Raw genomic sequence first — 57,671 nt, forward strand, 5'->3', positions numbered from 1 at the left:
TTACAGGGGGTGTTTCGGTTTGTGGGGGGGCCCGACAAACCCCGCCCCCCCGGGGCCCCCCCCGGGGGGGGGGCGCCGCCGGGGGGGGGCGGCCCCCGACGGTTTTGTGCACTCCCTGGCAGCCTCACGGGGCGACCGCGGATGACGGCCGCCCCGCGGAGGGTCAGGCGCTCGGGCAGGTGTTGCGGTACTCCTCGATGGCGGAGCCGCTCGGGCCGGGGCAGAGGAACTGCTCGTAGCGGGTGTCGTCGTCGACGAACCGCTTCAACCAGGCCACCGCCTGGCGGGCGGTGGGCGTGTTGACGGTCTGCGGGAAGAAGTGGCTCGCCCCGTTCAGCTCCAGGTACGCCTTCTCCGACGAGGCCGGGATGCTGTTGTAGAACGGCTCCGAGTGCGACGCGACCGGCGCGATGCTGTCGGTCTCCCCGCCGATGATCAGGGTCGGCACCCGGACGTCGGACCAGGACTTGTCCAGGTTCCAGGGCGCCAGTGGCACGGCGGCCTGCAACGACGGCCGGGCGACCGCGGCCTCCAGGCTGCCGCCGCCACCCATCGAGTGGCCGGAGACGGCGAGGCGGCTGGCGTCGATGCGGCTGCGCACCGAGCTGCGCTCGGTCAGGTAGTCGAGCGCGGCGAGCAGTTGCCGGCCACGGCTGTCCGGCTGGTCGAGGCGGGTGTTGGTCTCGATGCCGATGACCACGAACCCGTGCGAGGCGATGCGCGGGCCGAGCCAGTCGATGCTGGACCAGGACGCCGTGTAGCCGGGCGAGATGGCGACGGCGCCGAAGGTGCCCTCGGCGGTGCTGGTCGGGTAGTAGATGACGCCCCCGCCGAAGCCGGTGACACTGAGCGAGGAGACGCTCTGCGACGCGGTGGCGAACGGGCCGCGGCTGGCCTCCAGCAGCGCGACGGTCGGGGCGGGACCGCGCTCGTACGGGTTGTCGGCGGCCTGGGCGGCGGTCGGGGCGGCCAGCGCGCCCGCCGCGGCCAGGACGGCGGCCACGGCCAGTCCGGCGAGGCGGAAGGCGGGACGGGTACGGACGGTGGTGGTTGCTGATGACACGTCGGGCACTCCCTACGGGACGGGGCATATCGACATGCATCAGTCTTCGTCGAGGTCGCCGGACCCGCATCGGCGAAATCACCAGTCCACGGGGGAAAACAGAATCCGACGCGCTGCGCAAGCCGTCGGCCAGCGGCTGAGAGACCCGGACGCCGACGTACCGCGCCCGCCCGACCGGCAGCCGTCGGGCGGGCGCGGCGCGTCCGCCGTCGGTGCGATGGATGCGGTCCACCTCCGGATTGCGATACTGGGTCGCATTTCGATCGGAACACATCCGCACGCCGGGTCCCTGCCCGGGGCGCGGGAGAGGAGACACCATGACCGACACCACCGCGAAGTCCAAGGCCGTCGGCTCCACCGTCCGCCTGCTGTCCGTCCTGGTCATCGTCGCCGGACTGGTCATGCTGATCGGCGGGGCCACCACATGGTTCACCGTGCAGAGTCAGCTCGCCGACGAACGCATCACCGTCTCCGACGACGCGGACTGGTTCGCCGGCGAGAAGATCGACGGCCCGCTGACCGCGTACGCGGAGGCCGAGGTCATCGAGAAGCACTCGCTGGAGGCCAGCGGCGGCAAGACGTACGCCGAACTCGGCCGGGAGGACCCCACCCGGCAGACCGTCATGAACGGCTCGTTCCTGCGCGCCTCCCTGTTCACCTCGGTCGTCTCCTTCGGGGTCGCCGCGCTGGCGATGGGCCTCGGGGTGGTGCTCGTCCTGATCGGGTACAGCCTGCTCACCCTCTCCCGCCGGCTCGACGCCCTGCCCGCCGCGGCATCCACCACCTCCTGATCCGCCCCGCCGGCCCGGTCCCGCCCGCACGGCGTGGCCGGGCCGCCGCGGGCACGGGCCGCGTCGGGGCCTGCGTCGCCGTCGCGTAGGGTCGGCACCGCCCCCTCCGGCCGCGCCGGACGACCCCTGCCCCGCGGAGACGCCCCCATGACCGAGATAGGCGGCGCCACGAGGGTGTACGCCCTGCTCGGCGACCCGATCGCGCAGGTGCGCGCCCCCGGACTGCTCAACCCGGTGCTCGCCCGGCGCGGCACCGACGCGGTGCTCGTCCCGGTCCATGCGGCGCCGGCCGACCTGACGCAGGTGGTGCGCGGGCTGCAACGGGTGGCCAACCTGGACGGGATGCTGGTCACCGTGCCGCACAAGGCCGCCGCGCTCGACCTCGCCGACCGGGCCAGCGACCGCGCCCGGCTGGCCGGCAGCGCCAACGCCCTGCGGCGCGAGCCCGACGGGACGTGGACCGCCGACACCTTCGACGGCGACGGGTTCGTCCGCGGGCTGCTGGCGGCCGGACACCAGCTCCGGGGCCGCCGGGCCTGCGTGGTGGGCGCGGGCGGTGCGGGCAGCGCGATCGCCGTGGCCCTGCTCGACGCCGGCGTGGCGGAACTGCGCCTCAGCGACACCGACCCGGGCCGGCTGGAGACGCTGCGGCGGCGGCTGTCCGCCGCGTACCCGGGAAGGGTCGGCGCGACCGCACGGCCGCGGCTGGCCGACGCCGACCTCGCGGTCAACGCCACGCCCCTGGGGTTGCGCCCCGCCGACCCGCCGCCGTTCGCGGTGGCCGACCTGCCGGCGCACGCCGTGGTCGCCGACATCATCATGACCCCGGCGGAGACGGTCCTGCTGGCCCGGGCGCGGGCGCGGGGCCTGCGGGCGCATCCGGGCGAGCCGATGCTCGCCCACCAGATCGACGCCTACCTCGAGTTCTTCGGACTGTGACGACGGTCCGCGCCGGCAGGCCGGCAGCGCCGCCCTCCGGCACCGACCACGGGTCGCCTCCCCCGCCGACCTGCTCGATGATCGTCCTGTCGGGCGTACCTGTTACCGTCGCGCCGCCGCTGCACCAGTCGGACCGGAGGTAGGCGTGATCAGCTCGCACGTGTCGTCGTTCGTCGGATTACCGGTGGTGCCGTTCACCCCCGGCATGACACTTCCCGACGACCCCTCGGCGGTCGCCTGGCGGCTGGAGGTCGAGGACTTCGACGCGGAGCCCGAGGAGTTCGCCGGTCTCGTACGGGCCCTGCGCGAGCAGGTGCCCGCCGACGCCGTACGCGCCCTGGTGATCGGCGAGTGGGGCGAGGCCTACGAGCGGCCCCTGCCGGTCGAGGCGCTGGTCGAGGCCGCCGGGGAGTGGACCGGGCTGGGGGCGGTCTTCCTCGCCGACCTGACCTGGGAGCAGTGCGAGATCTCCTGGCTCGCGCACGGCGACATCACCGGGCTGCTCGCGGCGTACCCGTCGCTGGAGGTGCTCTGGGTGCGCGGCGCGCAGGGCCTGCGGCTGGAGCCGGTCCGCCACGCCGGGCTGCGGGAACTGCGCTTCGAGTCCGGCGGGCTGCCGGCCGAGGTGGTCCGCGCCGTCGGCGCGTGCGAACTGCCGGCCCTGCACCGGCTGGACCTGTGGCTCGGCCGGCAGGACTACGGCGGCGACGCGAGCGCCGACGACCTGGCCGGGGTGTTCTCCGGCGCCGGCCTGCCGGCCCTGCGCCACCTCGCGGTGTGCAACGCCGAGATCGCCGACGCGGTCGCGGCGGCCGTCGCCACCGCGCCGGTCGTCCCCCGGCTGGAGGTGCTCGACCTGTCGATGGGAACGCTGACCGACGAGGGCGCGAAGGCGCTGCTGGCCGGCCAGCCGCTGACCCACCTGACGCACCTCGACCTGGAGCACCACTACCTCTCCGAGGACATGGCCGCCTCGGTGGTCGCCGCGCTGCCCGGGGTGCGGGTCGAGCTGTCCGACCCGCAGGTCGCCGAGGACTACGACGGCACCATCTACCGCTACACCGCGGTCGGGGAGTGAGCGGCGATGGCCTTCGGTTCCCACGCGCGCCACTTCGCCGGCCGTCCGGTGGTGGACGTCCCCGCCGACGGGCCGCTGCCCACGGTGGACGGCCCGGTCTCGTGGCGGATCGCCCACTGGCACTTCGACGACGAGACCGCCGAGAACGCGCTCTCGGAGGAGTTCCGCGACGCGTTCGACCGGTTCGTCGCGCAGGCCGGGCCGTCCGTGGAGTCCCTGGTCGTCGGCTCCTGGGGCTACGCGGCGTTCCATCCCGCCCCGATCGCGCAACTCTGCGCGGCGGCGCCACGCCTGCCCGCCCTGCGCGCCCTGTTCCTCGGTGACATCACCTCCGAGGAGTGCGAGGTCTCCTGGATGAAGGTGGGCGACGTCAGCGCGCTGCTGACGGCGTACCCGGCGCTGGAGGTGCTGCGGGTACGCGGCGGCGAGGACTTCGACTTCTCCCCCGTACGGCACGCGCGGCTGCGCGAGCTGGCGGCGGAGAGCGGCGGGCTGTCCCGGGAGTTCGTCGGCGCGGTGCTCGACTCCGACCTGCCCGCGCTGACCGACCTGGAGCTGTGGCTCGGCACCTCCGACTACGGCGGCGACGCGCAGGTCAGCGACCTCGCCCCGCTGCTGGCCGGGGACCGGTTCCCGCAGCTGAGCCGGCTCGGCCTGTGCAACTCGGAGATCGCCGACGACCTCGCCCGGGCGCTGGCCTCCGCGCCGGTGGTGCCCCGGCTGCGACGCCTGGACCTGTCGATGGGCACGCTCGGCGACGAGGGCGCGGCGGCTCTCCTGGCCGGGCAGCCGCTGACCCACCTGGCGGAGCTGGACCTGTCCCACCACTACCTGGCGGAGGAGACGGCGGCGTCGGTGGTCGCCGCGCTGCCGGGCGTCCGGGTGGACGTCTCCGACCCGCAGGAACCCGAGGAGTACGACGGCGAGAGCTACCGCTACACGGCGGTGTCGGAGTGACATGCGCCTGACCGTCGTCGGCAACCCCGGCAACCGTCGGGTCGCCCTGTTCACCGGAGCGGTCCTCGGCGCCGGGCTGCCCCGACCGGAGGTGCTGCCCTGGGTCGACGTGCTGACCGGGGCGGCGCCACCGCCGGCGGGCGCGGTGGTGCGGGTCGACTCGCCCGGCGAGGACGCCGACGTGGACCGGCTGCTGCGCCGGGCCGCCGTACCGGCCCGCCACGGCGAGCTGGTCGGTCTGGCCGACACGTACGCCGGGCTGTTGCGGGGCCTGGACCGGGTCGCCGCCGGCGGCGCGGAACTGCTCAACGACCCGGCGGACGTCGCGGTGCTCTGCGACAAGCGGCGCTGCCACGCGCGGCTGTCGGCCGCCGGGGTGCCGGTGCCGGCCGCGCTGCCCCCCGTGCACGGGTGGGAGCAGCTACGGGCGACGATGGCGACGAGCCGCACCAGCCGGGTGTTCGTCAAGCCCGCGCACGGCTCGTCGGCCGCCGGGGTCGTCGCCCTGGCCGTGGCCGGGCGGCGGGTGCGGGCGGTCACCACGATCGAGGTGACCCCGGACGGGCTGTTCAATTCGCTGCGCCCGCGCCACTACACCGACGAGGCCCAGATCGCCGCCATCGTCGACCGGATCGCCGCGGACGGCCTGCACGTGGAGCGCTGGCTGCCCAAGGCGGGGCTCGGCGACCGGGTGGTCGACCTGCGGGTGGTGGCGGTGGCGGGCCGACCCACCCACGCCGTGGTGCGCGCCGCCCGGGGGCCGCTGACCAACCTGCACCTGGGCAACGCGCGCGGGGACCTCGCCGAACTGCGCGCGGCGGCCGGACCGGCGGCGTGGGCGGCGGCGATGGAGACCTGCGAGCGGGTCGCCGGGTGTTTCCCCCGCACCCTCCAGGTCGGCATCGACCTGATGTTCCTGGTCGGTTGGCGGCGCCACGCGGTGGCCGAGGTCAACGCCTTCGGCGACCTGCTGCCGGGGGTCCTCGCCGACGGCCGCGACACGTACGCCGAGCAGGTGCGCGCCCTCACCGACGGCCGGTGGGCGCGCTGGCGGGCGGCGGCCGGCGGGGAGCCGACGCGCCCCGCCACGACCGGTCGGGCGGCGACGGATGTCGGCGTGGCCGGGCGGGAGGTGTTCGCGTGCGCGCGCTGATCGGCAGTCACGACCTGCTCCTGCTCACCCTCGACACGCTGCGGCACGACGTGGCCGCCGACCTGGCCGCGCGCGGGCGCACGCCGCGCCTGGCGCGGGCCCTGCCCGGCGGCCGGTGGGAGCGCCGGCACTCCCCCGCCAGCTTCACCTACGCCGCGCACCACGCGTTCTTCGCCGGCTTCCTGCCCACCCCGACCACCCCGGGCCGGCACGAGCGGCTGTACGCGGCGGCGTTCCCCGGCAGCGAGACCGCCGGCGCCGACACGTGGGTGTTCGACGCCCCGGACCTGCCGACGGCGCTGGCCGACGTCGGCTACCACACGCTCTGCCTGGGCGGGGTCGGCTTCTTCAACCGGCGCAGCCCGCTCGGCGCCGTGCTGCCGGGCCTGTTCGCCGAGGCGCACTGGGAGCCGGAGTTCGGGGTCACCTCCCCCACCTGCCTCGACGCCCAACTCGACCGGCTGGCCGAGGTGCTGCCGCGGGTGCCGGCGGAACAGCCGCTGTTCACGTTCCTCAACGTCGCCGCCCTGCACCAGCCCAACCGGCACCACCTGCCCGGCGCGCGGGTCGACGACCTGGCCAGCCACGCCGCCGCCCTGGAGTACGTCGACGGCCGGATCGACCGGCTCTTCGCCCTGCTCACCGGGCGGGGCCGACCGGTGTTCGCGATCGTCTGCTCCGACCACGGCACCGCCTACGGCGAGGACGGCCACACCGGCCACCGGATCGGCCACGACGTGGTGTGGACCGTCCCGTACGCCCACTTCGTCCTGCGACCGGGGGAATGGTGACCGGCACCGACACGGGCCTCGACGGCTCGCCGTACCAGCAGTACCTGTACGCGTACCCGCACAAGACCTCCTACCGGCCGCTGCGCCCGCGCCCGCAGCTGGCGGACGTGTGGCGGGCCGAGTCGCGCGAGGCGCTCTTCCTCTACGTGCACCTGCCGTTCTGCGAGATGCGCTGCGGCTTCTGCAACCTGTTCACCCGCGCCAACGCGCCGGCCGAGCAGGTGACCGACTACCTGCGGCAGCTACGCCGGCAGGCCGAGCGGGTCGCCGACGCGCTCGGCGACGACGCCGGCCACGCCCGCGCGGCGTTCGGCGGCGGGACCCCCACCTACCTGACCGCCGACGAGCTGACCGAGCTGTTCGACATCGCCACCACCACGATGGGGGCGCGGCTGCCCGGCGTACCGCTGTCGGTGGAGACCTCGCCGGCGACCGCGACGCCGGAGCGGCTCGCGGTGCTCGCCGCACACGGCACCACCCGGGTCAGCATCGGGGTGCAGAGCTTCCTCGACGCCGAGGCCCGCGCCGCCGGCCGGCCGCAGCGGCGCGCGGAGGTGGAGGCGGCCCTGGCCGCGATCCGCGACGCCCGGATCCCCGTGCTCAACATCGACCTGATCTACGGCATCGACGGGCAGAGCGCCGACACCTGGCGGCAGAGCCTGGACGCGGCCCTGGCGTGGCGCCCCGAGGAGCTGTATCTATACCCGCTGTACGTGCGCCCGCTGACCGGGCTCGGGCGGCGGGCGCACGGCCGCGCCGACTGGGACGCCCAGCGGCTCGCCCTCTACCAGCAGGCGGTGGCGACGCTGGGCGCGGCCGGCTACCGGCAGGAGTCGATGCGGCAGTTCCGCCGGGCCGACGCGCCCGTCCCCGACGGGCCCGACTACTGCTGTCAGGACGACGGCATGGTGGGGCTGGGCTGCGGCGCCCGTTCCTACACCACGTCCCTGCACTACTCGTTCGACTACGCGGTCGGGGTGTCGCAGGTGCGGGCGGTGCTCGACGACTACCTGGCCCGCCCGGCCGACGACTTCCGCCACGCCGAGTTCGGGTTCACCCTCGACGGCGCCGAGCAGCGCCGCCGGTGGCTGCTCAAGTCGCTGCTGCGCGCCGAGGGCGTCGACGCCGCGGCCTACCGGGCCCGGTTCGGCGCGCTTCCGGGCGACGACTTCCCCGAGCTGGGCACCCTCGCCGAGCGGGGGTGGGCCGACGACGGCGGGCTGCGGCTCACCCCGGCCGGGCTGGCCCGCTCCGACGCGATCGGCCCGTGGCTGACCTCGGCGCGGGTACGCGACGCGATGACCGGGTACGTGCCGAGGTGAACCTGGCGATCCTCTACCGGGGGCCCCTGGCGAGCTGCAACTACGACTGCCCGTACTGCCCGTTCGCCAAGCGGCACGACCCGCCGGAGCTGCTGCGCGCCGACCGGGCGGCGCTGGAGCGCTTCGCCGGCTGGGTGGCGGCCACCGCCGACGTACGGCTGTCGGTGCTGTTCACCCCGTGGGGCGAGGGGCTGACCCGCAGCTGGTACCGGGACGCGATGGTGTCGCTGTCGCACCTGCCGCACGTCGAGCGGGTCGTCATCCAGACCAACCTGGCCGCCCGGGTGGACTGGCTGGCCGAGGCCGACCCGCGCGCCGCTGCCCTGTGGGCCACGTACCACCCCGGCCAGGTCGAGCGGGACCGCTTCCTGCGCCGCTGCGCCCGGCTGACCGAGCTGGGCATCCGCTACTCCGTCGGGGTGGTGGGCCTGCCGGAGCACCTGGCCGAGGCGCGGGCGCTGCGCGCCGCCCTGCCCACCGGGGTCTACCTGTGGGTCAACGCCGCCGAGGGCCGGCGCTACGACGCGGCCGAGGAGGCGACCTGGACGGAGCTGGATCCGCTGTTCGGCTACAGCGTGCGCCCGCACGTGTCGCTCGACCTCCCGTGCCACGCGGGCGAGACGGCGATCTCGGTACGCGGCGACGGCACCGTACGCCGCTGCCACTTCATCGACGAACCGATCGGCAACCTCTACGACGGGTCGTGGCGTGCGGCCCTGCGTCCGCGCCCGTGCGGCAACGCGGTCTGCGACTGCCACATCGGCTACGTCCATCTCAAGCCGCTCGGCCTACGCGACGTCTTCGCCGGCGGGGTGCTGGAGCGCATCCCGGCCGCCTGGCCGTCGGCGCGCCGGCCGGTGCCGCTCGGCGCGCCGGTGCACGGGACGGTGGCCGTCCCCGCCCCTCCCCCGGTGTAGCGGGCCGGCGAGCCGCCGGACGCGACAGGGGCGGCCCGGCGCAGGCCGGACCGCCCCTGACCGGGTGACTCAGTGCGCGCCGGGTACGACGGCAGCCGCCTCCTCGCGCGCCCGCCGCTCCTCACCGCTGAGGGTGTGCAGCGGCTTCTCGCGGATGAACAGCACCACCAGCAGGGCGAGCACCGCGAACGGGGTGGCCACCAGGAAGAGTTCACCGGTCGCGGTGCCGTACACGTCCTGGATGATCCTCAGCACCGGCTCGGGCAGGGTGGACAGGTCGGGCACCTCGGTGGAGCCGTGGCCGCCCGGGGCGCCGCCGGTCAGCGGACCGAGCTTCTCCGCGCTCAGCGTGGCGACCCGGTTGGCCAGCACCGCGCCGAGCGCGCTGACGCCGATCGTGCCGCCCATGCTGCGGAAGAAGGTCAGCACGGAGGTGGCCGCGCCCAGCTCGTGCGCCGGCACGTCGTTCTGCGCCGCGAGCACGAGGTTCTGCATGAGCATGCCGACGCCGACGCCGAGCACCGCCATGTAGACGCTGAGCAGCAGGATGCTGGTCCCGGCGTCGATGGTGGCCAGCAGCAGCATGCCGGCGACCATCACGGCGGCGCCGGCCACCAGGTAGCGCTTCCAGCGGCCGTACTTGGTGATCAGCTGGCCGGCGACCGTCGACGAGACCAGCAGGCCCAGGATCATCGGCAGGCTCATCAGTCCCGCCACCGTCGGGGACTTGCCCAGCGAGAGCTGGAAGTACTGGGACAGGAACACGGTGCCGCCGAACATCGCCACGCCGACCAGGATGCTGGCGATGGTGGTCAGCGAGACCGTCCGGTTGCGGAAGATGTCCAGCGGCACGATCGGCTCGTCCGCGCGGGACTCCACCCAGACCGCCAGCGCCAGCAGGGCGAGACCGCCGCCGACCATCAGTGCCGTCCAGCCCGAGGCCCAGGCGAACTTGTTGCCGGCCAGCGACGACCAGACCAGCACGGTGGAGACGCCGGAGGTGATGAGCAGCGCGCCGAGCCAGTCGATCTTCACCTTGCGGCGGGTCACCGGCAGGTGCAGGGTGCGCTGGAGCAGGAAGATGGAGAGCAGGGTGAACGGGACGCCGATCAGGAAGCACCAGCGCCAGCCGAGCCAGGAGGTGTCGACCAGCACGCCGCCGATCAGTGGCCCGGCGATGGTGCCGACGCCGAACACGGCGCCGAAGATGCCGGCGTAGCGGCCCAGTTCGCGGGGCGGGATCATGGCCGCCATCACGATGGTGGCCAGTGCCGTCATGCCGCCGGCGCCGATGCCCTGCACGACCCGGCTGACCAGCAGCACCTCGACGTTCGGGGTCAGCCCGGCGATCAGCGAGCCGACCACGAAGAGGCCCAGGGAGAGCTGGATCAGCAGCTTCTTGTTGTAGAGGTCGGCCATCTTGCCCCACAGCGGCACGGTCGCCGTCATGGCCAGCAGCTCGGTGGTGACGATCCAGGTGTAGACGGTCTGGGTGCCGTTCAGGTCGGCGATGATGCGCGGCAGCGCGTTCGCCACGACCGTGGAGGCGAGGATCGACACGAACATGCCGACCATCAGGCCGGAGAGCGCCTGGAGCACCTCGCGGCGGGACATGCGGCCGGCGCCGACCTCGGGGGTCTCGGCGGGCACGGTGGCGGTCATTGACTTCCTTACCGGGTACGGGTTTTCACGGCCTCCCGGGCACCTTCCCGGAAGGAGCTTGCGGGGTCAGGAGCGGCGACCCACCGGCGGGTCCGCCGCGACGACGTCGGGCTGCGGCAGTCCCGCGGCGAGGGCGGCGAACGCCTCGTCGACGAGGTCGGCCAGGTCGGGCCGGGCGGGGTGGGCGGCCCACCGGGTCATCGCGTTGCGCAGCACCGCGCCCGTCACGGCGGTGACCAGCGCCGGGTAGCCGTGGTCGGGATCGACGCCGACCCGTGCCGCGACGACCTCGACGATGGCCCGCTCCGTCTCGGCGTTGCCGGCGACCAGCCTGGGCAGGAGCGTGGGGTTGCGGTTCACGACATCCATCCGCAGGCACCACAGCTCGCGTTCGGCGCGTACCTCGTCGATCACCTCGTCGAGCGCGGTCCGCAACGCGGTCAGCACCGGCACCTCGGGCGGCACGGCGGCCAACCGGGCCACCAGGCGCGCCGCGTCGCCCGCCTGGTCGCCGACGAGGGCGTCGTCCTTGCAGGCGAAGTAGTTGAAGAACGTACGCGGGGAGACGTCCGCCGCCTCGCTGATCTCCTCCACCGTCACCTGGGCCAGGCCGCGTTCGGCGACCAGCCGCAGTGCCGCCTCGGTCAGCGCGGCCCGGGTCCGGCGCTTCTTGCGGTCGCGCCGCCCGGGGGCGGGCTCGGTGCTGGTGGAGGTCACGCGGCGACACTACAAGCGATCTTGCACAGCCTGCAATGTTTTATGAAGTGAAGTGACGCGGGCCATTCGGCCGCCCCGGAGGATGCCGGCGACACCGCCGGCATCCTGCACGCCGCGTGCCGGACGGAGCCCGTACGACAGCCGGGAAACCGACCGCCGCCGGCCGACGCGCGCTACCGCGTCCGCTCCGCCGCGTCGAGGGCCGCCACGAAGTCGGCCACGAGGTCCTCGGTGTCCTCGATGCCGGTGGAGACCCGGACGAGGCCCTCGCCGATGCCCGTGGCGGCCAACTGCTCGGCGTCGACGATCCCGGCCCACATCGAGCGCGGGTGCACCACGAGGGTGCTGACGCTACCCAGGCTGGCCGCCCGCTTGGCCAGCCGGAGGCCCTTCAGCAGCCCGGCCGCCGCCTGCCCGTCGCGCAGCTCGACGCTGAGCACGCCGCCGAAGCCGGTCATCTGCCGGACGGCCAGCTCGTGCTGGGGATGCGTCGGCAGCCCCGGGTAGCGGACCCGCCGCACGGCCGGATGACCCTCGACCGCTTGGGCCAGGGCCAGCGCGTTGGCGTTGTGCCGCTGCACCCGCAGCGACAGGGTCCGGATGCCGCGCAGCAGCAGCCAGGCGTCGATGGGGCCGAGGGTGCTGCCGGTGACGATGGCGGTCTGCCAGACCCGGTCGACCAGGTCGGCGGAACCGACGATCACCCCGGCCGAGACGTCGGAGTGCCCGCCGAGGTACTTCGTCCCGCTGTGCCACACCAGGTCGGCGCCGAAGTCCGCCGGCCGCTGGTTGACCGGGGTGGCGAAGGTGTTGTCGACCGCGACCAGCGCGTCGTTGGCGTGCGCCAGCTCCACGACCGCGGCCAGGTCGGTCAGTTCGAGCAGGGGGTTGCTCGGGGTCTCCACCAGCACCAGCCGGGTCTGCGGGCGCAGTGCCCGGACGAAGGCGTCGGTGTCGGTCTGGTCCACCTGGGTGAAGGCCACGCCGAAACGGGCCAGCAGGCCGGTGACCAGCGACGTCGTGCCGCCGTACGTGCTGCGCTGCACGATGACGTGGTCCCCGGCGGAGAGCAGCGCCAGGGCGATCGTGCTGATCGCGCCCATCCCGGAGGCGGTGACCATGCCCGCCTCGACGCCCTCCAGCTCGGCGACCACGGCGGCGACCTGCGCGTGGTTCGGGTTGCCGTAGCGCGTGTAGAAGGCGTTCCCGCGGGTCTCGGTGGCGACGGCGGTGAACTGCTCGTCGGACTCGGCGCTGAAGGTGGCGCTCTGCACGATCGGCGGCGACACCGCCCCACCCGGGCTCAGCCCGTCGTCGCCGTGGACAGCGATCGTGCCGGTGCCGGTCACAGGTTCTCTCCTCACGTGGTGGGCCGCCCGCCGGGACGGCGGGTCGGAAAAGGTGCGGGCGTCACCCCGGGCGCCCGGATGGTCCCGCCGGGCCGGTGTCACCCGGCTCGCACGGCCCGGCCGGCGGGGCGTCACCCGGCCCGGACGCTCCGGCGGACAGGGTCGCCCGAGCTGAGCGCTCCCGGCGGACGGGGGTCACCCGGCCCGGACGGGCACGGCCGCCGGGGGCGGCGCGGGCGCGGCACGGTCGGCGAGCATCCGCAGCGCGTCGCGGTGCCGGCGCAGGACGGCGTCGTCCAGGTCGGCGACGGCGAGCCCGGGGCCCCTGCCGGCGTCGGCGAGGACCCGTCCGTCGGGAGCGTACACGGCGCTGCGGCCGGCGAACTCCCAGCTGCCGTGTGATCCCGCGAAGTTGGCGAACACCACGTAGCAGGTGTTCTCCAGGGCGCGGGCCGGGAAGTACACGCCACGCCGATGGTCGGAGTCCCCGGTCTGGAACGCGCTCGGGCACAGGTAGGCGTCGGCGCCGGCGAGGGCCAGCGCGCGGGCGTGTTCGGGGAAGCTGGAGTCGTAGCAGATCCCCAGCCCGAGCCGCCAGCCGCGCACCTCGACCAGGGTGTCGGCGTGGCCCGGCACGAAGAACTCCCGCTCGTCACGGTCCAGGTGGCGCTTGTCGTACCCGGCGGCCAGCCCGCCGTCCGCGCCGAGCACCAGGGCACCGATCACCCAGCCGCCGGCCCGGCGCAGGCAGCCACCGACCACCGCCACCACCCGATGGGTGCGGCAGGCCTCGGCGACGACCTCGAGCGGTTCGCCGTCCGGCTCGACGGCGCACCGGGCGATGTCGTCGCGCAACAGGCCGACGTCGTAGCCGCAGAGCGACAGCTCGGGGAAGACGACGAGATGGACGCCGCGCGCCGCCGCCTCGGCGATGCACTCCGCCGCCATCCTCGCGTTGCCGGCGAGGTCACCGGGGACGGCGGTCACCTGGGCGGCCGCGACCCGCAGCGGGGCGCGGTCGACGGGATGCACGGTCGTCACGCGGCCCCCAGCCACCAGCGCAGGCCGAAGAAGACCACGAGCCCCACCGTCCAGACGATCATGAAGCGCTCGACGAAGAGGCCGGTCACCAACGTGACCAGACCGGCCACCAGGTACGGCACGGTGACGACGGTGATCTCGATCCGGTTGTCCACCGGCGCGATCACCGACGGGACGGCGATGGCCGCCAGCAGCGCCGGCGGGAGGTACCCGAGGAAGACCTTGACGTCGTCGGGAAGCACGCGGTCGCGGAAGACCAGCAGCGGCAGGTACCGGGGCGCGAAGGTGGCGAGCCCCATCCCGAGGATGAGCAGCAGCATGGACATTCCCGTCACCTTCCGTCCGTGTCACGGGCCGCCTCGACGGCCCGGCGTTCCCCGGCCGCCACCCGGGCGGCCTCCGGCTCCGGCTCCTCGGGTTCCTCCGCCGGCTCGTCGGTGGGCTTCGGCGGGAACCACCGCCGTTGCACCACCTCACAGGCCATCCCGACGAACGCGCCGCCGAACGCCGCCACGATCAGGCCGAGGTTGTAGGGCAACCCGAGGAAGAGCAGGGCCAGCGCCCCGGCGGAGACGGCCGTCGTCCAGACCTTCCAGCCGACCAGCGCCGAGGCCAGTACGACCAGGAAGACCGCGGTCATCGGGAAGTCCAGCCCCGAGCGCAGCCGCTCCGGCAGCAGGTGCCCGGCGATCATGCCGACCACCGTGGCGACCGCCCAGTTGACGTACATGACGGCGGAGGCGCCGAAGTAGAACATGCTCTTGCGCCGGGCCGGCTCGTCGCCCTTGATCCGGTCGAAGGCCACAAAGAACACCGCGTCGATCAGCCCGAAGCCCAGCAGCAGCCGCCAGCGCTGCGGCAACTCGCGTACGTGCGGCGCGAGCAGCGTCGAGTAGATCAGCATCCGCAGGCTGAGGATCAGCGTGGTCAGGACGATGACCGGCCACGCCGCGCCCTCCGAGATCAGCTTGAAGCCGATGAACTGGGCGGTCCCGGAGTTGACGACCATCGCCAGGCCGAACGTCTCCAGGTAGGACAGCCCGGCGGCCAGGCCGAGGGTGCCGCCGATCACGCCCAGCGGGAAGGCGGAGAGCAGGAACGGCACCATCGAGCGGGCTCCGGCGACGAACTCGCCCCGCACGGTCGGCGTACGGTCAGACATGATCCTCCCCAGGACGGCGGGCGGACGGTACGGCGGCGGCCGCCGGCGGCGTGCCCGTTCCCGTCGCGCCGACGATAGCGGCCACGTCGGCCGCGCGGGTGCGGCAGAAGTAGTGCCCGCCCCCGTCGATCTCCTTCAACTCCACGTCGGCGGCGACACGCCGCCACGCCTCGTGCGCGGCGCCGGGCCCGGCCGTCAACGGGTCGTCGGCGGCCACGACCACGGTGACCGGCACCGGCAGCGGCTCCCCCAGCCGGTCCCGCAGGTAACGGTGCGAGCCGACGGCGTCGTGGCGGAAGGCGGCGACCAGGGCCTCGACGTGCCCGGCGTCCAGGCCGTCGAGTTCGGTGAATCCGGTCTGCTCCACCAGCCAGCCCACCACGTCCGCCGGCGCCATCCCGGTGACCTCCGCGATGCTGGCGTCGATCTCCTCCGCCGCGCGCAGCAGCTTGCCGCCGAGGAACAGCCGCTCCGGTGCCCGGCCGGCGGCGGCGAGCAGCCGGGTGACCTCGATGGCCGCCGCCGCGCCGACGCAGTGGCCCCACACCAGCACCGGCCCGCCGCCCAGTTCCCCGATCTCGGCGACCACCCGGCGGGTCAGCTCCGCCAGCTCCAGCAGCGGCTCGGGGCGGCTGACGTCGTGCCCGGGCAGCGCCACGGCGTGCACCGCGATCCGGTGCGGGGCCAGCGCCTCGGCCAGCGGCCGGAAGGCGAGCGGGCTGCCCGCCGCGTACGGGAAGCAGACCAGGACCCGGTCGTACGCGCCGTCCGGCGGGGACAGCGGTTGCAGCAGCCGGTCGGGCGGCGCGGCGTCCGCCTCGACGACCCGGGCCAGCGGGCCCAGCGTGGAGGTCGTCATCAGCTGCCGCAGCGTGACCAGGGGCCGCAGCGCGGCGATCACCCGCATCGCGGCGAGCGAGGTGCCGCCCAGGTCGAAGAAGTTGTCCTCCTCGGCGATCCCGGCCACCGGCACGTCGAGCGCCGCCGCCCACGCCTCGGCGATCCGCCGGGCGACGGGCGTGCCCGGCGCGGTCCGCCCGGCCGGCTGCTCCGGCCGGCGCGTCGCCGGGGCGGCCCGGTCGAAGCGGCGCCGGGCCGGCGTGACCCGGGGCTCGGGCAGGCCGGGCCGCAGCCCGGCGTGGGCGCTCTCCGGGTCGGCCGCCAGTTCCGCCAGCACCCGCCGGTACACCTGGCCGATCCCCGCCGCCTGCTCGGGCGTGAAGGCCGCCGAGTGGTAGTGCAGGCTCAGCCGGACCCGGTCGGTGAAGAAGTCCCGCATGAACTCGGCGCGCAGCGCGAACTCCGTCTCCGTGCTCACCCGCACGTCGAGCAGGTCGAAGCCGGGCAGCTCGCGCAGCTGCTTGAGCAGGTAGAAGTGGGTGTAGTTGAAGACCGTCTCGAAGAGCAGGTCGGTGGTGGCGGCGTCCGCCTTCATCTGCGCCATCGGGTAGCGCCGGTGGGGCAGCAGGTCCGCCTCCGCGCGGTACACCGCCCGGACCAGGTCGGCCCAGGAGCCGTCGCCGAGGTCCACCCGCATCGGTACGGTGTTGAGGAAGAGTCCCAGCGCCCCGGTGGCGCCCTCGGCCTCGGGCCGTCCGCTCTGCTCGTACCCGGTGAGCACCTCGGTGTCCCCGGCGAGCGCGCCGACCACCTTGACGTGCGCGGCCAGCAGCACGGTCTTCAGCGGCACCGCCAACCGGTCGGCCACGCGCAGCAGCCGCTCGGAGAGCGCGTCGTCGATCTCCACCTCGTGGAACACCACCGGCCGCTCGGCCGGGACCTCCGGCGGCTGCCACCGGGGCAGCTCGGTCACCCCGCCGGCGGCGAGGACGCCGCGCCAGAAGTCGCGGTCCGCCGCCGACTCCAACGCCCGGCGTTCCAGGCCGATGTAGTCGCGGAAGTGGTTCTCGGCCGGCTCCTCGTCCGGCCGGTCCCCGGCCAGCAGCCGGTAGTAGGTGTCGAAGAGCTGGGTGTGCAGCAGCGTGATGCTCCAGCCGTCCAGCGCCGAGTTGTGCTGGCTGACGCTGTAGCGGTACAGCTCGTCGCCGAGGACGTGCACGTGGATGCGGACCAGGCCAGGCTCCTGCCAGCGGAACCGGTACGACTGCTCGCGGGCGTGCCAGTCGGCGTACCAGCGTTCCTGCCCGGCCGGGTCGCGGTCGCGCAGGTCCACCACCCACAGCGGGCTCGGCGCGTCGGCGTGCACGAGTTGCAGGTACTCACCGAAGCCGGTCAGGTGGTAGCTGGTCCGGAAGATCGGATGGCGCGCGACGAGGATCCGCACCGCCTCGGCGAAGGTCGCCTCGTCGAACGGCGCGTTGATCAGGAAGCTGATGATGTCGTGGTACTGGGCGGCGCCCCGGGACAGCTCGTTCTCGTAGATCAGCCCCGCCTGGAGCTGCCCGAGCGGGTACGCGTCGACCACCCCGGCGGGCAGCCGGGCCCGGTCCGCCGCGTCGAGCAGGGCGAACGGCGGGTGCGCCACCGCCCGTTGCGCGTCCGGCGGACCGGCCGCGAGCAGCGCGGCGATCGTCGGGTGGCGGAACATCTGCTGGAAGGTGAGCTCCACCCCGGCGGCGTGCGCGCGGGCCAGCACGGTGACGAAGTGGATCGAGTTGCCGCCGATGGCGAAGAAGTTGTCCTCCACGCCGACCCGGTCGACGCCCAGCACGTCGGCCCAGATGTCGGCGAGGATCCGCTCGGGCCCGGTGCGCGGCGCCACGTACGGCCGCTCGGGCGCGGCCGGCTCGGGCAGCGCCCGCCGGTCCAGCTTGCCGCTGCCGGACAGCGGGAACTCCGCCAGCTCGACCACCCGGGCGGGGACGAGGTAGCTCGGCAGCAGGGTGCCCAGGTGGGCGGTGAGCGTCGCCTCGCCCACCGGCTCGTCGGCGACCACGTAGCCGATCAGGTTGCCGTCGCGGGCCACCACCACGGCGTCCTTCACGCCCGGGTGCCCGCGCAGGGCCTCCTCCACCTCGCCCAGCTCGACGCGGTAGCCGCGTACCTTCACCTGGTGGTCGAGGCGGCCGAGGTAGTCGAGTGTGCCGTCGGGGAGCAGCCGGGCCAGGTCACCGGTGCGGTACACCCGCTCCTCGTCGACCTCCGGCGCGGCGACGAAGCGGTCCCGGGTCAGCTCCGGCCGGTTCAGGTAGCCGCGGGCGAGCTGCACCCCGGCGATGCACAGCTCCCCCGGCACCCCCAGCGGCTGGGGGCGCAGCCGCTCGTCGAGCACGTACAGGCGGGTGTTGTCCACGGGCCGGCCGATCGGCACCCGCTCCCGGCCCGGCTCGCAGCGGTGGTGGGAGACGTCGACGGTGGCCTCGGTGGGCCCGTACAGGTTGACCAGCGTCGCGCCGGGCAGCAGCTCCGCGAGGCGGTCCACCTGCCGGGGGCTCAGCGCCTCGCCGCTGGCGAAGACCTGCCGCAGGCTCGCCAGCCGGCCCGTGTCGACGGTGCCGAGGTAGTCGAGGAAGGCGCCCAGCATCGACGGTACGAAGTGCACGGTGGTGACGCCGTGCGCCTCGACCGCCCCGATGATGGCCTCCGGGTCGCGCTCCGCGCCGGGCGGCAGCAGGCAGACGGAGGCGCCCTCGCGGGCCCACCAGAACAGCTCCCACACCGACACGTCGAAGGTGGTGGGGGTCTTGTGCAGGATCACGTCGGCGAAGCCGATCGGGTACCGCCGCTGCATCCAGGCCAGCCGGTTGGCCAGCGAACGGCGCTCGATCATCGCGCCCTTCGGGGCGCCGGTCGAGCCGGAGGTGTAGATGACGTACGCGAGGTCCCGCCCGTCGCGCGTCACCTCGGGTCCGGGCGATGCGGCGGCGGGTGACGCGGCGGCGGGGACCGGGCCGGTGCTCGGCAGCGGGAGCGCCGGCACACCGTCCGGGACCCGCGCCGGGTCGGCGGCGAGCACCAGGGCCGCGCCGCTGTCCTCCAGCAGGTAGGCGACGCGCGCCGCCGGATAGCCGGGGTCGACCGGCAGGTATGCCCCGCCGGCCCGCAGGGTCGCCAGGATCGCCACCAGCTGTTCGCGGGAGCGGTCGGCGAGCACACCGACGATCGACTCCGCGCCCACCCCGGCGTCGCGCAGCCGCTCGGCGTACGCGGCCACCCACGCCTCCAGTTCGGCGTACGTCCAACTGCCCGCGCCGGTGCGGACGGCGACGGCGTCCGGCCGGGCGGCGGCCCACCGGGCGACCCACTCGTCCGGCCGGCCGGCCGGGTCCGCCTCGACGCCGGTGTCGTTGACCTCCCGGAGCACCGCCCGGTCGCCGTCGGTCAGCAGGCTCAGCTCCGCCACCGGCGCGTCCGGCTCCGCCAGCGCCCGGCCCAGCAGCAGCGCCAGGTGGGCGCCGAGGCGCTCGACCGTGGCGCGGTCGTAGCGGCGGGCGTCGTGGTGGACCGTCACTTCGGCGGCGCCGAGGGCGAAGAACACCCCGGCCCCTGCCCCGTCGGGCGCACCGCCGCCCACCGCCACGTCGACGAGCGGATGCGGGCCCGCACCACCGTCCGCCGCCAGTTCCTCGGCCAGCAACTCGACCGGGTAGTCGGCGTGGCGGGCCGCTTCGGTCACCGCCGTGCGCAACTGCCCGACCAGGTCGCGGTAGCTGGTCTCCGCCGCGCAGCGCACCCGCAACGGCAGCGTCCCGGCCAGCTGCCCCGGCTCGCCCGGGCGGCCGATGAGCATGTCGTCGGCGCCGGTGTAGCGGCGCAGCAGGGCGGCGACCGCGGCCGTCACCAGAACCTGGCGGGCGTCCTCGCCGCCCCGGCCGGCCCGGGCGAGCCGGTCCACCACCGCCTCGTCGAGCGGCACGGTGACAGCGGCCGGCTCGGGCGGGGCGCCGGGCGCCGGGGTGCGGTCGGCGGGGAACCCGACCGGGTCGGCGCCGGAGCCGAGCACGGCACGCCAGTGGCGGGCGTGCTCCGGGCGGCGCGCCGCGGCGATCTTGAGCTGGCCCCGCGTCATCAGCGACTGCATGATCTCTCCGGCTCACAACTCGATGTCGATGGTGGCGGGCGCGGCGGCGGCCACCGGGCGGGCCCCGGTCAGCTCGCCGACCGGCACCCCGGGATCGGCCAGGACGGCGTCGGCGATCTCCAGCCAGAGGTCGGCGAAGGCCCGCACCGTCGCGGGCAGGAACAGCCCGGCGTCGTACGCCCAATGCACGCTCAGCGAGTCGGCGCGCTCGTAGACCTGCATGTCCAGGTCGAACATGGCCTGGCCGGTGGGCGCGACGGCCAACTCGACCCGCCGCCCCAGGAAGTCGGCCGCCGCCACCTCGGCGTGCTGCATCGCGAACAGCGTGTCGAAGAGCGGATGCCGGTCCTCGTCGCGCACGGGCAGCACCTCGGCGACGAGCGTGTCGAACGGGTAGTCCTGGTGCGCGAAGGCGTCGACCACGTCGTGCGCCACCTCGGTGAGCAACTCCCGGAAGGTGGCCTCCGGTCGGACCCGGTGCCGCAGGCAGACGGTGTTGACGAGCATCCCCATGGTCGCGTCCAGGCCCGGGGCGCCGCGCCCCGCGACCGGGGTGCCCACCGTGACGTCGGTGCCGCCGGTCGCCGAGGCGAGGAAGGTCGCGTAGACGGCGAGCAGGACCTGGAACAGGGTGACCCCCTCGCGCCGCGCCAGGGCCCGCAGCGCGGCGGTCCGCTGCGCCCCCACGTCGAACTCGACGGTGCCGGCCCGGGCCGTCGCCGGCCGGCCGGCCAGCCGCGCCGCGTCGGTGGGCAGCCGCAGGGGCGCCGGTGGGTCGGCGAAACGCCGCCGCCAGTAGTCGCCCCCGGGCGGCTGGCCGGTCGTGGCCCACACGGCGAAGTCGGCGTACTGGGCGGGGACCGGCGGGGGTTCGCCGCCGGCGTAGACGGTGTCGACCTCGCGCAGCAGCAACGCCAGGGAGAGGCCGTCGGTGACGATGTGGTGCAGGTCCAGCGCCAGCACCGGGCCGTCGCCGGTACGCCGCAGGCCGGCCCGCAGCAGCGGCGGGGCGGCCAGGTCGAACGGCTCGACCGGGAGCGTCCCGGTGCCCTCGACCTCCGGCAGGTCGAACGGGACGGCCGGCAGCACCCGCTGCACCGGTCGACCCGCCTCGGTGCCGAAGGCGGTGCGGAGGATGTCGTGCCGGGCGATGACGGCGCGGAACGCGTCCGCCAGCCGGGCGCGGTCGACGTCCGCCGGCAGCGGCACCAGCAGCGGCAGGTTGTACGCCACCGAGGCGGGGTCGCGGGACTGGGCGAGGAAGACGCGGCGCTGCTGCGGGGAGAGCGGGTAGGCGTCCGCCGCCTCCGCGCGGGGCAGCGGCACGGCCGCCCGGGCCCGGCCGATCTCCTCGGCGAGGCCGGCCAGCGTCGGGTTGCGCAGCACCGCGACGAGGGAGACGCCCACCCCGAGGGCCCGCTGCGCCTCGACGGCCAGCCCGGTCGCGGCGAGCGAGTCGCCGCCGACGGCGTAGAAGTCGTCGAGCACGCCCAGCTTCGGCACGCCGAGCAGGCGTTCCGCGATCCGTACCAGGACACGCTCGGTCTCGTCGCGCGGCGGCAGGTACGCCCCGAACCGGTCGTCCGGCTCGACGAGGTCGGCGGGGTCGAGGGAGTCGACCTGCACGATGTGCCGGGGCAGGTCGGCGTCGGGCAGTTCCCGGGCGAGCAGGCCGCGCAGGTGCAGCGGATCGAGATAGTCGTCGGCCACCACGTACGCGCAGCCGCCCTTGACGGCCACCTCGCGTACCTGGGGCCAGAGGCGGGTCAGCGTGTCGACGTCTGTCATCGCCGCTCCGTCGCGCCGGCGCCGACCAGGGCGCGCACCGTGGGGTGCACGTACAGGTGGCGGGGGGTGAACTCGCCGAGGCCCTGCGCGCGCAGTTCACGCAGCAGCCGCAACGCGAGCAGGGAGTTGCCGCCGAGGTCGAAGAAGTTGTCCTCCGGCCCCACCTCGGCGCCGAGCACCCGCTCCCAGATCTCCCGCATCCGCTCGGCGCGGCTGTCTCCCGCCACCGTGTCGGCGGGCTCCCGCGCCGCGGGCAGGGGCCGGGCGGCCGGCGTGGGCAGGCGGGCGGCGTCGAGCTTGCCGTTGGCGGTGAGCGGCAGCGCCGGCAGCGGCGTCACCGTGGCCGGCACCATGTGCTCGGGCAGGATCCTCGCCGCGCGGCGGCGCAGGTCGGCAGCCGGGCCGGCCCCGTCGGCGAGCACCACGTACGCGTGCAGCCGGGCGTCGGCGGCCTCCGCGCCCGTGTCCACGGTGACCGCCACGGCGAGCACGTCCGGGTCGTCGAGCAGCACCTGGCGGATCTCGTCCAGCTCGATCCGGTAGCCACGGATCTTGACCTGGTCGTCGAGCCGGCCCAGGTGCTCCAGCCGCCCGTCCGGGAGCAGCCGGCCCCGGTCCCCGCTGCGGTACATCCGCCCGCCCCGCCAGGGGTCGGGCAGGAAACGCTCGGCGGTCAGCTCCTCGCGGTGCAGGTAGCCGTCGGCCACCCCGGCACCGCCGACGTGGATCTCCCCGGCGGCGCCGGGCGGCAGCAGCCGCCCCGCCGGGTCGAGCACGTGGACGTACCAGCCGGGCAGCGGGGGCCCCACGGAGCGGGTGCCGGCCAGGGCCAGACCCCGGTCGATGGTCTGCGCGGTGACGTGCACGGTGGTCTCGGTGATGCCGAACATGTTGACCGTCCGGCACTCGTGCTCCGGGTACCGGTCGAACCAGCCGGTCAACATGCCGGCGTCCAGCGGCTCGCCGCCGAACACCACCAGGCGCAACCCCAGCCGGTCGGCGGCCCGCCGGTCGGCGTCGACGAGCTGCGCGAACGCCGACGGGGTCTGGTTGAGCACGGTCACCCGCTCCGCGCGCAGCAGCGCGTGGAACTCGGCCGGGTCGCGGGCCACTAGGTGCGGGACGACGACCAGGTGCCCGCCGGTGAGCAGGCACCCCCAGATCTCCCAGACCGAGAAGTCGAACGCGCTGGAGTGGAACATCGTCCAGGTGTCCGCCGGACCGAGCCCGAGGTCGTCCCGGGTCGCCGCGAGCAGGGCCAGCACGTTGCGGTGCGGGACCTGGACCCCCTTCGGCCGGCCGGTGGAGCCGGACGTGTAGATGACGTACGCGGGGTCGTCCGGGCCGACCGTCACGGCCGGGGCACCGGTCACGTCGCCGGTGTCGTCGGCGAGCAGTTCGTCGACCTCCACGCCGTCGGCGCCGACGAGCAGGCTCACCCGGGAGTCCTCGACCGTGTACCGGATGCGCTCGGCCGGGTAGGTGGGGTCGATCGGGACGTAGGCGGCGCCGCACCTGAGCACCCCGAGCAGCGCCGCCACCAGGTCCACCGAGCGTTCCAGGCAGACGCCGACCCGCGTGCCCGGGCCGCAGCCCCGCGCCCGCAGGGCGGCCGCGATCCGCCCGGCACGGGCGTCGAGCTGGGCGTACGTGAGCCGGTCGTCGCCGTAGGACACCGCCGGGGCGTCCGGGGTGTCCCGCGCCCAGCCGGCCACCCGGTCGTGGATGCCGCCGCTCGGCTCCGGCAGCTCGACGGCCGCCCCGCCGAGCGCCGCGATCCGGTCCCGTTCGGCGTCGTCGAACAGGTCGCAGTCGGCCAGCGCGCGCTCGCCGTCGGCGAGGAGCTGGTCGAGGACGCGGGTGACGTACCGGGCCACCGTGGCGACCACCTCGGCGGACCACACGCCGGTGCGGAAGTCGCAGGTGACGGTGGTGCCGCGCAGCGTCAGGGTGAGCGGCCACGGCGGCGTCAGGCTGGGCAGGTAGGTGTCGGCGGGGCTGTCGGCGGCCAGCACGCCGACCACGACCTCCGGCGGCCCGGGGGCGGGCAGCGGCGCCGGGTCGGCGGGCCGGGCCGCGAGGTCGCGCAGGCTGCCCTCCACCGCCACGGGCACGACCGCCGGCTCCTCGTCGCGCAGTGTGCCCACCCGCACCCGGCGTACGCCGCCGAAGCGGGCCAGCACCGCGCCGACCGCGCCGGTCAGCGCCAGCCGGTCGGTCCCGGCGGGCACGGCGAAGGCGTACGACGCGCTGCGGTCGGCGCGGGGCTTCCCGCCCCGCCAGGCGGTGTCCTCCTCGGGCCCCGGATCTTCCCCGGCGACGGTCCCGGCGGACTCCCCGACCAGGGTCCCGGCGACGGTCCCGGTCCCGTCCCCGGCGGCGCCGGCTGTCGGCTCCGGTCGGCCGACCAGCTCCAGGACGGCGGGGCGGTCCCCGCACCCTGCCTCGACGGGCGGCGCGGCCCCGGCCGCCTCGACGGCCAGCTCGCCCAGCGCGCGGCCGGTGAGCGGGCCGCGCCGGGCGACGAGCACCAGGTCGGCGCCGTCGTCGTGGCGGAGCAGGACCGCCCGCACCGGCGGGCCGTCGGCGGGCAGCGGTCGCGCCAGTTCGGCGGCCCGGCGCGCGGCGGCCACCGGAGCGGGCACCCGGTCCACCCAGAGCCGGGCGGCGGCGAGGCCCCGGCGCGACAGCGCGGCGGCGAACCGGTCGGCGACCTCGCCGGGGTCGCCGACGACGGCCACCGCCGCCGCGTGGCAGGAGCGACCCGGGTCGGGCTGCTGTCTGGTGGGCTGTGGACGGCTGCTCATCGGGTGGTGAATCCTCCGTCGACGGTGATGACCGAGCCGGTGACCTGCGACGACTCGTCGGAGGCCAGCCACAGGGCGGCCTGGGCGACCGAGTCGGGCTCGATCAGCGCGTTCATCGGCTGGGCCTGCACGAACGTCTCCTCGTGCTCGGCGACCGGCACCTCCAGCGACCGGGCGATCTCGGCCAGCATCCGGCCCTCGACGTACGGGTCGTCGCGCACCGAGCCCGGGCACAGGGCGTTGACCCGTACCTTCAGCGGCGCGTAGTCCAACGCCGCGGCCCGGGTCAGGCCGACCAGGCCGTGCTTGGCGGCGACGTACCCGGCGAAGTGCCGGTAGCCGACCAGGCCGGCGGTCGACGCCACGTTGACGATGCTGCCGGCGCGCTGCCGGCACATCACCGCGCCGACCGCGCTGAGCATCCGCCACGGGCCGGAGAGGTCCACGTCGAGCATGAGCTGCCACTCCGGCTCGCTGATCTCGTGCACCGGCTTGCCGCTCGGCGCCGCGATCCCGGCGTTGTTGACCAGGACGTCGATCCGGCCGAACCGGTCCAGGCAGAGCGCGACGGCGGACCGGACGGCGTCGAGGTCCCGCACGTCGGCCTCGACGGGGTACGCGGCCACCCCCAGCTCCGCGCAGAGCTTGGCGGTGTGCGCGAGCTGGCTGGCCGAGCCGAGCGGGTACGGCACGTCGGGCAGGTCGTGGGCCACGTCCACCAGGAGCAGGTCGGCGCCCTGCGCCGCGAACGCGGTCGCGCAGGCCCTGCCCAGCCCCCGGGCGGCACCCGTGATGATCGCGGTCCGGCCGGCCAGCCGGCCCGGCGTCGGCTCAGGCACCGGCCAGCCTCCGTCGTACCAGCGCCAGCAGCTCGGCCGGGTCGTCGGCGAGGTACATGTGTCCACCGGCGACGGTCAGGGAGGCGAACCCGGCGGAGGTGACCCGGTCCCAGCCGGCCACCTCGGAGTCGGCCACCAGGGTGTCGTCGGCGCCGCGCAGCGCGGTCACCGGCACGTCGAGCCGCTTGTCGCCGCCCGGCCGGTAGCCCTCGTGCAGCGCCACGTCGGCGCGCAGGGTCGGCAGCAGCAGCTCCCGCATGTCGGGGTCGGCCAGCGCCGGGTGCGTGTAACCGGCGAACTCCTCGACCCGCGCGACGAACTCGTCGTCGGGCAGGTCGGCGGCGGTGCGGTCGCGGCCGGACCACGGGTCGGGCGAGCCGCTGACGAACAGGTGCGCCAGCCGCACCCCGTCCGCCTGGGCCAGCCGGCCCGCCATCTCGTACGCGAGCACCGCGCCCATGCTGTGGCCGAACAGCGCCACCCGGTCGCGGCCGGCGACCAGTTCGAGCACCTCGTCGAGGAGCCCCTCGACGGCCTGGTCCATCCGGCGGTACGGCTCCTCGACGAAGCGCTTCTCCCGGCCCGGCAACTGCACCGGCAGGATCTCCAGGTCGGGCGGCGCGACCCGCTGCCACGGTTGGTACACCGAGGCGCCCGCGCCGGCGTACGGGAAGCAGAGCAGTGACGTGACGGTCAAGACGGCTCCTTGCCGAGGAGGGCGGACCGGACGGCACCGAGCAGTCCGGGATCGGCACGGGCGAGCAGGTCGTGCCCGCCCGGGACGGTGGCGGTGGTGCAGCCGGCGGTGGTGAGGTCGGCCCACGCCGCCGCGCCGACGTCGTCGACGTGCGGGTCGGCGTCGCCGCGGATCGCGGTGACCGGCACGCCGATCGGGCCGGCGTCGCGGTAGCGGTAGCTGCGGCCGAGCTCGAAGTCGGCGCGGGCGGCCGGCAGCGCGGCGGCGGCCAGCTCCGGGTGCGCGGCGACGGCCGCCGGCATCGTGCCCAGCGCGACCAGCTCGGCGAGGAACGTGGCGTCGTCCGCCCCGGAGTGGTCCGGTTCGACTTCGGCGCGGTGCGGGGCGACGGCCGAGGAGACCACCAGCGCGTCGGCCGGCCGGTGCCCGCGCCGCTCCAGCCGGCGGACCAGCTCGAACGCGACGTACGCGCCGAGGCAGTCGCCGTAGACCGCGTAGGGCCGGTCCAGGTGCGGCGCCAGGGCCACCTCGAGGGCCTGCACCAGCGGCGTCATCCGCCGGGGCGCGGGATCGGCGGCCCGCTCGCGGCGGCCCGGGTACTGCACCGCGTTGACCTCGACGGCGCGCGGCAGCCCCGCCCGCCAGGTCTCGAACGCCCCGGCGTTGCCGCCCGCGTAGGGCAGACAGAACAGGCGCAGGGCGGGCCGGGCGACGGGCGCCCGGACCACCAGCCACGGGTTCTCAGCCATCGCGGGCCACCCGCCGCACCAGGTCGCCGTAACTGCCCAACGCGACGAACTCCGGCAGGGTGATGGTGCTGCCGTGACGCTGCCGCAGCGCCGTGACCAGGCGCAGGGCGCGCAACGAGTCGCCGCCCGCGGCGAGGAACTCCGCCCCCTCGCCGCGCGGCGCCACCCCGACGACCTCCTGCCAGAGCGACGCCACGCGCCCCGCCCAGCGCTCCCGGGCGTCGCCGTCGCGCGGGGCGGGGACGACGGGATCCGGCCGCCCGACGGCGGGCAGCGGCGCGGTCGGGTCGGTCGCCAGCAGCCGGCGGTACGCCTCGGCCAGCCGGTCGGCCCGCGCCTCGTCGACGTGCCGGGCGTCGTACTGCAGGGTCAGGGCGAGCTGGCCGGTCGCCGGGTCCACCTCGACGTCGACGGCGAGGCTGAACGCCACGTCCACGGTGATGCCGCGGCTGTCGACGATGCGGCTGCCGCCGCCCCCGCCGTCGTCGCCGCCGTGGAAGTGGGTCCAGTTGAAGAAGTGGTCGAACCGGGGCCCGGCCCCGCCCGCCCGGACGATCTCGGCGAGCGGGAACCGGTGGTGGCCCATCAGCGACCGCTCCGCCTGCCAGGCGTCGACGGCCAGCTCGGTCAGCGACCGGGTGCCCAGCGCGGCGCTCACCGGCAGGGTGTTGAGGAACAGCCCGAGGGTGGCGTCGCTCCCCTCGGCCTCGGGCCGGGCGCCGACGACCAGCCCGGTGACCACCTCGTCGCGGCCGGCGGCCTCCCCGATCACCCGCAGGTGGACCGCCAGCAGCCAGGACTTGGCCGGTACGCCGCCGGCGCGGGCGGCCTCGGTGACAGCGGCGGTGGTGGACGCCTCCAGCGGCACCCGCCGGGTGGTGGTGATGCGTGGCTCGGCCCCGCCGAGCAGCAGCGGCGGCACCGCCCCGGCGCCCTGGAGCCAGAACCGGCGCGACTGCGCGTCCGCCACCGCCTCGCGCTCCGCCGCCACGTACGCGCGGAAGGGCAGCGTCGGCCGGTGCGGCACCGACAGCCCGGCGCGACGCCGGTCGTACGCGGCCAGCAGCTCGCCGAGGAAGAGGTGCAGGCTCCAGCCGTCGAGGATGGCGTGGCACTCCGCCACGATCAGGGTGAAGGTGTCGGCGTCGTCGCGGACGGCGTGCAGCCGCACCAGCGGTGGCCGGTCCCAGTCGAAGGGGCGTACCCGTTCGGCCGCCACCAGCTCGTCGACGCGGGCCCGGCGGGTGGCCTCGTCGGCGTCCGCCAGCTCCGTCATTGGCACCTCGACCGGCACCTCGGCGTGCACCAGTTGCAGCGGCTCGCTGAGGGCGCCGAGGGAGAAGCCGGTACGCAGCACCGGATGCCGCGCGACCAGGTCGGCCAGCGCGGCGTGCAGCGCCTCCGCGTCCAGCGGCGCGTCGACGCGGTGCGCGGTGACGTTGTGGTACATCGCCGGGTCGCCGGTCAGCTCGCAGTGGTAGACCATGCCCTGTTGCAGCGCGGTCATCGGGTACGCGTCCACCAGCCCGGCGGGCAGGCGGTCCCGGTCGACGGCGGCGACCAGGGCGAACGGCTCCGCCAGCCCGTCCGTGCCGGCCTCCGCCGGGGTGCCGGCTTCGGGCCCGGTGAGGGTGATCTCGCCGTGCGCGACGAGTTCCCGGATCGACTGGTGCACGAAGATGTCGCCGAGCCGGAACGACAGGCCGCGCCGGTTCGCGGCGACCTGCATCTGGATGCTGCGGATCGAGTCGCCGCCGAGGGCGAAGAAGCTGTCGGTCACCCCGACCGACGGCGTGCCCAGGACCTCCCGCCACGCCTCGACGAGGATCTCCTCGGCCCGGTTGGCCGGCGCCACGGCCGGCTCCCGCCGGGCACGGTCGACGTGCGGCGCGGGCAGCGCGGCCCGGTCGAGCTTGCCGTTGCGGGTCAGCGGCAGGTCGTCGAGGAGCACCACGGCGGCGGGGACCAGGTGGGCGGGCAGCCGCTGGGCGAGCCACTCGGTCAACCGGGCCTCCAGCGGCCCGGCGGCCGGCGGGTCCGGGACCACCACCGCGGGCCGCGGGTCGGCGGCGTACTCGGGGCGCACGGCGTGCAGGGTGTGCCGGTCGGTGCCGGTGAGCAGGTCGTCCTGGCGGGTGACCACGTCGAACCCGCGGTCCTCGAAGAGGGCGATCAGCTCGTCCAGGCGCCCCTCGGTGTCGGTGCCGACGGCGTCGTGCACCTCCATGGCGACCTGCGCGATGAGCGGCCAGTGCCGCTCCTCGATGCCGGCGAGCACGTCGGCCTCGGCCCGCTGCACGTCGATCTTCAGCAGGTCGATGCGCTCCGGCGCGACCTCGTCGATGACCTCCGACAGCGGGCGCACGTCGACGGTCACCTCGGCGCCGTCGAAGCGTTCGGTCAGCAGCTCGTCGACCCGCTCCAGCAGGGTGTCCCGGTCGGCCCCGCCCTGGTCGCGCTCGTTGGCGAGGAACCGCTTGATCACGGCGACCTCGGCCGCCGGGTCGGCGTACGCGGCCTGGCCGGACATCATCGAGTAGCCCGGGTAGTAGGTGAAGGAGACCTGCCCCGTGGCGGTGGACAGGCCCACCGGGTGCACGGTGGCCGGCACGCCGAACTCCTCGACGTTGCGCCGCAGGGCCGTCACCACCGACGGCACGGGCTCGAACGCGTGGATCGTCGCGTCCGGGCAGACCGCGTGGACGAACAGCGAGAACATGCCGATGTTGGCGCCGACGTCGAAGACCGTCGCGCCCCGGCGCAGCACGATGCCGTCGCGCAGGTAGACCCGCTGCACGAAGATCTCGTCGTGCAGGTAGCGGGTCTCGTGCGGGTTGATCCCGGCGACCCGGTCCAGGTCGACGTCTACGGCCGTCGCGGTCGGACGGACGTAGCCGACGAGGCGGTCGCCGTGCCCGTCGTCGTCGCGGGCCACGACCGCCGCGTCGGCGACCTCCGGGTGCGCGCGCAGCGTCGCGGCCACCTCGCCCGGCTCCACCCGGAACCCGTGGATCTTCACCTGGTCGTCCAGGCGGCCCAGGTAGTGCAGGCGCCCCTCGGCGTCGAAGCGCACCCGGTCGCCGGTGCGGTAGATCCGCTCCGTGCGGCCCGACGGCAGGGCGGCCCGGACGAACCGGCGGCCCGTCGTCTCCGGGTCGCCGAGGTAGCCGTCGGCCAGCTGCGGCCCGCTGACGCAGAGCTCGCCGGCCACGCCGGGCGGCACCGGACGCAGCCGCTCGTCGAGGACCCACACGCCGACGCCCGGCAGCGGACGGCCGATGGTCGGCGCCGTGGCGGGCCGGATCTCGGCGGCGGTGGTGTCCACGGTGCACTCGGTCGGGCCGTACAGGTTGACCGCCCGGACGCCGGGCAGTGCGCCGAGGGTGTCCCAGAGGTCCGGCGGGATCGCCTCGCCGCCGACCAGCAGCAGCTCCGGCAGCCGGGTGTCGCCGGCCCCGGCGAGCAGGATGCGCAGCTGGGAGGGCGTCAGGTCGAGCACGTCGACCTGGTTGTCGGCGAGGGCGGCGGCCAGTTCGGCGCCGTCGCGCCGGACGTCCTCCGGCACCAGGTACAGGCTGCGGCCGTGGGCGAGCTGCACGAGCTGCTTGACCGAGGCGTCGAAGGTGAGCGGGGCGTTCACCGCCACCCGCAGCCCGGCCCGGCTGCCCGCGTACACGGTCTCCTCCAACGCGTACGCCAGGTGGGCGGCGGCGCCGTGCGGGACCTGGACCGGTCGCGGCGTGCCCGCCGAGCCGGAGGTGAAGATGACGTAGGCGGGATCGGCCGGTCCGGCCGGGGGCACGGCCGCCGTCGCGGCGCCGGCGGCCAGCTCGGCGACGGTGGCGCCGGCGATCCCCGCCGGGCCGCCCGTGCCGACGACGAGCCCGGCGTCGACCGCGCGGACCTGCGCGGCGAGCCGCTGCGCCGGCGCCGCCGGATCCAGCGGTACGTACACCGCGCCGGCGCGCAGCACGCCGAGGAACGCGGCGACGGTGTCCCGGGACCGGGTGGCGAGCACGCCCACCCGCGCGCGGTGCAGCCCCCGCGCGACGAGGCCGGCGGCGACCCGGGCCGCGACGTCGCGCAGCTCGCCGACGGTGTACGTGCCGTCGGCGGCGAGGACCGCCGGGGCGTCCTGGTCGGCGCGGGCGAGCCCGTCGTCGAGCAGCTCGACGATGGTGCGTACGACGGCGCGGGACGGCTCGCCGGCCGCGTCGGTCAGCCAGCGGGCCTCCCCGTCGCCGGTCAGCACCAGGGGCGTGCCGTCGGTCAGCGCCCCGGGCAGCGTCCCGAGGATCGCCAGCAGGCCCTCCAGCAGCCACCGGCCCCCGCCGACCCGCAGGGTCACCTCGTCGTCGCCGATGACGGCGGTCAGCTGCGGCCCGGCCGTGGCGGGCGGCGCGGAGACCTCCACGGCGGTGGCGCCCAGACCGGCCAGGGCCGCCGGGTCCCCGGCCGGTACGACGGCGAAGCCGGCGACCGCGTCGGAATGCTCGCCGACCGGGTCGAGCAGGTGGAACGTCTCCTCGGCGGTGGACTCGGCGGCGCGTACCTCGTCGAGCAGCGCCTTGGGCGCGGCCGGCAGCGGCAGGCCCAGCCGGACCGGCGCGTGGCCGCCCAGCGGGCCGACGACGCCGGCCGTCCCGGTGGCCTGCCGCCCGTCGCTCCACCGGGCCAGCACCAGGTCCGCGTCGTCGACCCCGGCGGGCGGTTCGGCCCGGCGGGACAGCGCGAGCGCCCAGGCGGCGAAGAGCAGGTTCGCGACGCCGACGCCGGCCTCGCGTGCGGCGGCGGTCAGCGCCGCGGCGGGCACGCGCGCGCTGCCGACCTCGGCCGGGTCGTCGCCGTGCGGGGTGACCAGCCGCGCGGCCGGCGCGGGCGGTGCCTCGGAGCGGTCGGCCTCCTGCCGCTGCGACAGCTGCCACTCGGTGACGTCGAGGAACTGCAGGGCGTCGGGGTCGTCGGCCAGCCGGCCGTCGGCGTACGCGCGGGCCAGGTCGGCGAGGACGAGCCGCAGGCTCGCCGGGTCGGCGATCAACGGCGTGGCGGCCAACTCCAGGGCGTCGTCGGTGACGGTCACCGACAGCTCGCCCTGGGCGCCGACGACGACGCCGCGCTCGTCGTCGACGTCCTGCAACGGCACCCGCAGCCCGGGGTGGTGCACCAGGGTCAGGCGCAGCGCCTCGTGCCGGGCGACCACCGCGTCCAGGGCGGTCTGCAACCGGGCCCGGTCCAGCGGGCGGTCGAGCAGCACCCGGGCGCGGACCAGGTCCTGCGCCCCGGACCAGGCCAGCCGCTGGATCGGGGACAGACGGTAGCCGTTCACACCACGCTCCGGTTGAGGTAGAGGTCGGACATGGCGACCAGGATCTGCCGGTCGCCGCTGAAGGGTTCGCGACCGTGGGTCGCGAGGAAGTTGTCCACCACCAGCACGTCGCCGCGCTGCCAGGGAACCGACACCGCGTGTTCCCGATACAGGTCCCGGATGCCGGCCACCACCTCGTCGGGGATCGGCTCGCCGTCGCCGTAGTAGGCGTTGCGGGGCAGCCCCTCCGGCCCGTACTCGCGCAGCAGGGCGGCCGACACCTCGGCGGGCATGTTGGAGACGTGGAACAGGTGCGCGTGGTTGAACCAGACCGTCTCGCCGGTGCGCGGGTGGGTCGCCACCGCCTGCCGGCGGGCGCGGGTCCGCAGCCCGTCGCCGTCGAGCCAGGTGTACTCGGTGGCCGAGTCGGCGCAGTACTTCTCGACCTCGGCGCGGTCGGTCGTCTGGAACGCCTCCTGCCAGGGCAGGTCCAGGTGCGGGCCGTAGTTGCGCACGTAGCTGACCCCGTGCCGCAGGAACCGCTGGCGCACCTCGGCGGGAATGCGCGGGCTCACCACCCGCTCGCTGGCCAGCGGGGTCGCGCCGCCGCTGCCGGTGGCCGGCTGGGCGCACCAGAAGTAGAGGTGGGTGGGCCAGTTGTGCGAGTACGACATCTCGTGGTGCAGCGGGATCCACTGCTCGGCGTTGAACTCGGTGGAGGTGAAGACCTTCTCGGCGACCTCGTGGCGGGGTGCGGCGCGTTCCAGGTAGCCGAGCAGGTCGGGGCTGACCGCGCGGGCGGCGCGGCTGAAGTCGTCGGCCGTGGCCACCTCGAAGCCCCGGAAGAAGACCGCCCCGTGGGCGTCGAGGTCGCGCAGCAGCTCGTCGCGGCGCCCCGCGAGCCAGCCGGCCAGGTCGAGGTCCGGCACGGCGGCCTCCACCATCAGCACGAACGTGCCGTCGACCAGCACCCGGCGGGACACCGGCGAGGTGACCGCGCCGCTGCCCCGTCGGCGCGGCGCCGGCCCGGTCACGACCGCACCCCCGTGGAGGTCACGGTGGCGGCGGTCAGCTCGGGCGCGGCGACCGGGTCGGACATCGCGGTCAGGATGCGCCGGGGCGGGGTGAACGGCTCCCGGGCGTGCGCGGCCAGCATGTTCTCCACCAGCAGCACGTCGCCGCGCCGCCACGCGAAGGAGCGGGTCTCGGCCGCGTACGCGGCGCGCAGCTCGGCCAGCACGTCGTCGCCGATGGGCGTGCCGTCGCCGTACGCGGTCTGGTAGGGCAGGTCCTCCTCGGCCAGGGACGCGCGCAGCCCGGCGCTGACCTCCTCGGGCAGCGAGGTGACGTGGAAGAACAGGGCGTGGTTGAACCAGGTCCGCTCCCCCGTCACCGGGTGCTCCCGGACGGCGGGGCGGACCTGCCGGGTACGCAGCTGCTGCGCGCCGACCCACTCGACGTCGATCAGCGCGCGGGCGCAGTACGCCTCTACCTCGGCCCGGTCGTCGGTCTGGAACGCCGTCTGCCACGGCAGGCTGATCCCCGGCAGGTAGTTGCGCCGGTAGAGCACGCCCCGGCGCTCGAACCCGGCGACGGTCTCCGGGCGCAGCCGGGCGAGCACCCGGCGGCTGTCGGCCAGCGGGGTGCGCCCACCGGCGGCGGGCTCGACCTCACAGTGGAAGACGATCCGCAGCGGCCAGTTCACCGTGTACGACTGCTCGTTGTGCAGCACGATCGGCTGGTCGGCCGGGTGTTCGGTGGAGGTGTACACCCCCTCGGTCACCTCGCTGCGCGGCGAGGAACGCTCGCCGTAGCTGAGCACGTCGTCGGAGAGGGCGGCCATCACGGTGCGGAAGTCGGCCGCGCCGTCCACCGCGAAGCCCCGCAGCAGCACGGCGCCGGCGCGGCGTGCCAACTCGTCCACCGTCGAGCGGTTGGCGGTCAGCCAGGCGGCCAGGTCCACGTCGGGCACGTTGGCCTGGACGAGGGCGGGCAGGGGCCCGCCGGGCCAGTCGGGGCGTACGTCGACCAGGGACCGTTCGCGACCGCGGCGCGGGATCACCGGCGCGACCGGAGTCTGCTCACTCATCTCTCGTTCCCCCAAGGGTGTGGGCACATCGGGCGAGGCTGCGCCGGGGATCGGCGGCCGCGCCGCGCAGGAATGCGGTGAAGCGGCGGTGCCACGTGGCGACCAGGTCCGCGTCGAAGCGGTCGGTGCGGTAGGTCCAGAGCGCCTCCAGCCCGGCGCGGCGCTCGTCGAGCCAGAGGGTCAGGTCGAGCCGGGCGGTGTCGGGGGTCAGTTCCACCCCGACGAACTCGCCACCGGAGGCGTCGACGTGCCGGGCCGCCGGGGCGTTCTGCACGCCGAACGCGACCTGGACCAGCGGGTTGCGGTCCGGCTGCCGGGCCGGGCGGAGCCGTTCGACGACGACGTCGAACGGCACGTCCTGGTGGGCGGCGGCGAAGAGGGTCGCCTGGCGGGCCTCGTCCAGCAGGTCGGCGAAGGACCGGTCGGGGCTGGGCCGCAGGCGCAGGGGCATGGTGTTGACGAAGCAGCCGACGCTCCGCTCGGCGGCCACGCTCGTGCGGCCGGCGAAGGCGACACCGATCAGCAGGTCGGCGCGCCCGCTCTCCGCGGCGACCAGCGCGGCGAAGGCGGCCAGTCCGACCATGTGCAGGCTGGCCCGGCTGGCGCGGGCGAGGTCCCGGATCACGGCGGCGGTGTCGTCGTCGATCCGGGTCCGCAGGGCGGCTCCGGCCGGGGGCCGGTCCGCGCGGGGCGGCGTGGCGGTGGGCGCCGGTGCGGCGGACGGCAGGTCGAGGACCGTCGGCGCGCCGCGCAGCGCGGCGACCACGGCGGCCGCGGCCTGCCGGCCGGCGGGGCCGGCCAGCCAGTCCCGCTGGGCCACGGCGAGTTCCGCCGGGCCGGTCGCCGGACCTTCGGGCCACGGCGGGCCCGCGTCGCCCGCCTCGGCCGCGTAGGCGCGGCCCAGGTCCCGCACGAGGACGCTGAACGACCAGTCGTCGCAGACGATGTGGTGGGCGACCAGGAGCAGCGCCGCCCGCCCGTCGTCGGCGGCGACCAGCCGGGCGCGCAGCAGCGGGCCGGCGGCGAGGTCCATCGGGGTACGCGCCTCGGCGGCGGCGAGCCGGTCGAGCTGCTCGTCCAGCGGCACCCCGGGGCGGGGCGGGGCGACGACCAGCTCGACGCCGAGGTCGTCCCGGACCCGCTGCACCGGGCCGTCCGGGGTGGACGGGAACACGGTGCGCAGTGCCGGATGCCGGGCCACGACGCGGCGCAGCGCCCGGTCGAGCGCGTCCGGTGCGGTCCCGGCCGGCAGCCGGACCGCGAACGACACCAGGTAGGAGGTGTCGTCCGGGTTCAGCTGGTGCAGGAACCACAGCCGCGTCTGCGCGGCCGAGAGCGGGGCCGTGTCCACGGGCGCGGCGGGTGGCGTACCGCCCGCGTGCGGGTGCCCCGGTCCACCGCCGGGCGCGGTCGTGGTGGTCGGGCCAGCGGCCCGGCGCAGGTCGTCGAGGTGTCCGGCGAGCGCCCGCACCGTGGCGTGCGTGAACAGCGCCGCCGGGCCCACCGGCAGGCCCGTGGCGGCGGCGAGCCGGGTGGCGCAGCGTACGGCCAGGAGGGAGTCGCCGCCGAGGGCGAGGAAGTCGGCGTCCGGCCGGTCCACCGGCAGGCCGAGCACGTCCCGCCAGACGGCGGCGACCGTGGCGGCGGAGCCCGCGAGCGGGTCGGCGTCGCCGTCGATCGTGGCGACGGCGAGCTCCGGCGCGGGTAGCGCCCCCCGGTCGACCTTGCCGTTGGGGGTGGTCGGCAGGCGGTCCAGCCAGACGACGGCGGACGGCACGAGCGGGGCGGGAACCGTCTCGCGCAGCAGTTCCCGCACGTCGTCGCGGCGCTCGCCGACGAGGTAGCCGACGAGCAGCGGGTCGCCGCTGGGCCCGGTCCGCACCGCGGCGCTCGCCTCGCGGACGCCGGGCAGGGCGGCCAGCCGGGCGGCCACCTCGCCCAGTTCGATGCGGTACCCGCGCAGCTTCACCTGGTCGTCCGTGCGGCCCAGGAAGTGCAGCTGCCCGTCCGGGCGCAGCCGGACCCGGTCGCCGGTGCGGTACATCCGCTCCCCCGGGCGGAACGGGTCGGGCAGGAAGCGCGCCCGGGTCTCCTCCGGCCGGTTGAGGTATCCCCGGGCCAGCCCCGCGCCGGCGAGGTACAGCTCCCCCGGCTCTCCGGGCGGCACCGGCCGGCCGTCGGCGTCGAGCAGGTAGACGCGGGTCTGCGGCAACGGACGACCGATCGGCGGGTCTCCCCCGTCGGCCGGCACCTCCGCCCACGTCGAGTAGGTGGTGTCCTCGGACGGCCCGTAGAGGTTGCAGAGCCGGCGTACGTGCGGCCGGGCGAGCACCCGGGCGGCGAGCGCCGCGGTCAACGGCTCGCCGGCGAGGCAGACGGTCCGGACGCTTTCCGGCAGCGCGCCGGCCGCGAGCAGCTCGCTCATCGCCGACGGCACGGTGTTGACCAGGACGACGGGGAGCCGGTCGGCGTCCGGCGCGGCCAGCGACAGCGCGTCGCGCACGAGCACCACCCGCCCGCCCGCGCAGAGCGGACCGAAGATCTCGAAGACGGACAGGTCGAAGCAGACGGACGTGGCGGCCAGTACGCCGCCCAGCTCGACGTCCGTGAAGGTCTCGCGGGTCCAGTGCATGAGCACCGAGGCCGAGCGATGCTCGATGGCCACACCCTTGGGCCGGCCGGTGGAGCCGGAGGTGTAGATGACGTACGCCAGGTCGGACGGGTCGCCGGGAAGTTGGGGCCGGGCCGCCGGCCGGGTGTCGAGGTCGGGGTCGGGGTCGTCGAGACGCAGCGCGGTGTCGCCGAACCGGTCGGCCAGCTCGGACACGGTCAGCACCAGTCGGGCCCCGGAGTCCCCGGTCATGAAGGCGGTCCGGGCGGCAGGGTAGGCCGGGTCCAGCGGCACGTAGCAGGCACCGGCCTTGAGTACGCCCAACAGCGCGACCACGAGCCGGGATTCGCGGGGCAGGCAGACGCCGACGCGGTCCCCCCGGCGCACCCCCCGGTCGGCGAGGAGCGCGGCCAACCGGTTGGCCGCCTCGTCCAGCTCGCGGTAGCTGAGCACCTGCCCGTCGCACCACACCGCGTCGGCGTCCGGAGTCCGGTCGACCTGGGCCTCGACCATCCGGTGCAGCGTGTCGACGGCGGCCGCCCGGGCGTGGCGGCGGGACGGGGTGGAACGACGGACCGGCCCGGCGGAGCGCGCGGGTGCGCTCACCGTGAACCGCGATTTGGCATGGCGTGTCCCACCGAGCACTCCCCCCACCACGAACAGTGACCGACCGTACGCCCCGTGCCAGGTCGACGACCGGGAGCATGACGCATTGTGACGATGAGCCACCAAGCCATCGCTCTCCGCAGAGAGAGTCCACGAGCGCCGATCACACTGCCAAGACGTCTCTCAGATTCCGGGACGCGGGTGGCGCCTTCGTGGAATCCCAGATCCGGCCGTTCCCGGGCATGATCGGACCGCCATCGGGGGCGCCACCACGGCAGACTGTCCGGCGCGCGGCCGACCGCGTCGATCCGGCCGCCCGGCCACTGTCAGGTATCGGCCACCTTCGGGCAGGTCGGGGACGGCCGACGCGGCCCCGGTCCGCCGCCCGCGCCGGCCGCGCGCCGCCCGCTGTCGGAGGTGCCGGTCGGCTTCAACGCGCCAACCGCCCGCCCCACCGCCCCAGAAGGCACACCCCGCGCACAGCCATTCCACGCATGGGACGACCACCGTCCGATTTTTACGCCAGCGGTGAATCGGTTCCGGTGCCGCCGGGATCGGCATTCCAGGCACGCACGGCCCGACTCGTCGCCGCCCTCAGAACAGGGTCCGGCAGGCATGGCGGAACCGGCCACGACCGGTGCGGCCGACGGAACGACGAATTCCGCGCACCGCCGCCCAGCAGCGGTGCGGCGCGTGCGACACCGACCTGACCGGCGAGGGGAATGGCGGGGACGGCGTCGCGGGGCGCGTCACCCCGAAACCGTCGTACATTGACGCCCGCCGTTACCTTATTTCCGGGCGGCCGGCGCGCCGGTCCATTCCCGGCACACACGCCGACCGCCGTCCCACTGACGCCGGAACCGGTGCGCCACGGCGACCGGGCCCGGCAGCCACGCCAGCGGGCCGGGTTGATCAGCCGCCCCGGCTGATCCGCAGGGTCAACACGTCCGTACGTACCGTGATGTGGCCGTGGAAGAGCGCCACGTCCCGGGCGCTGTAACCGATCTGGGTGGCGCTGATCAGCGGATGCCCGGCCGACACCCCGAGCCGGGCCGTCGCCACCTCGTCGGCGAGCACGGCGGCGAACTCGATCTCGGCCCGGCGCACCGGCATGCCGGTCGCGCTGGCCAGGAACTCGAACATGTCCAGGTCGATACTGACCAGGCCGGACGGGTCCAGGTCGTGCCCGGCGACGTGCAGCGGCAGGTGGTCGCAGATCCACACCGCCGGGACCTCGTCGACGGCGAAGAGCCGGTCGACCCTCCACACCGGATCGCCCGGGGCCAGGCCGAGCACCTCGGCGCAGTCGGCCGGGCAGGTGGCCCGGCTGACCTTGGCGTCGGTGAGGGCGGGACGGTGACCGGAGGCGGTGATCCGGTCCCGCAGGGCGGTGACGTCGCCGAGCGACACCGGCACCCGGCCGGCCGACTCGTGCACGAACGTGCCGATGCCCCAGGTGCGCTTCACCACGCCCTCGGCGGCGAGTTGGCCGAGGACCTCGCGGACGGTGGCCCGGCTGACCTCCAGCAGATCGGCCAGCTCACGCTCGTTGGGCAGCTTGTCCCCGGGCCGGAACTCGCTGCCGATCAGCTCCATCAGCCGACTCTGTGCGGTCTGGAGCGCGGTCTCACGCCGAGCCATCCACCTTCACCTCTTCGCTCCGCGCCGCGCCGCTGCGGCGGTACGGAGTGTAGTAGTAGTCGTCGCGCGGGCCAGGGCGAGAGGGGCGGTGCACTCCCCTCCGCGCCGCCGGCCCGGCGGCCCGGGAGCCACGGCCCCGCCCAGGTCACCAGACCTGTTCGAGCACCCGGATGGTGTTGCCCCCGATGACCTTGGCGATCTCGTCGTCGGAGTAGTCGTGCTTGACCAGCCAGCCGACGATGTTGCCGAAGGCCTCGCCCGGGTTCTCCACGCCCGCCACGTACTCCACCCGGGGGTGCTCCGGCCGGTTTCCGGCGTCGTGCGCGTAGTTGCCGGCGTACGTGTTGTGCACCCCGACGTGGTCGCCGAACATGGTGTCCGGGCCGAACGTGACGTGGTCGATCCCGACCAGGTCGACGCAGTACCGGAAGTGGTCCATGACCGACTCGATCGAGTGGTGCTTGTGCGCCTCGGAGAGGGTGGTGTGCGGCGCGGCCTCGATGCCGATCACCCCGCCCCGCTCGGCGCAGGCCCGGATCACCTCGTCCGGCTTCATCCGGGAGGTGTCCCAGACCGCGCGGGCACCGGCGTGGGTGATGAGGACCGGCACCCGGCTGGCCTCGATCACGTCGAGGCAGGTCTGGTCGCCGGAGTGCGAGATGTCGATGGCGATGCCGAGCTTGTTCATCCGGTCCACCGCGCGCCGACCGAAGTGGGTCAGCCCGCCGTCGTGCCTCTCGGAGAGGCCGCCGCCGAGCATGTTCGCCTGGCTGTACGCGATGCCGAGCTGCCGGACGCCGAAGCCGTACAGGATGTCGATCCGGTCCAGCTCGTTCTCGATCGGGCTGCTGCACTCCAGCCCGGCGACCAGGGCCAGTCGGCCGTCCCGCTTGGCCGCGTGGATGTCGGCCAGCGAGGTCGCCAGGAACACGTGGTCCTGCTTGTAGAGGTCACTCAGCCGCATGCCGAGGGCGTAGACCAGGTCGTTCCACTTCCAGCCGTTCTCGCTGGTGACGCAGGACGCCCCGGCCATGAAGTTGTCGAACACGGCGGTCAGCCCGGACCGGGCCAGCCCTTCGTAACCCGTACGCTGGCGGGCGGTGCGGTTGTAGGCGCGCAGCTCACGGACGTCCTCGGGAAGGACGACCGGGTGCTCGTGCAGCGAGACGGCGATCTGCTCGGTCAGCAGCCGGGTGACCCGCTGCCGCTGCGCGTCGGTCAGGCCGAGGTCGTGCTCCGGCACCCGGCCGATCTCCTCGGCCAGGGCGAACACCCGGTAGTCCGAGTGCGGCTCCAGGTACGAGTACGACCGGTGTCCCTGGTACCGCGGTGCGGGGTTCTGCAGCAAGGCTCACTCACTCCTCAGTGGAACGGCGTCGGGCGCGTCACGCGGCCAACGGGTAGTGACAGGCGACCGGGTGTTCCGCGCCCGCCAGCGGTGGTTCGGTGGTGGCGCAGGCGTCCGTGGCCTGCCAGCAGCGGGTGCGGAACCGGCAGCCGGACGGCGGGTCGACCGGGCTCGGCGGGTCGCCGGCGAGCAGGATCCGCTTCCGCTCGACCCGCCGGGCCGGCTCCGGCACCGGGACCGCCGACAGCAGCGCCTTCGTGTACGGGTGGCGGGGCTGGTCGTACAGCGGCGCGCCGGGGCCGGTCTCGACCAGCTTGCCGAGGTACATGACCGCGACCCGGTCGGAGATGTGCCGCACCACCGACAGGTCGTGGGCGATGAAGACGTACGCCACGCCCAACTCCTCCTGGAGCCGCTCCAGCAGGTTGACCACCTGGGCCTGGACGGAGACGTCGAGCGCGGAGACCGGTTCGTCGCAGACGATCACGTCGGGTTGCAGGGCGAGCGCCCGGGCGATGCCGATCCGCTGGCGCTGACCGCCGGAGAACTGGTGCGGGTAGCGGTCCAGGTGCAGGCTGGCGTCCAGGCCGACCAGGTCGAGCAGCTCCCGGATCCGGTCCAACCGGCGGGCCTTGGGCAGCACGTCGGGGTGGATCTCGTACGGCTGGAGCAGGATCTCCCGGACGGTGCGGCGCGGGTTGAGCGACGTGTACGGGTCCTGGAGCACGATCTGGATCCGGCGGCGCAGCGCGCGCAGCTCCCGGCCCCGGGCCTGGTGCACCACCGCGTCGCCGAAGCGCACCTCGCCGGCGGTGGGCCGCTCCAGCCCGACCAGCATCCGGGCCAGCGTGCTCTTGCCGCAGCCGGACTCGCCGACCACACCGAGGGTCTCCCCCCGGCGCAGGTCGAAGGAGACCCCGTCGACGGCCTTGACCACGCCGCCGCTGCGCAGCGGCACCCGGCCCTTGACCGGGAAGTGCTTGACCAGGTTGTCGACCCGGAGCACGACGTCATCGCTGGGTGGCATGCAGCACCTCCGCGTGGTGGTGGCAGGCGCTGGCGCGGCCGGCGGACAGCGGTTCCAGCGCGGGCCGCGCCGTCCGGCACTCGTCGGTGACCCGGTGGCAGCGCAGGTGGAAGGGGCAGCCGGCGGGCAGCCGGGCGGGGTTGGGCGGGGCGCCCGGGATGGCGTAGAGCTGCTCGTCGCGGCGGTCCACCCGGGGCATCGAGGCGAGCAGGCCCTCGGTGTACGGGTGGGCCGGGCCGTCGAAGATCTGCTCGACGGTGCCCCGCTCGACGATCCGCCCCGCGTACATCACGGCCACGTCGTCGGCCACCTCGGCCACCACACCCAGGTCGTGGGTGATCAGCAGCAGGCCCATCCCGCTGTCCCGCTGGATCTCCGCGATCAGCTCCATGACCTGTGCCTGGACGGTCACGTCCAGGGCGGTGGTGGGCTCGTCGGCGATCAGCAGGTCCGGTTCCAGCGAGATGGCCAACGCGATCATGATGCGCTGGCGCATACCGCCGGAGAACTGGTGCGGGTAGTCGCGGATCCGGTCCTTGGCGGCCGGGATGCGGACCCGGTCGACCAGTTCGATGGCCCGGCGACGGGCGTCGGCCCTGGACATGCCCCGGCGGACCCGGAGCACCTCCTCGATCTGGTGTCCGACGGTGAAGACCGGGTTGAGCGCCGCCATCGCGTCCTGGAAGACCATGCCGATCTCTTCGCCGCTGATCCGTTCACGCTGCCTGCGGGGCAGGGTGAGCAGCTCCCGGCCGCGCAGCTGGACCGAGCCAGTGATCTTGGCTGGCGGCGTCTCGAGGATGCCCATCACCGCCTGCGCGGTGACGCTCTTGCCGGAGCCGGACTCGCCGAGGATGGCCAGCGTCTGTCCGGAGTCGACCTGGAGCGACACCCCGTTGACCGCGTTGACCGGCCCGCTCGGGCCGGGGAACGCGACCCGCAGGTCGGCGATCTCCAACAGGGTCATCGCAACACTCCGGCTCTGCCGAGGAAGTCCCGGACCACCCGCTGGAACTTCTCCGGCTCCTCCAACTGCGGCGAGTGGCCGGACTCCTCGAAGACGACCAGCTCGCTGTTCGGGATCAGGTCCGCGATGACCTGCGACGCCTGCACCGGGGTACGCCAGTCGTGCCGGCCCACGGTGATCAGGGTCGGACAGGTGATCGAGGGCAGCTTCGGCTTGAGGTCGTACGTGGGCATGTTCTGCCCGAAGGCCGCGTTGTGGGTCCGGTAGTGGAACCGGGTGGCGGCCAGCTTCGCCTCGTCCTTGGCCGGGTCGTGCTGGTGGTCGTAGAGCGGCAGGATCGCCCGCCAGTACTCGCGCAGCTGCTCGTTGCTCTCGAACCGGCCGGTGCCGATCCGGTCGATGACCCACTCCGGAATCACCGAGCGGTCGGTGTTGCGGGCCCGCTCGACCGCCAGGTAGTCGTACGCGGTGTCCGCCGCGGTGTCCCGCAGCACCAGCGCGGAGACCCGGTCCGGGTGGGCGACGGCGTATTCCAGGGAGATGAACCCGCCGTACGAGCCGCCGGCCATCACGATCTTCTCGTAGCCGAAGTGCTCCCGGATCGCGTCCACGTCGGCCACCCACTGCTCGTGGGTGAACGGCTCGTCGTCGCTGGACTCGCCGGAGCCCCGGGCGTCGAAGACGATGACCCGCATCCGGTCGGAGAACGGACCGAACGAGCGCTTCGGCTCGTTGCGCGAGCCCAGGCCGGGCGCGCCGTGATGCACGATCATCGCCGGCGCGTCGGTCGGGCCGAACGCCTCGACGACCAGTTCCGCTCCGTTGATTCTCATCGGACCCCCTCGATCACGTTGGATGCCAGGTCGCGCGGGTAGCTGGTGAGCCGGCGCGGGCCGGCCTCCTGCACCAGGACCGTGTCGGAAATGCGGTAGCCGGCGTGGCCGGGCACGTAGACGCCGGGCTCGCTGGAGAGCAGCATCCCGGGGGCGAGCACGGTGTCGTCGCCGTCCTCGACCCAGGGCGCCTCGTGGTTCTGCAAGCCGATGCCGTGCCCCTGCCGGTGCCGGATGTGGTCGCCCAGCCCGTGCTCACGCAGCACGTCCAGGCAGATCTTGTTGACCTCGGCGCAGGTCCGCCCGGCGACCATCGCCTGGGTGCCCACCTCCTGCGCCTCCCGGTCGGCCTCGTAGTAGCGCACCTGCTCGGCGGTGGGCTCACCGATGATGAAGGTGCGTTCGCTCTCCACGAACCGGCTGGCCACCGCCGCGCCGAGGGAGAGGATCAGCGTGTCGCCCGGCTGGATCCGCCGGCGGGTCGGCAGGCCGTGCGGCAGGGCCGAGTTCGGGCCGGCGTAGACCAAGCCGCCGGCCAGCTTCGTGGTGTAGACGACCAGGTCGTACTCGGCGTACATCCGGTCGGTGCCGTACCCGATCACGTGCCGGGCGATCTCGTCCTCGCGCGGCAGCGGTCCCCCGCTGACCAGCGCCTCCTCGATCAGCGCCCGGCCGGCGCCGAGCATCTCGTCGCAGATCCGCGCGGCGGCCTCGTGGAACGGAATCTCCTCGGGGAACTTGCGCAGCCGCAGCTTCGCCACCGCGTCGGTGGTCTCCAGGGTCGCCCCGGCGATGGCCCGGGACAGCGCCCGGAACGCGCCGACCGACACCCCGGCGCCCACCCCGATCCGGCGGACCGCGCCGCCGGGGCGGGACAGTGCCGAGGCGAGCGTCTGCTCGGCGGTGACCACGCCCGGGAACTCGAAGTAGCTGACAAGCGGGATGGTCACGCCCTGCTGGGCGGCGTACTCCTCGTCGAGACGCGGGATGACCAGCAGCGGTTCTCCCTTGCGCGGCATCCAGAGGTACACCGGACGCTCGGTGGCGATGTAGAAGAAGCCGCTCAGGAAGGCGACGTCCGCCGGGGACGTGGCCAGGAAGCCGTCCAGGCCACGCTCGTCGAGCGTCTCGTTGAGCCGGCTCCGGACGCTGGTGTAGAAGCTTTCGGGCAGTCGCATGGTCAGCCTCCGTTGCGGCGGGGGTCACGGGTGTCGTTGAACCGCGTTCCGGCGAGGGTCGCCGCGAGCACCAGCAGCAGGATCGCCAGCGACGGGAAGAGGGTCTGCCACCAGGCGATCGCGATCGTGCCGCTGCGCTGGGCGTTGAGCAGGATGCGGCCCCAGGACCAGGCGTCCGGGTCGCCGAGGCCGAGGAAGCTGAGGCCGGCTTCGGAGATCACCGCGCGGGAGGCGGTGAGCAGCACGCTGACGATCATCAGCGAGACGACCGCGGGCAGGATCTCCCGGGTGACGATCCGCCAGCCGGTGGCACCGAGCACCCGGGCCCCGTCGATGTAGGGCATCGCGCTGATCACCAGGCCCTGGGACCGGATCAACCGGGCCACCTCGGGCCAGGCGAAGAAGCCGATGATCAGCGTCAGGGTCCCGACGCTGGGGTTGACCACCGCGGCCAACATGATCATCAGCGGCAGGGTGGGCAGCGCCAGCATCACGTCGGTGATCACCGTGGCGACCGCGTCGATCGGCCGGAAGTAGGCCGCGGCCAGGCCGATCGCGGTACCCAGCACAATCGCGATCAACGACGCCGCCAGGCCGATCACCAAACTGGTCCGGGTGCCCCAGACCACCTGGGCGAAGATGTCCTGCCCGAGGTCGTCGGTGCCGAACCAGTGCGCGCCGGACGGGGACTGCAACACGTCCGGGCCGGCGCCGCTGGGCTCGTCGGCGATCAGCGGCGCGAACAGCGCCATCAACACCATCACGACCAGCACCAGCACCGACAGCGCCGCGGTGGGCTGCCGCAGGTAGGCGTACCAGGAGGACCGCGTGGTCGCGGCCGGGGCGACCGGCGGAATCGCCTGCTCGGTCAGCACGGGGGCGCTCACGGCACCCTCCCTTCAGTGGTGGCGGTGAACGGGTCCGGGCGGCGCGCCCCGGCCGGGGCGCTCGCGGTGTCTGCCGTGTTCGCGACTGCGGGGCTCCGCTCCGCCGCGCTCCTCGCGCTCACGGTGATGTCTGTGTTCGCGACTGCGGGGCTCCGCTCCGCTGCGCTCCTCGCGCTCACGGGCGTCACAGCCGGATCCGGGGGTTGAGGACCGCGTAGAGCATGTCGGTCAGCGCGTTGGCGAAGACCACGGTGACGGCGAGCATGATGAACGCGCCCTGGATCACCGGGTAGTCCTGCTGGCCGACCGCCTCGTAGATCAGTCGCCCGACGCCGGGGTAGGCGAAGACGGTCTCGGTGAGCACCGCGCCGCCGACCAGGGTGCCCAACTGCAGACCCATCAGGGTCAGCGCGGGCAGGATCGCGTTACGCAGACCGTGCTTCCAGACCCGGCGCCGCGCCGACAGGCCACGGGCCTGGGCGGCCCGGATGTAGTCCTCACCGAGGACCTCGATCATGTTGGTCCGCAGGGTCAACGCGTACGGGCCGAGCTGCACCAGAACCAGTGACAGCACCGGCAGCACCAGGTGGTGGGCCAGGCTCAGGTAGGCCGCCGCGCCCTGGGTGTCCGGGTCGATCGCCCCACCGATCGGGAACCAGCCGAGGTTGGCCCCGAAGAAGACCAGCAGCAGGATGGCGACACTCGGCACGAAGAGCGCATTCGCGCTGATGCCGAAACCCTGGAGCATGCGGTCCATCAGCTTGCCGCGGTGCACCGCGGCGGTCACACCGACCGGGATACCGACGGCGATGGTCAGCACGAACGCCGCGCCGGCGAGCAGCAGCGTCCAGGGCAGCCGGTCGACGATGATGTCGGTTACCGGCTGGATCTGCCGGAAGGAGATGCCCAGGTTGCCCTGGAGCAACTCCCGCAGGTACGACACGTACTGCTCCCACAACGGCCGGTCCAGGCCGTACGTCTTGAGCAGTGCCGCCTGCATCTCCGGCGTCATGTCCCCTTCGACCATGAGGGTCGTGGGGTCCCCCGGCAGAAGCCGGAGCAGGAAGAAGGTCGAAGTGATCGCGATCCACACGGTCAGGACGGCCTTCAGTGCTCGGCTGAGCATGAAACGCAACACGGGGGACCCCTCCTTTCCCTCAGGTTCGGGTTACTTGACCGGAGTGACCTGGGCCAGCGAGTACGCGGTGACCATGCCGAGCAGGTCCGACGGCGACGGAACGAAGCCGGTGAACTTGCTGGCGTTGTAGGCGAACTGGAAGTTCTCCACGTACAGCGGGGTCAGGTACGCCTGCTCGTGCACGACCTTGTCAAGGTTCTTGATCTTGGTCTTGAACGCCTCCGGGTCGGTGGTGCCGGCCGCGTCGTTGATCAGCGCGTCGATCTCGTCCGACTCGAGCAGGTTGTAGTTGATGCCACCCGGGTTGCTGGACAGGTAGGTGCTGCGCAGCTGGTCCATCGGGTTGTCGAAGACACCCCACTGCGAGGCGTCGATGTCGTACTCGCCGTTCTTGGTGCGGGTGAGGAAGGTGTTCCGCTCCACGCACTCGTTCTCCAGCTTGATGCCGGCCTGGGCCGCGCTCTCGCGGAAGAGCTGCACCACGCGGGTGATGTTCGCGTTGGACTGGTCGCACGCCACGCCGAGGTTCAGGTTGTCGAAGAAGCCGTCGTTGTTGGCGTCCTTGTAGCCGGCCGCGCTCAGCTTGGCCTTCGCGCCCGCCGGGTCGAACGGGTACGGCTGGATCTCGGTGTTGTCGTACTCGGAGAAGATCGGCGAGATCGGACCGGCCATCTGCTGGCCGTCACCCTGGAGCACGGCCGAGATGATCGACTTGGTGTCGATCGACATCGACAGCGCCTGCCGGACCTCCTGCTTGGCCAGGTCCTTGTTCTTCATGTTGTAGGTCAGGTGCGCGAAGCCCAGCGCGCCGACCTTCTCCAGCTTGATCTTCTCGTCGTTCTCGAAGGTCTTCGCCGCCGAGACCGGCACCGGGGTGCCCATCATGTCGATGTCGCCGTTGCGCAGCGCCAGCATCATGGTGTTCACGTCCGGGTAGACGCGGTACTCGACCTGGCTGACCGCCGCCTTGCCCCCGGGCGCGAGCGGGTAGTTCTCGTTGCGCTTCATGACGTAGCGCTGGCCCTTGGTGATGCTCTCGAGCACGAACGGGCCGGCCCCGACCCAGTTCGAGTCGTTGGCGAACTTCGACAGGTCGCCGGCCGGCTCGAAGATGTGCTTGGGCACGATCGACATCCAGAAGCCGACGCCCTCGGCGAACGGCGCGTACGGCTGGGACAGCTTGAACTTCACCGTGGTCGCGTCCGGCGCCTCGATCGACTCGACCCAGGTCAGCTTGGCCGCGACGTTGCCCAGCTTGTACTTCATGATCATTTCGGCGCTGAACTTGACGTCCTCGGCGACCACCGGCTTGCCGTCGGTCCACTTGAAGTCGTCCCGCAGCGTGAACACGGCGGTCTTTCCGCCGTCCTCGTACTCGTACTTCTCGGCCAGCTCCGGCGCCTTCTTGGCGTTCTCGTCGATCCGCAGCAGGTGCGGGTACATCGCGTTGAGGATCCAGGAGTCGGTCTTGCTGAGCGACTGGAGCGGGTTGAAGTTGGAGACGTCGGTGGTGGTGCCGATGCGCAGCACCGAGGTGTCACCGGACGTGTTGCCGGAGGACGAGTTGCCCTCGTTGAGGCCGCAGCCGGCCAGGCTGATCGCAGCCACCGCGCCGATCGCGGCGGCGATCCGCCAGCGGCCGGGGCGGCGGGTGTTGTACGTGCTCACCAAACCTCCTGAAGAACCCGAATGATGTTGCCGCCGATGACCTTGGCGATCTCGTCGTCGGAGTAGTCGTGCTTGACCAGCCAGCCGACGATGTTGCTGAAGCACTCCGCTGGGTTCTCCATGCCGGAGACGTAAGGCACGCGGGGGTGGTCCACCACGCCGTGCGCCTGTCCGATCGCCAGGTGCTGGGTGAAACTGTCGTGCAGCCCGACGTGGTCACCGAAGTTGGTGTCGGGACCGAAAGCGACGTGGTCGATGCCGACCAGGTCGACGCAGTAGGTGAAGTGGTCCATCACCGACTCGATCGAGTGGTGCGGATGGTCGGCCGACAGGGTGGTGTGCGGGGCGGCCTCGATGCCGATCACGCCGCCGCGCTCGGCGCAGGCGCGGATCACCTCGTCCGACTTCATCCGCGGCGTGTTCCACACCGCCCGCGCCCCCGCGTGGGTGATGAAGACCGGCACCCGGCTCGCCTCGACGACCTCCAGCGACGTCCGGTCACCGGAGTGCGACACGTCGATGGCGATGCCCAGCTTGTTCATCCGGTCCACCGCCCGCCGGCCGAAGTGGGTCAGCCCACCGTCGGCCCGCTCGGACAGGCCGCTGCCGAGCATGTTCGCCTGGCTGTAGGCGATGCCCATCTGCCGGACGCCGAAGCCGTACAGGATGTCGATCCGGTCCAGCTCGTTCTCGATCATCGTGGCGGCTTCCAGGCCGGCGACCAGCGCGAGCCGCCCCTCCCGCTTGGCCGCGAAGATCTGCTCCAGGGTGGTCGCCACCACCACGTAGTCCTGCTTCGCGACGTCGGCGAAGCGCAGGCCGATGTCGTAGATGACGTCGTCCCACTTCCAGGCGTGCTCGCTCGTGACGCAGCCCGTGCCGTTCATGAAGTTGTCGAACACGGCGGTCATCCCGGAGCGGGCGAGCCCTTCGAAGCCGAAGGAGTTGCGGCCGGTCCGGTTGTAGTCGCGCAGCTGCGAGACGTCCGCCGGGAGGATCTTCGGGTGTTCGTGCAGCGAGATGGCCACGTGTTCGCGCAGCAGCCGGGAGACCCGGCCGCGCTGCTCGTCGGTCAGGCCGAGGTCGTGCTCGGGTACCCGGCCGAGCTGCGGTGCCAGCTCGAAGACCTTGTAGTCGACCCGGGGCTCCAGGTAGTCGAACGAGCGGTATCCGTCGTAGCGGGGAGAAAGTTCCTGCACGTGCCAGCTCACCTCGCAGCTCAGAGGTATGAGGATGGAGGTCTGACCTCCTGCCTCGCACAGTAGGGCGAGGTGAACCTCCGTGGGAATCCCCCGTGACCCGACCGTTACCCGCACTCCCCCGTTCGGCCGACGCCGACAGGCGACGGCCGGGTGGCCAGACCGGCACTCACCAGCCAGGACACGCCACACGCACTCCGCACGCGCAGGCCAGCCACCGGCGATCAGGACGCGAGTCAAGATCTTCCTCAGTCCTGAAGGAAAGCGCTTACCATGACCTATGGAATAGATGCGGATGGATCAGCAGGGCACGCCGAGACAGCCCGACCACGCCATCCGCCCACCGGACAGCTCTCCGAAGGAGCCCGATGACACCCACCACCACCAGACCCCTCCACCGCCGGCGGCTCCCGCTGGTGGCCACGGCCGTCCTGGCGCTCGTCGGCGCCGCCGTGGCCGTCGCCCCCCGGCCCGCCGCGGCGGCCACGGTCGACCCCGGCGCCAGCTACGTCCTCGTCAACCGGCACAGCGGCAAGGCCATGGACCTGTGGGGCTGGTCCACCGCCGACGGCGCGCCCGTCAACCAGTACGCCCGCAACGACCTGGCCGTGCAGCAGTGGCGCTTCGTCGACGTGGGCGGCGGCTACCACCAGATCCGCTCGATGCACAGCGGCAAGGTCCTGGAGCTACCCAACGCCGAGGACGGGGTCCAACTCGTCCAGAACACCGCCGCCAGCGGCAACACCCGTCAGCACTTCCGGCTCGCCGACTCCGCCGGCGGGTACGTCCGCCTCGTGAACCGGCACTCGAACAAGGCCCTCGACGTGTGGCAGTGGTCCACCGCGGACGGCGCGATGATCTCGCAGTATCAGGATCTCGACGGCGCCAACCAGCAGTGGCAGCTGATCACCGTCGGCTCCGGGGGCACCGGCTGCGGCAGCGGCGCGTTCCAGGCCGAGGCGGTGCTCAGCGGCGGCACGTGGACCGCCCGCAACGGCGGCACCACGGTGTACACCGGCAGCGACATGCGCGCCGCCGTCCAGGCCGCCGTAAACAGCCTCAGCGCCGGGCGCACCAGCAAGCAACGGGTCGTCGTACGGGGCTCCGGCTCGATGAGCGCCGGGTCGCGGATCAGCCTGCCGAGCTACACCGCGATCGACGTGTGCGGCACCATCAACGTCACCGGCTCGGGCAGCGGCGACCAGGCGCCGATCTACTCCCGCGGCACCAGCCACGTCGAGGTCGGGCACCTCACCGTCACCGGGACGCCGCTCTACGGGATCTTCCTGCGCAACGTCACGGACGTCGTCCTCGGCCGGATCGACATGCGGCTCGGCGGCGGGCTCGGGATCCGGATCGACAACCGCGGGGACACCAGCCAGTGGACCCGCAACGTCCGGATCGACACCGCGTACGTCTCCGGCGCCAGCTCCCACGCGGTCGAGACGTACGGCGTGGACGGGCTGACCATCGGCACCGTGACGGCGCGCAACGTGGGCGAGTCGGGCCTGCTGCTCAACCAGACCGTCAACGCCACGGTCACCACCGTCGACGCCGAGAACGCCGGCGCCGGCACCGGGTACGCGGCCTTCCGGATGGCCAACCGCAACGGGCGCATCGGCTCCGGCTACCCGACCAACGTCCGGGTGGGCACCGTCCGGGCGCGCGGCGGCGGCCGGGGGATCTTCTGCGTCTCCGAGTCCGGCGGCGCCGCCATCGACCGGGTGGACATCGCCGACACCGGCAACAACGCGATCCTGATCGAGAACTGCCAGAACGTGGACATCGCGGCCGGCGGGGGCACGGTCAGCGGCGGCGGTGAGGTGCGACTGGCCGAGCGCAGCGAGTTCCCCGGCAACCGGGACATCTCCCTGCGCAACTTCACGCTGGTGGACAGCCGGATCGTGGAGAACCCCTGCGCGGACAACCTGACCATCAGCAACGTGCGCCTGAGCAACTCGACGATCACCCGCTGCTGACCGGCCGGCCCCGGCACGGCCCCGCAGGGGCCCGGCAGTCCGTACGGTGTCACCCCGGCGCGCTGGAACCCGGCGCCGGATGGTCGAACGGGGCGCGGCCGCCGCGAGGGCGGGCGCGCCCCGTTCTACCGTCCGGACGGGTCCGACCCCGAGGGGGGCGGGGCCGCCTCCGCCCGGACGGAGATCAGGTTCGGTCAGCCCGCGACGGAGCGGAAGACCGGGTAGTAGCCGCCGGACTGGCCGGCCGCGGTCGGGTGGTACGAGATGCCGAGGCTGGCGAAGTTGAGGGCGTGCAGCCACTTCGTGCCGGAGCTGCACAGCTGGTGCCCGACGAACTGCGAGCGCACGTCGGCGAACTTGAAGCCGGCGGCCACGGCGGCGGTGCGGGTGAGGTCGTCGACCAGGTTGATGCCCTCGTTGATCTTCGCCCGGGAGGTGGCGCTCAGCCCGATGCAGGTGGTGCCGAGCTGGTAGAAGACCGGGTACCCGACGACGACCACGCGGGCGTTCGGGGCCCGGGTCTTGATTCCGTTGTAGACGTTGCGCAGCAGGCCGGGCAGCTGCGCGCGGGCCTTGTCCTCGGCGGCCTGGACGGCCGCGACGCACTGGGTCGTGCCCTGGAGCACGCAGGTGGACATGATGCTGGCGAACCCGACGTCGTTGCCGCCGACGGTGACGCTGACCAGGGTGGTGGTCGAGCTGAGCGCCGACAGCTGCGTGTTGATCACGCTGGTGGTGGTGGCGCCGGAGCAGGCGACCGACACGTACGACGCCGGCTTGATGTTGGCGGCGTAGAGGGCCGGGTAGGCGTTGGTGCTGCGCTGGCAGGAGCCGCTCTCGCTGGTGTAGCTGCCGGCGCCCACACCGGAGGCGTACGAGTCGCCGAGAGCCACGTAGCGGTCGGCGGCGGCGGCCTGGGCGGGGGCTGCCATGGTGAGGCTGACGCCGAGAGCCGTGGCCAGGCTCAGGGCGAGGGAAACGAGACGGGTTCTCCGCACGTCGCACTCCGGGGGTTGAGGGAACGAGTGCGAGATTGATATCACCGAATATTTAGGAATGAAAGATCTCGCCGGGAAATTTAGGGGTGCCGGTAAAGACCTACCGGTTCCGCGTGCCGGGACCTACGGCCGGCAGGGGTCGCGCAGCACCCTACCGGGGTCCCGGCCGCACGGATGCCGCGCGGCGCGCGGTCCGCCGGACGCGACCCCGGTCGGGGCGTACGCGGACGGGGCGCGACGTCAGCGCGACGCCCCGCAGGCCCCCGTGGCCGTCGCCACGAACACCGTCTGCACCTGCTCGTCGGCGGCGAGGCCGGGCACCGCGTGCGCCCGTACGTCGACGAAGCCCGCCCGGCCAAACGCGGCCCGCCACCCGGCCACGTCGAGCAACGGGGACGCCGGCACCCGCGGCTCGTCGTCCTCGTGCCGCCACCACCCCTCGGCCAGGCCGAAGGTCAGCGTGTTGTAGTCGAGGCGGCTGGTCATCTCGTTGACCACCAGGACGCCGCCCGGCTTGAGCAACGCGTGGCAGTGCCGCAGCGCGGCGGAGATCCGCAGCGTGGCGTGCAGGACGTTGCTGGCCAGGACCACCTGCATGGAGCCGGGTTCGAAGCCCTGGTCCTCGGGCGCACCCTCCACGTTGTACCGGGCGAAGTCCACGTACGGTCGGTCGGCGCCGAAGCGCCGCCGCCCCAGCCGCAGGAACGCGGGCCCCACGTCGGTGTAGAAGTACCGCAGCCGCTCCGCCCGTTCCGCGAGGGCGTCCAGCACCGGCCCGGTGGTGCCGCCGGTCCCCGCGCCCACCTCCAGGACCTGCGCGAAGGAGCGGGGATAGCGCCGGAGGAACTGCCGGACCTGCTGCTGCACGAGCGCGGCGCAGAGCCGGTTGTAGAAGTCGAGCTGGACGTTGTCCCGGTAGATCCCGGAGACCAGCTCGTCCGAGCCGCCCGGGAAGAGCACCTCGTTCGCCGGCCGGTCGCCCCGCACCACCCCTACCAGCCCCGTCTGGCAGGCGACCAGCAGGGGCACGTACCCGGCGATGTCCGGGTGCTCCCGGCTCAACGCCGTCGCCGCCGCGTCGGTCACGTCGTCCTCGGCGAGCCCGGCCGCCTCGACGACACGGTGCGTCACGGCGAGCCGGTCGCCCTGCCGGCGCAGCAGGTCGGCGCGTTCCAGCAGGTCCAGCAGGGCGTCACCGAGCGGCTCGTAGCCGGCGGCCACCGCCAACCGGGCCAGGATCTCGTCCCGACCGGCGGCGGCGCCGGGGGCGGGGAGCACGCCCGCGGCGGCCAGCCGGGCCGCCAGCAACCGCCGCCCGAAGTCCGTCACCGCCTCGAAGGAGATGCGGAACCGCGCGTAGCGTTCCTGGTCCACGTCCACGTCCACGAGCGGCTGCGGCGCCGCCTCGACGTCCGGTGCGGTCACGATGTGCCCTCCATGGTGCTGGTCCGGCGGTGCCGGTCAGGTCGGGTGCGCGGCCAGGGACGCCACGGCACGGGTTGTGGTCGGCCGGTCGACGAGCTGCGCGGCGAGGTCCGCGAGCAGCTCCGCCCGCCCCGGCACGAGATAGAAGTGGTCGCCGGGGAACGCCCGCAGCCGGAAGCCGCCGGTGGTCAGCTCCGCCCAGGCGGAGACCGACTCCCGGTCGCAGGCCGGGTCCCCGGTGCCGAGGTACGCGGTGATCGGTGCGGACACCGTCCGCGCGGCGCGCGGCAGGTGGTCGTGGATCAGCCGCAGGTCCGCCCGGAGCGCCGGCACGACCAGCCCCCGCAGCTTCGGCGAGCGGAAGACCAGCGCATCCACCTCGCCCAGCGCGGCGATACGGGCGAGGAACTCCTCGTCGTCGAAGTCGTCGGGGTGCTGGTCGAGGCGGGTGACGTGCGGGGCGCCGTGCCCGGAGACGAACAGGATCCTCGGCACGACGCCGAGCCGGTCCTCCAGCCGGGCGGCCACCTCGTAGGCGACCGACGCGCCCATGCTGTGGCCGAACAGGGCCAGGGGGCGGTCCAGGTACGGAGTGAGTGATTCGGTGACCCGGTCGGCGAGCACGTCCATCCGGTCGACGCACGGCTCACCGAGCCGGTCCTGCCGGCCCGGGTAGCGGACGGCGAGCAGGTCGACGGAGTCCGGCAGCCCGGCCGCCCAGGGCTGGAAGAAGCCGGCCGAACCGCCGGCGTGCGGCAGGCACACCAGCCGCAGCCCCGCGTGCGCGCCGCCCCGGAACACCCGCAGCCACGGATCGCCGCCGGAGGGGTGGCGCAGGGACATCTGGGGATCTTCCTCGGTCGCGGCGGTCAGTCCGACATCGCCACCAGGACCCGGCGGTCACCCGTGTACGGGCGCCGGCCGTGCGCGGTGAGCACGTTGTCGATCAGCAGCAGGTCGCCGACCCGCCAGTCGACGTCGATCGCGGCCGCCAGGCCCCGGTCGCGGATCTGGGTGATGTACTCGTCGGGGATCGGCGAGCCGTCGGCGAAGGTCACCGACTGGGGCAGTTCGTCCGGCCCCATCACCTGGGTCATCACCTTGGCGATGTCGTCGTCGAGGCCGGCCGGGTGCCACTGGTCCGCCTGGTTGAACCACACCTCGGCCCCGGTGACCGGGTGCCGTAGCGTGGCCGGCCGGAGCTGGATCACCCGCAGCCCGTCGGCGGTCCACTCCCATGTCGCGCCGGCGCCGGCGAGGAACTCCTCGACCTCGTCGCGGCTGTCGGTCTCGAACGTCTCCCGCCAGCTCTTGCCCAGCCCCATCCCGTCGTGCAGGTTCTGCTGGTAGCGCAGCCCGCCGGCGAAGTCGGCGCGCAGCTGCGGGTCCAGCGAGTCGAGCCACAGCTCGGCGTCGACGACCGGGGTGGCGCCGCCGGTCTCGGCGGCGATCTGGCAGAAGAAGAGCAGCCGGGCCGGCCACTGGGCCGCGTACGACAGCTCGTTGTGCATCGAGATGGTGTACCGGGCCGGGTACTCGGTGGACGTGTAGACGTTGCGACCCACCTTGGTGCGCGGCGAGTTGCCGTGCACGTACGCCAGTCGCCTCGGCAGCAGCAGGTCCATCACCGGGTCCAGGGTCTCCGGCCGCACCCCGAAGCCACGGAAGACGAGCGCCTTCTCGGCCGTGAGCACCTGCGCCAGGTCCAGCTCGCGCAGGTGGCCGACCAGGCCCTCGGCGGTCGGCGCGCAGCCGGCGCTCTCCGGGGTGATCTCCAACGGCTTCCAGCTCGCGTGCTCGGTCATTCCAGGGACTCCTCACCGTCTGAGGCTCTGCGATCCGCTCCAGGCTCCGCAGCGCCGCTATATTTCGGCCATATCGCCGGCTAACCGGCCAGTCCGGCTCATCCGGACCGCGCCGCGCCCGCCGCCGGCTCGGCCTCGACCCGCTTCACCTCGCCGCGTTCGGCGTCGGCCTCCTCGGCCTCGACCCGTGCAGCCTCGCCCCGCTCAGCGTCGGCGCGTTCGGCTGCCGCACGCTCGGCGTCGGCCCGCTCCTCCTCGGCGCGGGCGCGACCGCCGAAGGCGAGCACCGCGAGGACCGCGATCACCCCCATCGACCCGCCGACGATCAGAATGGCCGTCGTGATGCTCGTCGAGTCGAGCAGGAAGCCCGCGAACAGCGCCCCCAGCGAGTTGGCTCCCGAGGTGAGCAGCATGACGATCGAACCGGCCCGGCCGCGCAGGTGGTCGGGTGCGCTCTGGAGCACATACAGCATCCCGGCCACGTTGCCGATGCCGGCGGCATAGTGGATCAGTGCGAAGATCGCGCCGAGGACGACCAGCCCCGGAGCCACCGCGATCAGCGGCATCAGCACCGCCCAGGCGATGTTGACCCCCATGATGATCCGGCGGATCCCCCACCGGCTCAGGAAGAAGTTGCTGGTCATCGCGCCGGCCATGCCGAGGACGCTGTTCACCACCAGCAGCATCCCGACCGTGGGCGGCGACCCGCCCTGATCCTTCACGATCACCACGAGGCCCAGGCCCAGCACCTGGAACAGGATGTTGCTCGCCGCGTAGAGGCCGAGGGCGCGGCGCAGGTAGAGCTGGCCCCAGACGAAGGTGAACCCCTCCCTCATCCGGGCCAGCAGGCCACCCGGCTCGTCCGCGCGGGCCTTCGGCGCCTGGAGGTCCCGCCGGATGAACAGCAGGGTGACCAGCGAGATCAGGTGCACCAGCACGGCGAAGCCGAACGGGGCCCAGCGGGTCACCGTGTAGAGCAGGGTGCCGGCCGGCTGGCCGAGGATGCTGGCCGCGTTGGCCCGCGACTCGTTGGCCGCCGTCGCGGCGCCGTAGCGGTCGGCCGGCACGACGTTGAACACCGCGGCGCGTTCGGCCAGGGCGTAGCAGATGCCCAGGCTGGCCTCCACGAACGCGACCACCATCAGGTGCGGCAACCAGACCGCGTCCCGGGCGACGGCGACCGCGACGCTGCCGATCGCGACGATCCGCCCCACGTTGCAGAGCACCATGGTCCGGCGGCGGTCCCAGCGGTCCACCAGCGCGCCGGCCGGCAACTGGGTGACCAGGTTGGGCAGCAGCGCGGCGAAGGTCACCAGGCTGGCCGCGGTGGCCGATCCGGTGGACCAGAAGACCAGCAGGGTGTAGCTGATGGAGGTGGCCCGGGAGCCCAGCGCGGAGACCCCGGAGCCGATCCAGAGCAGCAGGAAGTCGCGGTTGCCGGTCAGGCGGCCCGGCTGCCGGGACGTGGCCGCCGGACGCCCGACCGCGCTCACGACGGCTGCCCGACGGGGGTCGCCCGGCACCAGTCGAGCACGGCCATCGCGCTGTAGAGCTTGTTCTCCGCCTGCTGGAAGGCGATGCTGGCCGGCCCGTCGAGGACCTCGGCGGTCACCTCCTCCCCCCGGTGCGCCGGGAGGTCGTGCATGAAGACCGCGTGCGGGCTGCGCCGCCACAGTTCCCGGTCCACCTGGAACGGGGCGAAGTGCGTACGCCAGTCGGGGTCGGGCTTGCTGGTGCCGGTGGTCTGCCAGCGGGTGGTGTAGATGACGTCCAGGTCGCCCGGCAGGTCGTCCATGTGGTGCCGTTCGACGAGGTGGGCGCCGCACCGCTGCGCCTGCTCCCGCGCGAGGGCCGCGATCCCGGCCGGCAGGCCGTACCCCGCCGGGGTGCGAAGTTCCAGCTCGACGCCGGGGAAGCGGGTCAGCGCCAGGGCCAGGGCCGTCGCGGTGTTGTTCGCCTCGCCCAGGTAGAGCAGCCGCAGGTGCTCGATGCGGCCGAAGCGCCGCAGCAGGGTGGTCAGGTCGGCCAGCGCCTGCGTGGGGTGCTCCTCGGCGCTCATCGCGTTGACCACCGCCATCCGGTGCTGCCGCGACCAGTCGCGCATCTCCTGCGGGTCGGCGGCGGTCCGCGCCACCAGCACGTCGAGCATGCCCGACAGCACCCG

42 protein-coding genes (1 of these 42 cut by a window edge) are annotated in these 57,671 nt (G+C 73.9%); 9 read left to right on the forward strand and 33 right to left on the reverse strand.

Translation table 11 applies throughout. From position 1 onward, the window contains the following. Positions 1-163: 163 nt before the first annotated feature. Entirely contained in the window at positions 164-1,063 is a 900-nt protein-coding gene (locus ACGFIR_RS29285) for an alpha/beta hydrolase family protein (RefSeq protein ID WP_393008059.1), read from the reverse strand. A 317-nt stretch (positions 1,064-1,380) separates the two neighbouring features. Between ACGFIR_RS29285 and ACGFIR_RS29290 the strand changes: the two genes are divergently transcribed. The 8 genes from ACGFIR_RS29290 (at position 1,381) to ACGFIR_RS29325 (ending at position 9,011) form a co-directional block, all read left to right on the forward strand. After that, positions 1,381-1,854 (forward strand): aromatic ring-opening dioxygenase LigA, encoded by a 474-nt coding sequence (locus ACGFIR_RS29290; RefSeq protein WP_393008057.1) that lies wholly within the window; start codon positions 1,381-1,383, stop codon positions 1,852-1,854. Positions 1,855-2,001: 147 nt separating this feature from the next. Then, a complete protein-coding gene (locus ACGFIR_RS29295) occupies positions 2,002-2,793 on the forward strand; it encodes a shikimate dehydrogenase family protein (RefSeq protein ID WP_393148449.1) in 792 nt (263 codons plus the stop codon). A 145-nt stretch (positions 2,794-2,938) separates the two neighbouring features. Beyond that, positions 2,939-3,871 carry an STM4015 family protein gene (locus tag ACGFIR_RS29300; RefSeq protein ID WP_393008054.1) on the forward strand — a complete coding sequence of 311 codons (933 nt, stop codon included), beginning with the start codon at positions 2,939-2,941 and terminating at the stop codon, positions 3,869-3,871. A 6-nt stretch (positions 3,872-3,877) separates the two neighbouring features. Beyond that, entirely contained in the window at positions 3,878-4,828 is a 951-nt protein-coding gene (locus ACGFIR_RS29305) for an STM4015 family protein (protein ID WP_393008052.1), read from the forward strand. Position 4,829: 1 nt separating this feature from the next. Next, positions 4,830-5,981, forward strand: a complete 1,152-nt coding sequence (locus ACGFIR_RS29310; protein ID WP_393148451.1) for an STM4014 family protein — start codon at positions 4,830-4,832, stop codon at positions 5,979-5,981. Next, a complete protein-coding gene (locus ACGFIR_RS29315; RefSeq protein WP_393008048.1) occupies positions 5,969-6,772 on the forward strand; it encodes an STM4013/SEN3800 family hydrolase in 804 nt (267 codons plus the stop codon). The genes ACGFIR_RS29310 and ACGFIR_RS29315 overlap by 13 nt, the downstream gene beginning before the upstream one ends. Next, positions 6,769-8,094, forward strand: coding sequence for an STM4012 family radical SAM protein (locus ACGFIR_RS29320; protein ID WP_393148454.1), 1,326 nt, complete (start codon positions 6,769-6,771; stop codon positions 8,092-8,094). The genes ACGFIR_RS29315 and ACGFIR_RS29320 overlap by 4 nt, the downstream gene beginning before the upstream one ends. Further along, the gene (locus tag ACGFIR_RS29325) at positions 8,091-9,011 is read left to right on the forward strand and encodes an STM4011 family radical SAM protein (RefSeq protein ID WP_393008044.1); all 921 of its coding nucleotides are present in this window, start codon (positions 8,091-8,093) and stop codon (positions 9,009-9,011) included. Before ACGFIR_RS29320 ends, ACGFIR_RS29325 begins: the two co-directional genes overlap by 4 nt. Before the next feature lie 69 nt (positions 9,012-9,080). Here ACGFIR_RS29325 and ACGFIR_RS29330 read toward each other — a convergent pair whose 3' ends face one another. From ACGFIR_RS29330 to ACGFIR_RS29455, 26 genes are all read right to left on the reverse strand, one after another. Next, positions 9,081-10,673 carry an MDR family MFS transporter gene (locus ACGFIR_RS29330; RefSeq protein ID WP_393148456.1) on the reverse strand — a complete coding sequence of 531 codons (1,593 nt, stop codon included), beginning with the start codon at positions 10,671-10,673 and terminating at the stop codon, positions 9,081-9,083. Positions 10,674-10,739: 66 nt separating this feature from the next. Then, a complete protein-coding gene (locus tag ACGFIR_RS29335) occupies positions 10,740-11,390 on the reverse strand; it encodes a TetR family transcriptional regulator (protein ID WP_393008040.1) in 651 nt (216 codons plus the stop codon). A gap of 173 nt (positions 11,391-11,563) precedes the next feature. Further along, entirely contained in the window at positions 11,564-12,739 is a 1,176-nt protein-coding gene (locus tag ACGFIR_RS29340) for a trans-sulfuration enzyme family protein (protein ID WP_393008038.1), read from the reverse strand. A 195-nt stretch (positions 12,740-12,934) separates the two neighbouring features. Next, positions 12,935-13,780 (reverse strand): carbon-nitrogen hydrolase family protein, encoded by an 846-nt coding sequence (locus tag ACGFIR_RS29345; protein ID WP_393148458.1) that lies wholly within the window; start codon positions 13,778-13,780, stop codon positions 12,935-12,937. Continuing rightward, entirely contained in the window at positions 13,777-14,106 is a 330-nt protein-coding gene (locus ACGFIR_RS29350) for an AzlD domain-containing protein (protein WP_132238343.1), read from the reverse strand. Before ACGFIR_RS29350 ends, ACGFIR_RS29345 begins: the two co-directional genes overlap by 4 nt. A gap of 5 nt (positions 14,107-14,111) precedes the next feature. Continuing rightward, positions 14,112-14,942, reverse strand: a complete 831-nt coding sequence (locus ACGFIR_RS29355) for an AzlC family ABC transporter permease (RefSeq protein ID WP_393148461.1) — start codon at positions 14,940-14,942, stop codon at positions 14,112-14,114. Further along, positions 14,935-19,923, reverse strand: a complete 4,989-nt coding sequence (locus ACGFIR_RS29360) for an amino acid adenylation domain-containing protein (protein ID WP_393148463.1) — start codon at positions 19,921-19,923, stop codon at positions 14,935-14,937. Before ACGFIR_RS29360 ends, ACGFIR_RS29355 begins: the two co-directional genes overlap by 8 nt. Before the next feature lie 12 nt (positions 19,924-19,935). Next, the gene (locus ACGFIR_RS29365; protein ID WP_393148465.1) at positions 19,936-21,711 is read right to left on the reverse strand and encodes a condensation domain-containing protein; all 1,776 of its coding nucleotides are present in this window, start codon (positions 21,709-21,711) and stop codon (positions 19,936-19,938) included. Beyond that, on the reverse strand, positions 21,708-24,518 hold the full coding sequence (locus ACGFIR_RS29370; protein ID WP_393148467.1) for an amino acid adenylation domain-containing protein: 2,811 nt from the start codon (positions 24,516-24,518) through the stop codon (positions 21,708-21,710). The genes ACGFIR_RS29365 and ACGFIR_RS29370 overlap by 4 nt, the downstream gene beginning before the upstream one ends. Further along, a complete protein-coding gene (locus tag ACGFIR_RS29375) occupies positions 24,515-25,357 on the reverse strand; it encodes an SDR family oxidoreductase (RefSeq protein WP_393148469.1) in 843 nt (280 codons plus the stop codon). Before ACGFIR_RS29375 ends, ACGFIR_RS29370 begins: the two co-directional genes overlap by 4 nt. Next, positions 25,350-26,054 carry a thioesterase II family protein gene (locus ACGFIR_RS29380; protein WP_393148471.1) on the reverse strand — a complete coding sequence of 235 codons (705 nt, stop codon included), beginning with the start codon at positions 26,052-26,054 and terminating at the stop codon, positions 25,350-25,352. Before ACGFIR_RS29380 ends, ACGFIR_RS29375 begins: the two co-directional genes overlap by 8 nt. Next, a complete protein-coding gene (locus tag ACGFIR_RS29385) occupies positions 26,051-26,803 on the reverse strand; it encodes a thioesterase II family protein (protein ID WP_393148473.1) in 753 nt (250 codons plus the stop codon). The genes ACGFIR_RS29380 and ACGFIR_RS29385 overlap by 4 nt, the downstream gene beginning before the upstream one ends. Then, positions 26,796-32,129: an amino acid adenylation domain-containing protein gene (locus tag ACGFIR_RS29390; RefSeq protein ID WP_393148475.1), complete on the reverse strand. Its 5,334-nt coding sequence runs from the start codon at positions 32,127-32,129 to the stop codon at positions 26,796-26,798. Before ACGFIR_RS29390 ends, ACGFIR_RS29385 begins: the two co-directional genes overlap by 8 nt. Then, complete coding sequence (locus tag ACGFIR_RS29395; protein WP_393148477.1) at positions 32,126-33,142, reverse strand: TauD/TfdA family dioxygenase; 1,017 nt, start codon at positions 33,140-33,142, stop codon at positions 32,126-32,128. The genes ACGFIR_RS29390 and ACGFIR_RS29395 overlap by 4 nt, the downstream gene beginning before the upstream one ends. Next, entirely contained in the window at positions 33,139-34,197 is a 1,059-nt protein-coding gene (locus tag ACGFIR_RS29400) for a TauD/TfdA family dioxygenase (RefSeq protein ID WP_393008016.1), read from the reverse strand. Before ACGFIR_RS29400 ends, ACGFIR_RS29395 begins: the two co-directional genes overlap by 4 nt. Continuing rightward, complete coding sequence (locus tag ACGFIR_RS29405; RefSeq protein ID WP_393148480.1) at positions 34,190-37,414, reverse strand: amino acid adenylation domain-containing protein; 3,225 nt, start codon at positions 37,412-37,414, stop codon at positions 34,190-34,192. Before ACGFIR_RS29405 ends, ACGFIR_RS29400 begins: the two co-directional genes overlap by 8 nt. 912 nt (positions 37,415-38,326) lie before the next feature. Beyond that, the gene (locus ACGFIR_RS29410; protein WP_393148482.1) at positions 38,327-39,055 is read right to left on the reverse strand and encodes a GntR family transcriptional regulator; all 729 of its coding nucleotides are present in this window, start codon (positions 39,053-39,055) and stop codon (positions 38,327-38,329) included. A gap of 145 nt (positions 39,056-39,200) precedes the next feature. Continuing rightward, entirely contained in the window at positions 39,201-40,403 is a 1,203-nt protein-coding gene (locus ACGFIR_RS29415) for a dipeptidase (protein WP_393008010.1), read from the reverse strand. Between the two features lie 37 nt (positions 40,404-40,440). After that, complete coding sequence (locus ACGFIR_RS29420; RefSeq protein ID WP_393008008.1) at positions 40,441-41,430, reverse strand: ABC transporter ATP-binding protein; 990 nt, start codon at positions 41,428-41,430, stop codon at positions 40,441-40,443. Beyond that, entirely contained in the window at positions 41,414-42,397 is a 984-nt protein-coding gene (locus tag ACGFIR_RS29425) for an ABC transporter ATP-binding protein (protein ID WP_393008006.1), read from the reverse strand. Before ACGFIR_RS29425 ends, ACGFIR_RS29420 begins: the two co-directional genes overlap by 17 nt. Continuing rightward, positions 42,394-43,230: an alpha/beta fold hydrolase gene (locus ACGFIR_RS29430; RefSeq protein WP_393008004.1), complete on the reverse strand. Its 837-nt coding sequence runs from the start codon at positions 43,228-43,230 to the stop codon at positions 42,394-42,396. The genes ACGFIR_RS29425 and ACGFIR_RS29430 overlap by 4 nt, the downstream gene beginning before the upstream one ends. Beyond that, complete coding sequence (locus tag ACGFIR_RS29435; RefSeq protein WP_393148484.1) at positions 43,227-44,408, reverse strand: M24 family metallopeptidase; 1,182 nt, start codon at positions 44,406-44,408, stop codon at positions 43,227-43,229. Before ACGFIR_RS29435 ends, ACGFIR_RS29430 begins: the two co-directional genes overlap by 4 nt. 2 nt (positions 44,409-44,410) lie before the next feature. Beyond that, a complete protein-coding gene (locus ACGFIR_RS29440) occupies positions 44,411-45,295 on the reverse strand; it encodes an ABC transporter permease (RefSeq protein WP_357565194.1) in 885 nt (294 codons plus the stop codon). A gap of 184 nt (positions 45,296-45,479) precedes the next feature. Next, positions 45,480-46,433, reverse strand: a complete 954-nt coding sequence (locus ACGFIR_RS29445) for an ABC transporter permease (RefSeq protein ID WP_393007999.1) — start codon at positions 46,431-46,433, stop codon at positions 45,480-45,482. 30 nt (positions 46,434-46,463) lie between these two features. Beyond that, on the reverse strand, positions 46,464-48,101 hold the full coding sequence (locus ACGFIR_RS29450; RefSeq protein WP_393007997.1) for an ABC transporter substrate-binding protein: 1,638 nt from the start codon (positions 48,099-48,101) through the stop codon (positions 46,464-46,466). After that, positions 48,098-49,312 (reverse strand): dipeptidase, encoded by a 1,215-nt coding sequence (locus ACGFIR_RS29455; RefSeq protein ID WP_393007995.1) that lies wholly within the window; start codon positions 49,310-49,312, stop codon positions 48,098-48,100. Before ACGFIR_RS29455 ends, ACGFIR_RS29450 begins: the two co-directional genes overlap by 4 nt. 356 nt (positions 49,313-49,668) lie before the next feature. Here ACGFIR_RS29455 and ACGFIR_RS29460 point away from each other — a divergent pair, with 356 nt between their 5' ends. Further along, on the forward strand, positions 49,669-51,279 hold the full coding sequence (locus ACGFIR_RS29460; protein ID WP_393148487.1) for an RICIN domain-containing protein: 1,611 nt from the start codon (positions 49,669-49,671) through the stop codon (positions 51,277-51,279). 194 nt (positions 51,280-51,473) lie between these two features. On the opposite strand, the gene ACGFIR_RS29465 is transcribed toward ACGFIR_RS29460, so the two are convergent. The 6 genes from ACGFIR_RS29465 to ACGFIR_RS29490 form a co-directional block, all read right to left on the reverse strand. Beyond that, the gene (locus tag ACGFIR_RS29465; RefSeq protein ID WP_393007991.1) at positions 51,474-52,277 is read right to left on the reverse strand and encodes an SGNH/GDSL hydrolase family protein; all 804 of its coding nucleotides are present in this window, start codon (positions 52,275-52,277) and stop codon (positions 51,474-51,476) included. Positions 52,278-52,517: 240 nt separating this feature from the next. Beyond that, positions 52,518-53,702: a class I SAM-dependent methyltransferase gene (locus tag ACGFIR_RS29470; protein ID WP_393148489.1), complete on the reverse strand. Its 1,185-nt coding sequence runs from the start codon at positions 53,700-53,702 to the stop codon at positions 52,518-52,520. A 36-nt stretch (positions 53,703-53,738) separates the two neighbouring features. Continuing rightward, positions 53,739-54,545 carry a thioesterase II family protein gene (locus ACGFIR_RS29475; RefSeq protein WP_393007987.1) on the reverse strand — a complete coding sequence of 269 codons (807 nt, stop codon included), beginning with the start codon at positions 54,543-54,545 and terminating at the stop codon, positions 53,739-53,741. A 26-nt stretch (positions 54,546-54,571) separates the two neighbouring features. Next, positions 54,572-55,507, reverse strand: a complete 936-nt coding sequence (locus ACGFIR_RS29480; RefSeq protein WP_393007985.1) for a TauD/TfdA family dioxygenase — start codon at positions 55,505-55,507, stop codon at positions 54,572-54,574. 98 nt (positions 55,508-55,605) lie between these two features. Then, the gene (locus tag ACGFIR_RS29485) at positions 55,606-57,000 is read right to left on the reverse strand and encodes an MFS transporter (RefSeq protein WP_393148491.1); all 1,395 of its coding nucleotides are present in this window, start codon (positions 56,998-57,000) and stop codon (positions 55,606-55,608) included. Further along, a protein-coding gene (locus ACGFIR_RS29490) for an ornithine carbamoyltransferase (protein ID WP_393007981.1) crosses the window boundary here: on the reverse strand, positions 56,997-57,671 show its 3' portion. 309 nt of this gene lie beyond the right edge of the window; 675 of the gene's 984 nt are visible here — the last part of the coding sequence; the start codon falls outside the window, past its right edge — the gene reads right to left on this strand; the stop codon is at positions 56,997-56,999. Before ACGFIR_RS29490 ends, ACGFIR_RS29485 begins: the two co-directional genes overlap by 4 nt.

Origin of the sequence: Micromonospora sp. NPDC049051, from assembly GCF_043197575.1 — a bacterium.
In the GTDB taxonomy this organism is placed as follows: Bacteria; Actinomycetota; Actinomycetes; order Mycobacteriales; family Micromonosporaceae; genus Micromonospora.

What these genes read in the sequence shown, in the direction of transcription:
- ACGFIR_RS29435 (WP_393148484.1), bottom strand. Translation starts at nt 44,408, where the DNA reads ATGCGACTGCCCGAAAGCTTCTACACCAGCGTCCGGAGCCGGCTCAAC.
- ACGFIR_RS29295 (WP_393148449.1), top strand. Translation starts at nt 2,002, where the DNA reads ATGACCGAGATAGGCGGCGCCACGAGGGTGTACGCCCTGCTCGGCGAC.
- ACGFIR_RS29480 (WP_393007985.1), bottom strand. Translation starts at nt 55,507, where the DNA reads ATGACCGAGCACGCGAGCTGGAAGCCGTTGGAGATCACCCCGGAGAGC.
- ACGFIR_RS29310 (WP_393148451.1), top strand. Translation starts at nt 4,830, where the DNA reads ATGCGCCTGACCGTCGTCGGCAACCCCGGCAACCGTCGGGTCGCCCTG.
- ACGFIR_RS29365 (WP_393148465.1), bottom strand. Translation starts at nt 21,711, where the DNA reads ATGACAGACGTCGACACGCTGACCCGCCTCTGGCCCCAGGTACGCGAG.
- ACGFIR_RS29360 (WP_393148463.1), bottom strand. Translation starts at nt 19,923, where the DNA reads ATGCAGTCGCTGATGACGCGGGGCCAGCTCAAGATCGCCGCGGCGCGC.
- ACGFIR_RS29290 (WP_393008057.1), top strand. Translation starts at nt 1,381, where the DNA reads ATGACCGACACCACCGCGAAGTCCAAGGCCGTCGGCTCCACCGTCCGC.
- ACGFIR_RS29400 (WP_393008016.1), bottom strand. Translation starts at nt 34,197, where the DNA reads ATGAGTGAGCAGACTCCGGTCGCGCCGGTGATCCCGCGCCGCGGTCGC.
- ACGFIR_RS29305 (WP_393008052.1), top strand. Translation starts at nt 3,878, where the DNA reads ATGGCCTTCGGTTCCCACGCGCGCCACTTCGCCGGCCGTCCGGTGGTG.
- ACGFIR_RS29475 (WP_393007987.1), bottom strand. Translation starts at nt 54,545, where the DNA reads ATGTCCCTGCGCCACCCCTCCGGCGGCGATCCGTGGCTGCGGGTGTTC.
- ACGFIR_RS29370 (WP_393148467.1), bottom strand. Translation starts at nt 24,518, where the DNA reads ATGAGCAGCCGTCCACAGCCCACCAGACAGCAGCCCGACCCGGGTCGC.
- ACGFIR_RS29420 (WP_393008008.1), bottom strand. Translation starts at nt 41,430, where the DNA reads ATGCCACCCAGCGATGACGTCGTGCTCCGGGTCGACAACCTGGTCAAG.
- ACGFIR_RS29350 (WP_132238343.1), bottom strand. Translation starts at nt 14,106, where the DNA reads ATGTCCATGCTGCTGCTCATCCTCGGGATGGGGCTCGCCACCTTCGCG.
- ACGFIR_RS29410 (WP_393148482.1), bottom strand. Translation starts at nt 39,055, where the DNA reads ATGGCTCGGCGTGAGACCGCGCTCCAGACCGCACAGAGTCGGCTGATG.
- ACGFIR_RS29430 (WP_393008004.1), bottom strand. Translation starts at nt 43,230, where the DNA reads ATGAGAATCAACGGAGCGGAACTGGTCGTCGAGGCGTTCGGCCCGACC.
- ACGFIR_RS29385 (WP_393148473.1), bottom strand. Translation starts at nt 26,803, where the DNA reads ATGGCTGAGAACCCGTGGCTGGTGGTCCGGGCGCCCGTCGCCCGGCCC.
- ACGFIR_RS29330 (WP_393148456.1), bottom strand. Translation starts at nt 10,673, where the DNA reads ATGACCGCCACCGTGCCCGCCGAGACCCCCGAGGTCGGCGCCGGCCGC.
- ACGFIR_RS29460 (WP_393148487.1), top strand. Translation starts at nt 49,669, where the DNA reads ATGACACCCACCACCACCAGACCCCTCCACCGCCGGCGGCTCCCGCTG.
- ACGFIR_RS29355 (WP_393148461.1), bottom strand. Translation starts at nt 14,942, where the DNA reads ATGTCTGACCGTACGCCGACCGTGCGGGGCGAGTTCGTCGCCGGAGCC.
- ACGFIR_RS29425 (WP_393008006.1), bottom strand. Translation starts at nt 42,397, where the DNA reads ATGACCCTGTTGGAGATCGCCGACCTGCGGGTCGCGTTCCCCGGCCCG.